This window comes from Paraburkholderia sp. GV068, from assembly GCF_003058125.1.
GTDB classification, from domain to species: Bacteria; Pseudomonadota; Gammaproteobacteria; order Burkholderiales; family Burkholderiaceae; genus Paraburkholderia; species Paraburkholderia graminis.
Map to the genome: position 1 here is coordinate 173,015 of NZ_QBUB01000010.1, position 57,671 is coordinate 230,685.

The following is a 57,671-nucleotide window of genomic DNA, read 5'->3' on the forward strand; positions in this document are numbered from 1 at the left end:
TGCAACCGGCACGCCGATGCACGACGCGGCGATCGGTCTCGTGCTCGAACGCGTCGCGCAGCGAATGAACTGGACGGCGCCGTTCGAGCGCGGCACAGGCACGCTGCGGCGCGGGCGCGGCATTGGAGTCGGCTTCAAGGCGCTGGTTGCGCCCACCACGTCGATGGCGATGGTGAGCCTCGCGGGCGACGGCAGTTGCACGGTTTATTCGAGCACGGTCGATATGGGCCAGGCGTCGGAAACCGCGATTGCGCTGATGGCCGGTGAAGTGCTCGGCATTCCCGCCGAACGCATCCGCGTGATGCGGCCCGATACGGACGTGACGCCCTACGACATGGCGACGCTCGGCTCGCGCTCGACATTCCACATGGGACACGCGGTGCGTCTCGCCGCTGAAGACGTGAACCGCAAACTCGCCGAACTCGCCGATGAACTCGGCGTGCCGGCCGCGCCCGCGAGCCGCGCGGGCGAACTGCTGCGGCGCAAGTACGGCATGCAGGCGGGCAACATCGTCGGCATAGGCAGCTTTATTCCGCCGTACAAGTCGCCGGAACACGAGACAGGGCAGTCGGAGAACATCACGCCGAACTGGATGGTGGGCGGCTGCGGCGTCGAAGTCGAAGTGGATACGGAGACGGGCCACTTCAAGCTGCTGCGCTTCGAGCATGTGGTGGATTGCGGCACGCCGATCAATCCGAAGGTGGTCGACACGCAGATCTCCGGCGCGGCCATCATGCAGCTCGGCATTTCGCTGTTCGAGCGCATGGAGTTCGACGAGGTCGGGCAGCTTCGCAATGCGTCGTTCGCCGAGTACAAGATTCCGGGCATCCACGATATTCCGCCGGTCATCGGGCGCGAGACTGTCGACTCGGTGCAGAGCAACGGGCCGTTCGGCGCGAAAGGCGTCGGCGAGAGTTCGACATTCGGCGTCGCGTCGGCGATTGCCGAGGCCATCGAAGACGCGGTCGGCGTGCGTCTGAAGTCGCTGCCGCTCACGCCCGAGCGTGTGTACCGTGCGTTGTGCGCCGCGCGCAATGAACCGCTATCCGAGGAATAAACATGAGCGCTACTTCCATCAACATTCAATTCACGCTGAACGGCGAGCGCGTGAGCGCCGAGGTCGAACCGCATCACACGATTCTCGACGTGCTGCGTCAGCAGTTCGCGCTATATGGCGCCCGCGAAAGCTGCGGTCAGGGCTTGTGCGGATGCTGCACGGTGATCGTCAACGGCGAGAGCGTGTCGGGCTGTCTCTATCTCGCCGCAATGGCCGACGGCGGCGAAGTCAGCACGATCGAAAACCTGGACGCCAATGGAGAGCTCGATCCGGTGCAGCAGGCGTTCATCGAGTGCGGCGCGTTTCAATGCGGCTTTTGCACGTCAGGCTTCATACTGATGAGCCGCCAGTTGCTCGACCGCAATCCTGACCCGAGCGAAGCCGAGATCCGTAATTTCCTGTCGGGCAATCTTTGCCGTTGCGCCGCGTATCCGGAGATCATCGAGGCCGTGAAGCTCGCCGCGCAAATGCGCAAGTCGAAGGCGACGGTCGCCGTCGTGGCCGCGTAGCGCGCCTGCAAACAACGGCAAATCAACGCAGTGACGCGCGTCTGAAGAACAACAGACGGCATGGCGCGCGATAACGACATCGAGGAGACAGTCGATGCAGCACCCTCTGGAGGAAAGCTCCGGCGGCGGCACGCGCGGCAGCCTGGGCGGCGAGCCGCGGGTCGCCCTGGACGACGCAACCCATGCCGTCTGGTATCGCTCGATCAACCGCCAGCAATGGAGCGCATTGATCGCGTCCAATCTCGGCTGGTTCTTCGACGGCTACGAAACTTACGCACTGGTTCTGACCGTGGGCGGCGCGCTCGGCCAGTTGCTGCCGGCGTCGGGCCACGCGCAGATTCCGTTCTACGCGGGACTCGTGATCGCGTTGACGCTGCTCGGCTGGGGCATCGGCGGATTGATCGGCGGCATCCTGACCGACTATATCGGCCGCAAACGGATGATGATGTTCGCGATTCTCGCGTATTCGCTGACCACCGGTTTGAGCGCGCTGTCGTGGGACTGGACATCGTTCGCGGCGCTGCGCTTCATCGTCGGTCTCGCGATGGGATCGGAGTGGGCGACGGGCACCGCAATGACTGCGGAAATCTGGCCGGACCGGCATCGCGGCAAAGGCGCGGGGCTCATGCAGTGCGGCCTCGGCACGGGCTTTTTCGTCGCGTCGCTGATATGGCTTTTCATGAGCGGCGCAGGCGAGCATGCATGGCGCTACATGTATCTGATCGGCGTGCTGCCCGGTCTCGCGACGCTGTGGATGCGCGCGGGCATTCCCGAGTCCGAGCAATGGCAGCGCGTGAACACGGAGCGCAAGGCGACGCTCGCGCGCAGGAAGTCGGGCGTGACGCTCGACGCGCGCGAACAGTCGCTCGCGCGCTTTACGCTCGTCGATCTGCTGGCCGATGCGAAGCTGCGCCGCCGCACGTGGATTGCCGTGCTGATGTCGCTTAGCACGACGCTCGGCTGGTGGGGCATCTCGACATGGGTGCCGCCCTACATCGGTTCGGTCGCGGCGCATGCCGGGCTTTCGGCGGCCTCGTGGGCGAGCTTTGCCGGCATGGCCTACAACGTCGGCGCGATCAGCGGTTATATTGGCCTCGGCTTTCTCGCCGACGCCTATGGCCGCAAGCGCATCACCTGTCTATTCTTCGCGATGGCGTTCGTGCTGACGCCGGTGCTCTTCATGTGGACGCATGATGTCGGCCTGCTGCTGGCGGTCGCCTGCGTGGCAGGCTTTTTCAGCCTCGGTCAATATACGTGGATGCCCACGTGGCTGCCCGAGCTTTATCCGACGCGCGTACGCGGCACCGCTATCGCGCTGTGCTTCAATGTTCCGCGCTTTCTTGCGTGGACGGGGCCGCTCGTCGCCGGCACACTGATCACCCGCTTCGGCGGCTACGGTCATGCGGCGGTCATAGTCGGCTTCATCTATCTGGTCGGCCTCGCGCTCGCGCCGTGGCTGCCGGAAACGCGCGGCCAACCCTTACCAGAAGAGGTTTGAACCATGAATTTCATTTTCACCGACAATGCGCCGTCTCCGGGCGGCCACTATTCGCAGGCCGTGCAGGCGGGTGGCTTCACGTTCGTCTCGGGCATGCTGCCGGGCCCCGGCGTGGCCACCGACGGCCCCGACAACTTCGAGCGCCAGGTGCGCGCCACGCTCGCTCATTGCGAGCAGGTGCTGGCCGCGGCGGGCTGCGCGCTGACCGACGTCGTGCAATGCACCGCGTACATCGTCGATGTGAAGAACTGGCCGGAGTTCAACCGGCTCTACGCGGAGTATTTCGGCGCGCACAAGCCGGCGCGCGCGGTGGTGCCGGTGCCCGAGCTGCATCACGGCTTTCTCGTCGAGTTGCAGATGGTCGCGCATCGCGGCGCATAAACGCGCCGCTTTACGGAGGACACGATGGACAGCATCGACGTGAGCGTGCTGCGCAATGCCGTCGACTGGCTCGCGCCGCGCCGCCGCGTCGTACCCGTCACGGTGACGCGCACGTGGGGTTCGAGTCCGCGCCCCGTCGGCGCGATGCTCGCGATGCGCGACGACGACCTACTCCTGGTCTTGATCCGCCTCCGGCAACTCCGGCCCTGAGCTGACGATCCCCCACCATTGCTGACGCAGTGCGTCGCGCAAGATCTTGCCGCGCGCGCTGCGCGGCAGCGCTGCAACCGGATAGATATTCATCGGCATCTTTTCACGCGGCAGATGCCGCCGGCAATGCGCACGCAGCGCCTCCACGTTCGGCGCGATGTCCGGCTGCAGCACCACGAAGCAGACCGTTTCCTGTCCATACACCGGGTCGGGCACACCGAGCGCCGCGACGTCCTGCACATGAGGATGCGTACGCATCACATCCTCTATCTCCTGCGGCACGATCTTCACGCCACCACGAATGATGAGATCGTCCATGCGAGCCGCCATGCGCACGAAGCCGTCCGTGTCGCGTGCGGCGATATCCCGCGTGAAGAGCGGCGCGCCGCGAATCGGCAGCAGCGAGCCGTCTTGCTGAAGCACGCCGAGCGCGAGCTTGTCACCGTCGACGACAACCTGGCCTTCGACGCCGGCAGCGCACGGCATACCGTCGGCATCCACGATCCCGAAGCGGATATGCGCGGCCGGATAACCGACCGTTCCGAGCTTGCGATGCTCGAGCCGGTTGCCGCACATCCATCCCGCTTCCGACGACCCATACAGATTGAGGATGCGAATGCCGTAGCGCTTTTCGAAGCGCATCCATTGAACGGGCGATAGCGGCGCTGTGCTGCAGGTCATCGCGCGCAGCGACGAGAACGTTTCGGCGCTCACCTCGAGCGGTGCTTCGAGAAGCATGTTGAGCACCGTGGGCACGCCCGCGCAAACGGTAATGCGCTGATCGCGGACCCAGTCGCCGAAGCTGCTGCGCGAAAAGCGGCGCGCGACGCATAGTGTCGAACCGAGTTGCAGGAACGGAATGAAGCTCAGTATCTGCGCCGAGTACCAGTCGAACGAACGGTATTCGAGCATGCGGTCGTCGCGGCTCGAACCGAGCAGGTCGATACTGTCGAGGCCGTTGAGCCAGTACGACTGGTGATCGTAGACGACGATCTTCGGAATGCCGGTCGTGCCCGACGTGCAGCACATCGACGCAATGTCGCGATGCGTGCATACGGTTGCGCCGTCGGGCAGCGGCGTGTCGTCGTGCGCGCCTGCTTCGAGCGAGATGATGTCGCCATAGCAGCCGATGTTCTCGCGGTCGGCCGAGGCCCACGAAGCGAAGCGCACGACCTGCACGTTCGCTGCGGCGACGGAGGTGTCGGCGGGGTCCACGGCGTCGACGGGAAACACGATCAGCTTCGGCCTGATTGTGTCGAGCAACTGCCGTGCGATCTTTACGCCGACGAAGGGCACGTCGAGCGGACACACGATTGCACCGAGCCGCCACGCGCCGAGCCACAGCAGCAGCTTGTCGGGCGCATCGCAGTCGGCGAGCACGACGCGCGTGCCTCTCGTCACGCCACGCCGCGCGAATTGTCTGGCGATCGTCTCGACCGATTGCGCGAGTTGCTCGAAGCTCATGCTCACGCGCCGCTCGACATCGACGATGGCAGGCTTGTTGGGCGTCGCGCGCCGATGCTGTTCGAGCAGGGCCGCGACAGTGCGAAAAGGCGGATCGTTCGTGGGCGGATGCGTGCTGACCATGAGCTCAGCAGGGCTCGGGCACGGAAGGCGAGGCGGCCTCGCATTGCGCCGCGGTCTCGCCGCGATCGCGGTTTTCGCCGAGCCGCGCGAGCGCCCATTCGCGGAAGGCTTCCACTTTCTTCGTGCGTGCCTTGTCGGTCGGCGACGAAACGAAATACGCGGAATTCGACGGCACACGCACGTCGAACGGCGCCACGAGTTTGCCGCTCGCCAGATCGCCGTTCACGAGCGGCGTGCGGCCGATTGCAATGCCGACGCCGTCCACGGCCGCCGCGAGCGACGTGAGCTGCAAATGGAAAACGGATTCGCCGGCGAATTCCACGGGCTCATGCACGGCCGCTTCGAGCCACGCGGGCCAATCGTCCTGGTACATCGAATAAAAGTAGGTGCGAATCTGCCGCATGCGTGCAAGCACTTCCGCGACCGATCCGAACTTGCCCGCTTCTTCGAGCACGGCGGGCGAGCACACGGGAAAAAATTCCTCGCCATGCAGACGGTCCGAGCGCGCCGACGCCCAGCGCCCGGAGCCGTAACGGATCGCGACGTCGTAGCTGTTGCGATCGAACTCGTTGAACGTCGAACTCGTTGCGACGTGCACGGTGATGTCCGGATGAGCACGCTGGAATTCGGGCAGCGCGGGGATCAGGCATTTGACTGCGTAGGTGGGCAGGCACGTCACCGTGAGCACGGTGCTGGGTTTTTTCTTGCGCGCGTGCGCCGTGGCGATGGACAGCAGATTGATCGCCTCATGCACCGAATCGAGATACTCGCGTGCCGCCGGCGTGAGTGTGAGCACGTTTCGGCGCCGCACGAAAAGCTTGACTTCGAGCCGGTCTTCGAGCGTCTTGATCTGGTGGCTGATGGCCGTCTGCGTCAACTCGAGTTCCTGTGCCGCGCGGGTGAAGCTCAAATGCCGCGAGGCAGCTTCGAATGCGAGCAGGCTCTGAAGCGAAGGGATATAGGGTCTCATCTGTTGTCAGCGCAATGCAGGAACGCCTGGGTAGTGGATCTTAGCGGGTTTCATCGGCGCGCGAGGCGCCTCGCACGGGCGCGGGAATACGTGTCGGCGGCCCTGCGGAGGGCCGCCCCGCGGAAAGCCGCACCGATGCCTGGATGATCGGCTGGTTACGGACCCCGAGGAAATGAAACTTTTTCATGCAGGCATGAGAAAAGTTAGTTTGCGCGCGTGGAAAGCGCTCATGCACTCTTGGTCCGGTCGAGCGAAGCGTCGTCTATCGGCGCACATTAATCAATCGTTACAAACCCGGAACGTCAATGTGCCGGGCCGCGCGCGAAGAACCGAAACGTTGGGCAGTCAGGCCCGTTCACGCGCGGATAGGGAGAGAACAACAGTGGATATCGATGTGCTGGAAAATCCGTTTCTTGCCAGCCTCGGCTTGTCGCGCACGGCCTGGCGCGATGGCTATGCGGAGTTTCGCCTGAACTTGCAGCCCGAATTGCTGAACCGGCAACGCGTGCTGCAAGGCGGCGTGGTGGCGACGCTGCTCGATGCGGCCTGCGGTTATGCGGGGCTTTATAGCGCCGATCCGCTGCGGCCCATACACGCGGTGACGCTGTCGCTGACGCTCAACTTCCTCGACAAGGGAGTGGGCGAGACACTGATCGGCAAGGGCTTTCTCGAGCGCAAGGGGCGGTCGGTTTATTTCGCGCGCGGCGAGGCGTGGATCGATTCGAAGACGCTGATCGCCACCGCGCAGGGCACCTTCAAATATGCGGGCGGTTACGGCAGGCGCGAGCCGTCGAGCGCCCCGCCTGGCGAACTCGACTGAACTTAACTTTACTTAACTGACCTGCGGCGGGCCGCAGCGCCGCGGTCACTTCGTCACGATCGCATTCGCACGATCGCATTCGCGACCATCGCATGAATCCTTCTCATCCCTGTCATGAAGGATGGTCGTTTGCGTGTGCCGCTGCATTGCCTCATTGTGGCGATCAACAAGTGAAGCGGCGCCACGTGACGACGGCGTTCGCCATCCCGCATACGAATACGAATACAAATCGCCAAACTATCGGAGACACACGACGTGACAGACAGCTCGACTTCCCATCCGCTCGATCTGCGGGCATGGCTCGACGAGGCGCGCGCGCTCGGCGAACTGACCGACGTTTCGGGCGCGGACTGGAATCTGGAACTCGGCGCGATCAGCGAGTTGAACGTGAAGAAGGAGCGGCCCGCCGCGCTGCTTTTCGACGATATCCCCGACTATCCGCAAGGACATCGCGTGCTGACATGCAGCACCGCGAGCCCGGCGCGATTGTCGTCGATCCTGCGCGTCGGACATCAGCCGACGCACCGCGCGCTGGTCGAGACATTGCGCGGCAAGCCGAAGCAATGGCAGGCGCATGCACAGGAATACGATCCGGTGACGGTGGCGGACGGCCCGGTGTTCGACAACGTGCAGACCGGCGGCGACGTCGATCTCTTTTCGTTTCCCGCGCCGCTGTGGCATGAGAAAGATGGCGGCCGTTATATCGGCACCGGCTGCATGGTGGTGACGAAAGATCTCGACTCGGAGTGGATCAATGTCGGCACGTACCGCGTGATGATTCACGACCGCAACCATGTGGGCCTCGACATGATTCCGGGCAAGCACGGCGCGATCCAGTACGACAAGCACATGAAGGCAGGCAAGCCGTTTCCGGTGGCGATCGTGATCGGCTGCGATCCGCTCGGCTACCTGATTTCAGGTATCGAAGTGCCGTTCGGCATGTGCGAGTACAACTATATCGGCGCGATCCTGAAGAAGCCGGTCTCGGTGGTGAAAGGGCAGTTGACGGATCTGCCGTTCCCGAGCGCATCGGAGATCGTGATCGAAGGCTATGCGCATCCGGGCGACGTCAGGATCGAAGGGCCGTTCGGCGAATTCCACGGCTATTACCCCGGCAAGGCGGAGACCGCGCCGGTGGTGACCATCGAGCGCATCTACTATCGCAACAACCCGATCATCATGGGCAGCCCGCCCGCGAAGCCGCCGAACGACTACTCGTATTCGAAGGCCGTGATGCGCTCGGCGTTGCTCGTCGATGCGCTTCAGGCGGCCGGCGTGCCCGATGTCGCCGGCGTGTGGGCGCACGAGATCGGCGGCGCGCGCATGTTCAACGTGGTGTCGATCCGTCAGCGCTATGCGGGACATGCGCGGCAGGCAGGACACATTCTCAGCCAGTGCGGCGTGGGCGCATACATGTCGCGCTATTCGATCGTGGTCGACGAGGACATCGATCCGGCGAATCTTCAGGAGGTGATGTGGGCAGTCGCGACGCGCACCGATCCGGACATCGATATCGACATCGTCAAACGCGGCATGGGGTCGAAGAACGATCCGATGTCGATTGCGAATCCGTACAAGGCGCCATTCAACTCGAAGGCGATTATCGACGCGTGCCGTCCGTTCGATTTTCTCGCGGAGTTTCCGCAGGTTGCCGAGGCGAGCAAGGAACTGCAGGACAAGACGCGCGCGAAATGGGAACACATTCTCGGCTGACGGACGACAAGGAGAGTTGCACATGGAACTGACAGGCGAACAGATTTTGCCGCTGCCGCGCGAACGCGTATGGGCCGCATTGAACGACCCCGAAATCCTCAAGGCTTCGGTGCCCGGCTGCGAGTCGTTCGAACGCGTCGACGACAACCAGTTTCAGATGGTGATGGCTGCAAGCGTCGGCCCGATCAAGGCGCGCTTCAAAGGCAAGATGGTGCTGACTGATTTACAACCGCCGCAGTCGTATTCGATGACGTTCGAAGGATCGGGCGGCGCGGCGGGCTTCGGCAAGGGCGGCGCGCACGTCGATCTGCTTGCCGACAACGGCGGCACGCGGCTCGTGTACCGCTCGCATGCGCAGGTTGGGGGGCGTCTCGCGCAAGTGGGCGCGAGACTGATCGACGGCGTCGCGCGAAAAATGGCCGAGGACTTTTTTGGGCGCTTCACGGCGGCTGTGATTGGGCCGCAGCAGACGGCGGAAGATGAAGCACGCCCGGCGACCGCTTCTGCCGACGCTCACGCAGGCACGCTCGCCACTTCGCAGACAGCGGCAGGCACGAGCGCAAGAAACTGGACGTGGGCACTGGGCGTGGTGGTCGTCCTTGCGCTCGTCGCGGTGTACGCATTGCATTGATAACAACGACGGGATGCGTGAACGACGTATCGGGCGCCGCAGCCCGAACGCCGCTCGCGGCACCCGCAACAGGAGACGACGATGCAGGATGGCAATACGCTACAGGGCGCAGTCACACGCGACGACACGCAGACGGCGGCCGTCGAAGCGGCTGTCGACGCTGCAAGCGCGGCGCTGATTCGCCGGATAGAGAGCGTGCCGTTTTCGCGCTGGCATACGAAGGCGCGGATCATCGTCGGCAGCGCGACGTTCTTCGATGCGTTCGACGCGCTCTCGATCGCCTTCGTGCTTCCGGTGCTGATCGGCCTGTGGCATATCGAGCCGCTGGAGATCGGCGTGCTGATCGGCGCGAGCTACATCGGTCAATTCATCGGCGCGCTGACGTTCGGCTGGTACGCGGAGCGGCGCGGCCGAATTCGCAGCGTGACGATCGCCATCGCGATCATGTCCGTGATGAGCATGGGCTGTGCGCTAAGCGGCAGTTTCGCGGTGCTGCTGGTGTGCAGATTCATTCAGGGAATCGGCGTGGGCGGTGAAATGCCGGTCGCAGCGACGTACATCAGCGAGTTGTCCAACGCTCACGGCCGCGGCAAATACTTTCTGCTATACGAACTGATTTTCCCGGTCGGTTTGATGGCGACCGGACAGATCGGCGCATGGCTCGTGCCGCTCATCGGCTGGAAGATCATGTTCTGGATCGGCGCGGTGCCTGGGCTTCTGATCGCGCTGCTGATCGCGCGCTTGCCCGAATCGCCGCGCTGGCTGATTTCTAAAGGACGATTCGACGAAGCGGAAGCCGTGATCCGCGACATGGAAGCGAGCACGGATCGCCGCATCGAACCCGGCCGGCGCCAGCAGCCGAACAAAGGCGTGATGAATGCGCGCGCGGGCTGGCGCGAACTGCTTTCGCCGTTCTATCGCGGCCGCACGCTCGTCGTGTGGGTGCTGTGGGCGACCGCGTTTTTCATCGCGAACAGTTTGAACAACTGGCTGCCGACCTTGTATCGCTCGGTTTATCACCTGCCGCTGCAAACCGCGCTGCGCGCTGCGTCGATGACCAACGTCGCACAAGTCGCGCTGCTGCTGATCTGCGCGTATGTGATCGATCGCGTTGGCCGCCGCAACTGGACGGTGTCCGCTTTCTGTCTTGCGGCGATTCTGTTCGCATGCCTCGGGCTCTTTGCCGCGCACGACGTATGGAGCGCAATGGTGCTCGGCACGCTGAGTTATGGACTGATCGGTTCGATCGCGGCGGTGCTGTACCTGTACACGCCCGAGGTTTATCCCACCAGAATGCGTGCGACGAGCACTGGGCTCGCCACTTCCTGGCTGCGTCTTGCGTCCGCGGTCGGACCGTCGCTTGCGGGACTGCTGCTGCATAAGCGGGGCATCGGCTCGGTGTTCGTGATGTTCGCCGTGGTGGCGGTGGTCGGCGCGATTTGCGCACTCAGAATGACAGAGACGCGCGAACGAAGCCTCGAGGAAATCGCGCCGTGACAAGGCTGCGGGTTGCGATGAGCGCGCTCACTCATTAGCGAAATACGCCGGCAACCTGAAGCCGTCATAGAAGCGGTTGCCGCGAATCGCCTGCTGAAACTCCACCGACCGATACGCGTCAACGATGTCCTGCGTCGCGCGCGCATTGCGGTTGCCGGCCTTCACGACGACCTGGTTGATATACGGCGGCGTCATCTCTTCCAGCGCGAGCGCATCGGCCAGTTTGTGGCCGCTGAAAATCGCGAAATTGCCCTGAATTGCGGCGTAATCCACATCGTCGAGCGCGCGCGGCGCTTGCGCCGATTCCAGCGGAACGATCTTGATGCCGGCCGGATTGGCGATCACGTCCCGCTCGGTCACGTCGACGGGATTCGGGTTCGGCTTGATCCTGATCCAGCCGATGCGCTGCAGAATCTTCAGCGCGCGTTCGAGATTCACCGGATCATTCGGCACCGCGACGCGCGCGCCGGGTTTCACTTCAGCCAGCGTTCGGTGCTTCTTCGAATAGAGACCCATCGGCGGCGTCGGCACCTGCACCACGCCGACGAGGTCGGTCCCGTTGCGCTCGTTATACGACTTCAGATAGACCTCGTGCTGCATCACGTCGGCGACGATCTCGCCGCGATATACGGCCTGATTTGCTTCGAGCCCTGTACTGAACTCGACGTACTTGATCGCATAGCCTTTCTTGCGCAGTTGCGGTTCGACACCCGCTTTGAATTCGTCCGCGTAAGGACCAGGCACGAAGCCGACGCGCAATTCCTGCGCGGTGTTCTTGCTATCGGCGGCATGCGCGCTAATGGACGTTAGCGCGGTGAGAGCGCTGAGCGTGGTGGCGAGCAGCAGCGCGCCGGCTGCGCGTTTTTTGAAGGGTGACGGGATAGTGATTGTTCGGAACATGACGATGAAAGTAGTGGCGATCGCACCGGCAACCGTGCAGCGTTGCTAGAGAACTTTGAATTCGAAGCAGTAGATCACGCGCCGTTTCGAACGCCAAACAACTAATTCTGCTTATCAATTGCGAGTTCTCACTCGCATGCAAGGCGCGATAAAACTGCCGGGAAATTGCAATTTAAAGTTCCCCTGAATTTCAAATGCACGGAGCAATCCGTAGCAAACCCGACTTCGATGTTTGTCTCCCGCATTTCGCGATCCTAAGATTGGACCCCTTTCAGCCGATGATGTTAACCACGACAACAAGGGGTAAAGATGAAACGAGTCGCTCTCACCAGCGCCGCCGGTCTGCTTGCAATCGCTCCACTCGCCGCTCAGGCGGAAAGCTCGGTCACGTTGTACGGGCTCGTGGATGCGGGCATCACCTACACGAACAACCAGAAGGGCGCGAGCAACTTCCAGCAGACGAGCGGCAAGCTAAGCGGCAGCCGATGGGGCCTCAAAGGCAACGAGGATCTGGGCGACGACTGGAAGGCCGTGTTCACGATCGAGGGCGGCTTCCGTCCCAACGACGGTACGCTGGCTCAAGGCGGCCGCGAGTTCGGACGGCAGGCGTTTGTCGGCGTCCAGAAAACGGGCATCGGCACATTGACGCTTGGACGCCAGTACGAGCCGCTCGCCGATCTCGCTGCGCAATACGCGGGCTCCGGTTTCTGGTCGCCGTCGACCCACATCGGCGATAACGACAATCTGAACCAGACTTTCCGCGTCAATAACGCCGTCAAGTTCCGCAGCGACACGATTGCCGGATTCACGGTGGACGGCCTGTATGCGTTCAGCAATCAGGCCAGCGGCGGCAGCGGAACAGGGTTCGGCAACAACCGCGCATGGGGCATCTCGGCGAACTACGTCAATGGACCGTTGTCGATCGGCGGCGGCTACGTAGTGCTCAATCATCCGGATACGACGTCGAATACGAGCGGTGCGGTCGGCGGCGCGTCGACCACGAGCGGCGACGATTACAGCGGCGCGTTCTTCTACGGATTGAACGGCGGCGTGGTGCGCCAGCAGATCGCCGTGGCGGGCACCAACTACGCATTCGGCCGCGCGACGGTCGGCTTTGCATGGAGTCACACGCAGCTCGACTACAACGACGGCTCGTCGCGCAAGTTCAACAACTACGATCTGAATGCGCGCTACCTGTTCACGCCTGCGCTGACGCTGATCGGCGTCTACACCTATACGGATGGCCGCGCGACGAATCTGCCGGGAACCAGCGGCGCGAATCTGAAGCCGCGCTGGCATCAGTTCACGCTCGGTGTCGACTATGCATTGTCGAAGCGCACCGACGTGTATCTGTCCGGCGTGTATCAGCTTGCCGTCGGCGATGCGTCGACGCGGGTCGGCTCGGGCTACCGCACCATCGCGGCGATTGCCGATGCCGGCACGGCTTCGTCGACGAACCGTCAGGTCGCCGTGCTTTCAGGCTTGCGCGTGAAGTTCTGACCGGAGGCCGCGACGGCATGGCGCATGCATGCCGTCGTGGCTTATACGCGATACGTGATACGTGATACGTGATTGAGTTGCTGAGCCGTTTCAGCCGCGCGCCGCTTCGGCGGCTTCGCGCGTCTTGCCGTGCTGAAGCCCGCGTGCCAGCAAGCGCACCGAGGCGACACGTTGCGCGGCTTCCGTCACCGGATTATCGATGATGAATTCATCCACGCCATAGCGGTCTTGCAGTTCACTGAGCGCATCGTGCACCGCGTCGGATGTGCCATGCACGATGTGGTTCTCGCGTTCGTCGATGCGATGAGCGCCGCCGCCTGCCTGACGAACGAACTCTTCGGCCTGCGCGATGCTGCCCACCGTGACCGGCTGCTGGTCGCCGACCTGTACGCGAAAACGCCGCGTGTCCGATGCGAGCCGCGCTGCTTCGTCAGCGCTTTCTGCTGCTATGACGGAGAGAGCCAGCAATGCCTTGCGTCCGTTCGATGCCGCGCGATAGCGCTCCAACGCGCGCTCGATCTCGTCCGGCGCGCCGTTGATGTGAGCCGCGTACACGAAGTCCCAGCCAAGCCGCGCCGCAAGCGCCGCGCTCTCGACGCTTGCTCCGAGCAGAAAAGGGCGCGCAGGCGAAGGCGGCAGCGGCGTGGCTCGCAGCACGGAACCGAACTGCTCGTCGCCGTCGGCAGCATCGTGTTCGCGATTCGCGGCGAGAGCATCGGCGAGATAGCGGTCCAGCTCGAACGCGAGCGCAGCGAAATCGGGCTTGTGCGCAGGGTCGCGCGCCGATTGCAGCGCGCGCGTCGAAAGCGGCAAACCGCCAGGCGCCTTGCCGATGCCGAGATCGACGCGACCGGGCGCGAGCGAGGCCAGCAGATTGAAATTTTCCGCGACCTTGTAGGGACTGTAATGCTGCAGCATCACGCCGCCCGAACCGACACGTATGCGATTGGTGCGTGCAAGGATATAAGCGATCAGGATTTCCGGCGAAGGGCAGGCGAGCTGACTCGTGTTGTGATGTTCAGCGAGCCAGTAGCGCCGGTATCCCCATGACTCCGCATGGCGCGCCAGTTCGACCGTGCGCCTGAGCGCCTCGGTCGGCGTTTCGCCTCGTGCGATCGGGCTCTTGTCCAGCAGGCTTAAAGCGTAGGCGGTCATGTGAGGTTCTGGAAGTACGGCATGTATCGGGCTTGCGCGGCGCGACGAGCCGATCATTAGTACGGCGATGGTATTTCTCGATGAACGGCGCGGTCAAACAATCTAGAAGAATAAGTAAAGGCAAAAAGATTTGTTCGATGCGAAGACGCCGGCCGATGTTTAATGAGGCCAACGCGTCGAATTGCCGGCACTTTCCTGAGAACTGTCATATGCACCTGAATCCAATCGTCAGCGAGGTCGACTTCGACCTGGCCGGCCGGCACACCGGTTATCTGCGTTTGCCGCACTCCGTGCATCGTTCCGCATACGGCTGGCTGCCGTTCCCTGTCGTGTCGATACGAAACGGCAGCGGGCCTGTCGTGCTCGTGATGGCCGGCAATCACGGCGACGAATACGAAGGACAAATTCTCGCCGCGCAACTCACGCGCGAGATCGATCCGGCCCATCTAACGGGACAAATCATCGTGTTGCCGGCCGCGAATGCGCCCGCGGTCGAGCAGGGTCTACGGACTTCGCCGATAGACGACGGCAATCTCAATCGCGCGTTTCCCGGCGACCCGCGAGGCTCGCCCACGCAGATCGTCGCGCATTACATCGAGCATGAATTGCTCGCGCGTGCCGACTATCTGATCGATCTGCATTCCGGCGGCAGTTCACTGCTCTATCACGGCGGCAACATGCTCGCGATCGAGCCGCGCGACGAGGCCGGGAAAGCGCGGCTAATCGACTTGCTGAATGCCTTCGGTTTGCCGAACGCATTCATTCATCGCGAGAACCCCGTGCATGCGGCAGCGGCGGCGCGGCGTCAAGGCGCGGTGTCCATCACGACCGAACTCGGCGGTGCGGGCACGGTCAGCTCCGCGCTGATTCGCGAAGCGCGCCAGGGGCTGCTGCATTTCCTCGGGCACGTCGGTTTGCTGCATGGCCCGCTCGTCCCCGAATCGCCGCCTGCAAGCGTGCGTTTCAGACGCGTCGCCGGTGCGCGGCACTACGTTTATGCCTACGACAGAGGCGTTTACGAGCCGCTTGTCGAACTCGGTGAACGGGTAAGTCAGGGGCAACCCGCTGCGCGAATCCATTTCCCCGATACGCCGTGGCGCGAGCCGGTGATTCGCCATTTCGACAGCGACGGAGAAGTCGTTTGCAAGCGCGTGCCCGCGTTGGTCCGAAGAGGCGATTGTCTGTTTCACCTTGCAGAGGACGATCCAACGTTCTTTACGCAGCTCGCGCGCTGACGATGTTCTATTGACGGATACGCTGCGCGAATAACGCAATGCGATGCGCGAGCAATCGAACGGACAACAAAAAACGTTCGCCGCCGCGGCACCATATTCATATACCAATTGCTTGTTTAGCCGTCGAACGACTGCGCGCTATCGTGTGAATTCCACAAGACGAGCCGGCGCGTTCCGGTCGATCATCATGAGCTTTAGCGTTGTCGATACCAGTCCGCTCGATCCGCTTGCCCAACCTCTGCTAAGCGCATTGCAGCGCGAATATACGACGCGTTACGCATCGTTTCACAAGGACAACGGCGAGTCGGCCGCGCAGGAAATCGCGCGTTATCCGGCCGAGGCGTTCGCTCCGCCGGAGGGCGCATTCATTCTGCTGCTGCGGGAGGGCGCGGCGATCGGCGGCGGCGCGTTCAAGCGCTACGACGCGCGCACCGCGGAACTCAAACGGGTCTGGACACGCGACGATGTGCGCCGTCAGGGCCTCGCGCGCCGCGTCGTGCAGGAACTAGAACAGCGTGCGCTCGCCCAGGGTTATACGCGCGTTTATCTGACCACCGGTTTCCGGCAGCCCGAAGCTTGGGCGCTGTATGCGAATAGCGGCTACGTGAGCCTGTTCGATACGTCATTGCCTCCCGAGGTGCATGTTCATCTGCGCTACGGAAAGGACCTGCTCGATCCGGGCCGCATCGATACCCTCGAAGACCTTCGCGCGAAACAAACCGATCTCGCGATCCGCTAAGCCCACCTGACATTCCAACGGAACACATGACGATGAGATTGCGCGCGCATCTTGCAACGCTTCTATTGGCGAGTATGGCCGGCATGACGGCCGGCAGTGCCCCGGCGCTCGCCGCGGCGCCGGGTTTCGATTTGAGCCCGGCGCAACAGAACCGCATTCGCGGCGCGGAGGACCCGACCGCCATCAAGGCCATACCTTCGAACTTCGCCTTTGTCGCGAAGAATGCGTTGACGGTGGGCATCGTTGTCGGTCATCCGCCGATCAGCACCTATGCGAGCGATGCGAGAACCGTAGTCGGGTTCGACCCGGACCTCGCGCAACTGATTGCGGACAGTCTCGGCAAGCATCTGAATGTCGTGATTCTCGCGTGGCCGGACTGGCCGCTGGCCCTTGCGTCCGGCAAGGTCGACGCGGTGATTTCCAACGTCACGGTGACGGAAGAGCGCAAGGCGAAGTTCGACTTCTCGACCTACCGGCAGGATCAGATCGGCTTCTATGTGAGGACCGATAGTCCGATCAGGCAAATCGCCGAGCCGAAAGATATCGCCGGTCTGCGGATCATCACCGACGCCGGGACCAATCAGGAAAAGATCCTGCTCGAGTGGGACCGGCAGAACGTCGCGCGTGGGCTCAAGCCGGTTTCCGTGCAGTACTACGACGACGATGCGGTGAGGTCGGTGGCGTTGCAGTCGGGGCGCGCGGACGCGATCTTGAGCGTGAATGCCGCGCTTGCCTACGATGCCGCGAGACAAGGCAAGACGCGCCAGGTCGGCACCTTGAGCGGCGGCTGGCCGCGCACGGCGGAGGTCGCGGTGACGTCGCGCAAGGGCAGCGGTCTTGCCGAGCCGCTCACCATCGCGCTGAACAATCTGATCCAGAACGGACAGTATCGCTCGGTGCTCGCGCGCTGGCATCTCGAGTCCGAGGCGATCGCGAAGGCGGCGACCAATCCGCCGGGCTTGCCGAAGTCGTGACGCGGCGGTCGAAAACGCATCACCGGCTTCGATCTTTCCTTCTGTCTGGCGAACGACATCATGAGCAAGAAGCACATCCCATTCGGCATCATGCTGCAAGGTGCCGGCAGCCACATGAACGCGTGGAAGCATCCGGCGGGACCGGCGGATGCCAGCGTCAATCTGGACTTCATGATCCGCACGGCGCAAAAAGCGGAAGCGAACGGCATTGCGTTCGCGTTCGTCGCGGACGGTCTCTACATCAACGAGAAATCGATCCCGCACTTTTTGAATCGCTTCGAGCCCATTTCGATCCTGTCGGCACTCGCCACGGTCACGTCGAAAATCGGTCTCGCGGGTACGGTCTCGACGTCGTATAGCGATCCGTTCACGGTCGCACGGCAGTTCGCGTCGCTGGATCTGATCAGCGGCGGCCGCGCCGGCTGGAACGTCGTCACGACGCCGCTCGAAGGCACCGCGAAGAACTACGGCGGATCGCATCCCGAGCATGCGTTGCGCTACGAAATCGCGGATGAATACCTGAGCGTGACGCAAGGGCTGTGGGATAGTTGGGACGACGATGCATTCGTGCGCGACCGCGCGCGCGGCGTGTTTTTCGATCGCGACAAGTTGCATCCACTCGATCACCAGGGGAAATTTTTTCAGGTAGCGGGGCCGCTCAATATCCAGCGCTCGCTGCAAGGACAACCCGTGATCTTCCAGGCCGGCTCGTCGGATGCGGGCATTGCATTGGCCGGTAAATATGCGGATGCCGTGTTCACGCATTCGGTCTCGGTCGAAGAGACGCGGCTTTTCGCGCAGCGCGTGAAGGACAGCGCCGAGGCGCATGGGCGCAGCCGCGAAGACGTGAAGATATTCCCCGGTATCGGCCCGATTGTCGGCGCCACGCATGAAGAAGCCCAAGCGAAGTACCGCGCGATTCGCGATCTGCTCAATATCGACGAAGCGCTCGCGTACCTCGGCCGCTTTTTCGATCATCACGACTTTACGCAGTACCCGCTCGATGCCCCGTTCCCCGAACTCGGCGATCTTGGCCGCAACAGCTTCCGCTCGACGACGGACCGCATCAAGGCCAATGCCCGCAGCAACGGACAAACCTTGCGCGAAGTCGCGCTCGAAGTCGCGACGCCGAAGACGCATTTTCTCGGAACGGCCGAACACGTGGTCGATGAACTGATTCGCTGGATAGAAGCGGGCGCCGCCGACGGATTCATTCTTGGCTTCGCGGTGCAGGCGCAAGGCCTCGACGATTTTGTCCGCTACGTGATTCCCGAACTGCAGCGGCGCGGCCGTTACGAAAGCACGCTCAGCGGCGCAACGCTGCGTGATCACTTAGGTTTGCCGCGCAAGGAAAGCCGCTACACACTGACCGAGACTGCATGAACACACGCGAACGGACACCACAACGGACCGAGTACGAACGATGAACGAAGCCGCTAAAGTCGCCGTCCAGGCGCCAGGTTCCGCGCAAGCAGAATCGCAACGGGACCGCAACCGCTATCACGTCGTGCCCGCGAAGCATCGCGCGCGCACTGCCGGTGCTGCCCTCGCCGCTATCGTGATCGCGCTCGTGCTCGACTCCGTGCTTGGCAATCCGCGCTGGGGCTGGGGCGTATTTGCCGAATGGTTTCTGTCGGAACCGGTGCTCTCGGGACTCGGGCGAACACTGCTGCTGACGGCGCTCGGTGCGTCGATCGGTTTTGCGCTCGGCATGCTTATCGCGCTCGCAAGAGTCTCGCGTTCTCCGCTTCTTGCAGGCAGCGCCTGGGTGTTCGTGTGGTTGTTCCGCTCGATCCCGCTTATCGTTCTGCTGCTGATCCTGAACAACCTCGGCTATCTGTACGAGACGATCAGCGTCGGCATTCCCTTTACCGGCATCGCGTTTGCAAACTGGCCGACCACCGAGGTCGTGAGTCCTTTCTGCGCGGCCGTTCTCGGCCTGACGCTCCATCACGCCGCTTTTTCGGCGGAAGTGATTCGCGGCGGCATTCTGTCCGTCGATCAGGGGCAACTCGAAGCGGCCGCCGCGCTCGGACTGCCGCGGCTTCGCCAGGCGCGGCGCATCGTGCTGCCGCAGGCCATGCGGGCCATCGTGCCGACCGCGTTCAACGATCTCATCTCGCTCGCGAAGGGATCGGCGATGGTTTATGTGCTCGCCATGCCCGAGCTGTTCTACACGGTGCAGATCATCTATCGGCGCAATCTCGAAGTGATTCCGCTGCTGATGGTGGCAACCGTCTGGTATCTGATCATTCTCTCGGTGCTCTCCGCGATTCAGGTGTACGTGGAGCGCTATTTCTCGCGCGGCGCGACGCGCAGCACAACGTCGTCGCCATTCGACGAGGCCATCAAGGCGCTTGCACGATTTGCGCTGCGTCGGCGCGAAACGGCATTTGCCGGCGAGTCGCGGCTTGCCGCCGCCATCGCGCCGAGCGAGTCGAAAATCCCCGGCGCTGCGAATCCGTGGATCGACCAGCGCACAGGCGGCGAGATCGTCATCCAGAAGGTCTCGAAGAGCTTCGGCGCACTCAAGGTGCTCGACAACGTCTCGCTCACCATGCGTCCCGGCAGCGTCACGGTGATCCTCGGTCAATCCGGCTCCGGCAAGTCGACGTTGCTGCGCACGATCAATCATCTGGAACGCGTCGACGACGGTCTGATCGATATCGACGGCGAACTGATCGGCTATCGCCGCGACGGCATGACGCTCTACGAACTGAAGGAGCGCGACGTGCTGCGGCGTCGCGGCGACGTCGGCATGGTGTTTCAGAACTTCAATCTGTTCCCTCATCTGAGCGTGCTGGACAACATTGTCGAGGCTCCTGTCGCGCTTGGCCGCTTGCCGCGCAAGGAAGCGGAGCAACTCGCGCAGGGTCTGCTTGCGCGCGTCGGACTCGCGGACAAGGCGCACGCGTGGCCGCGGCAATTATCGGGCGGACAGCAGCAACGCGTCGCGATTGCCCGCGCGTTGGCGTTGAGGCCAAAGGTTCTGTTGTTCGACGAGCCGACATCCGCTCTCGATCCCGAACTGGTGAATGAAGTGCTCGACGTCATCAAGGAACTGGCGCGCTCCGGCACCACGATGGTCATCGTCACGCACGAGATCGGCTTTGCGCGCGAAGTGGCCGACACCATCGTGTTCATGGATCGCGGCCGGGTGATCGAAGCCGGTCCGCCGGCGAGCGTGCTGAACCATCCACAACATTCCCGCACGCGCGAATTCCTGTCGCGTGTGCTCTGACCACTCCTTCTTCGCAACACGATGATCAACAGGCGCAGATTCGTCATGACGGGCATCGCGGCGGCGTTGGCGACGATCGGCCGCGCACATGGCGCGCAGACCGGCATCGACCTCAGTCCGCAACAGCCCGGACGCATACGTACCGGCAAAAACGAGCAGGCGATTGCGGCAATCGCGAATCGCTACCGGTTCGTGAAGGAAGGGCTTTTCACAGTCGCCATCTCGCCGCATGGTCCGCCGACCGCGACTTACGCGACGGATGCGCGGACCGTCGTCGGTTCGGATGCGGACTACGCGCAACTGATCGCCGACGCCCTGGGACTCAAGCTCGACATCGTGCCGATCACGTGGGTCGACTGGCCCCTGGGTTTGACGTCGGGTAAATACGACGCGGTGATCTCGAACGTCGGCGTGACGGAGCAGCGCAAGGAGAAGTTCGACTTCACCACTTACCGTCAGGGCTTGCACGGCTTCTATGTGCGAACCGCCAGCCCGATACGCCACATCGCGGAGCCGAAAGACATTGCGGGCCTGCGCGTGATTACCGGCTCGGGGACGATCCAGGAAAAGATCATCCTCGAATGGAACCGGCAGAACATCGCGAAAGGACTGAAACCCGTCGAGCTCCAGTATTTCGACGACGATGCGGCAAGCCGCGTTGCGCTGCTCTCCGGCCGGGCGGACTTGGAGTTCAATCCCAATGCGCCGCTTGCCTACGACGCCGCGCGAAGCGGCGCGATTCGCCAGGTGGGAACCGTGAATGCGGGCTGGCCCGCGAGAGCGGACGTGGCGATTGCAACGCGCAAGGGCAGCGGACTTGTCGACGGCCTGACACTTGCCACCAATGGCGTGATCGCCGACGGCACGTACGCGCGCGCGCTCGCGCGCTGGGGGATTCAGGCGGAAGCGCTGAACCGCTCCGAAAGCAACCCGCCGGGCCTGCCAAAATTCTGATCCAATTCCAATGACCTTCCGTTCCGTTTTTCCCGGCGCGTCGCTGCGGCACGCCCTGTTTCGTGGTTCGCGCCTTGGCGTGTCGATGGTGCTAACCGGCGCGCTGCTGATGAACGGCGCTTCTGTCCACGCCGCGCCCACCGGCACACTCGTGTTCTGCTCCGAAGGCAGCCCCGCCGGCTTCGATCCGGGCCAGCATACGACCAGCACCGATTTCGACGCGAGCACCAATACCGTCTACAACGGACTCGTGCAGTTCCGCCGCGGCACGCTCGATCTCGAACCCGCGCTGGCGACGAGCTGGGACATTTCAGCGGATCAGCGCACGTACACGTTTCATCTGCGCGGCGGTGTGAAGTTTCATACGACCGCATGGTTTCGACCGACGCGCGACTTCAACGCCGACGACGTGCTGTTCACGTTCAACCGGATGCTGCATGCCGACGATCCGTTCCGCAAGGCGTATCCAAGCAGCTTTCCGTATTTCAGCGACTTGGGCTTCGACAGGAACATCGAGAGCATAGAGAAGATCGATGCTCTGACCGTGCGCTTTCGGCTCAAGGAGCCGGACGTGATTTTCGTGCGCAATCTCGCGATGAGCTTCGCGTCGATTCTGTCGGCGGAATATGCGGAGAAGCTGAGCGCCGCGCATCGCGAGGCGGACATCAATCAGTTGCCGGTCGGAACCGGGCCGTTCGTGTTCCGCTCGTACCAGAAGGACGCGCTGATCCGTTACGACGCCAATCCCGTCTACTGGCGCCCGGACGACGTCAAGCTCGCGCATCTGATCTTTGCGATCACGCCTGATCCGGCGGTACGCATGCAGAAGCTGGCAAGCGGCGAATGTCAGGTGTCCGTGTTTCCACGTCCCGCCGATCTCGAGGTTGTGAAGCGAAACGCCGCGCTTACCGCAGTTTCGGGCGTCGGCTTCAATGTGGGCTTCGTCGCCTACAACACGCAACATGCGCCGCTCAATCGCGTGGAAGTGCGCCGCGCACTCGATATGGCCATCGACAAACCCGCGATCATTCAATCGGTGTTCTCGGGCAATGCAACCATCGCGTCGAACCCGATGCCGCCCGCGCAATGGTCGTACAACAAGCAGTTGAAGGACGCACCTTACGATCCCGCAAAAGCCAAAGCGCTGCTTGCGCAGGCGGGCTTTCCGAACGGCTTCGAGGTTTCGCTATGGGCGATGCCGGTGCAGCGTCCCTACAATCCGAATGCGCAATTGATGGCGCAACTGATCCAGCAGGACTGGGCGAAGATCGGCGTGCGCGCGAAGATCGTGAGCTACGAGTGGGGCGAATATAACCGCCGCGCGAAGCAGGGCGGCGAACACGATGCGATGCTCTACGGCTGGTCAGGCGACAACGGCGATCCCGACAACTGGCTCGGCACGTTGCTCGGGTGCGATGCGGTGCACGGCAGCAACGTGTCCAAGTGGTGCGATCCGGCGTTCAACGCGTTGATCGACAAGGCGCGCGCAGCCGCGAACGTCGACGAGCGCACGGCGCTTTATCAGCAGGCGCAGGTCATCTTCAAGCAGCAGGTGCCTTATACGCCGATTGCGCATTCCATCGTCTCTCTGCCTGTGTCGAAGCGTGTGAAGGGGATGGTGTTTTCGCCGCTCGGCAGTCATCGCTTCGAGGGCGTGTGGCTGGAGTGATTGCGTCTACGTTACGGCGAGTGCGGGACGACGATGCGATGGCATCGCATCGCATCGCCCCGGCGGTCGGCTCGAACTACGCCGTTGCGGCCGCTTCACGCCGCAACAGATGGCGGCTGAACGGACGCGGCAGCGCGAAGTGGTCGCGCAGCGTACGTCCTTCGTAATCGGTGCGGAAAATGCCGCGTTGCTGCAGCAGCGGAACCACGCCGTCGGTGAAGTCTTGAAGCCCGCCCGGCAGAACATCCGGCATCAGATTGAAGCCGTCGGCGGCGCCGCCTTTGAACCAGTGCTCGATGTCGTCGGCGATCTGTTCCGGCGTGCCGACGACGACACGATGTCCGCCGCCGCCCGCCAGCGCGCGAATCAATTGACGCGCCGTGTAGCCATGCGTGCGCGCCTGCGCGAGCGTGGCGTGGAAGAACGTGTGATTACCATTGCCGCCGCCGGGCAATGCGAGATCGTCGGGCAGGCGTTCGTCGAGTTTCAGGCGCTCGACAGCGATGCCCAGTATGCCGGCCAGTCGCGTGAGGCTATACGTCCACGGAATCAGATCGACCAGTTCATCGCGACGGCGCAAAGCCTCGGCTTCGGTTGCGCCGATGATCGTCGTGAGCCCCGGCAGCACGCGAATCGCATCGCTGCCGCGGCCCCATGCTGCCGCTCGCGATTTCAGTTCATGCGCGTAGGCGGCGGCTTCATCGAATGATTGCGATGCGGAAAACACGGCTTCGGCATGGCGGGCCGCGAGCTCGCGTCCGTCGGCCGAGCCGCCGGCCTGGATCAGCACGGGATGACCCTGTTCGCTGCGCGGCAGATTGAACGGGCCGTCGACACTGAAGTATTTGCCGCGATGATCGATGCGGTGCACCTTCGCCGTATCGATGAAGCGGCCGCTCGCCTTGTCGCCGATAAAAGCGTCGTCTTCCCAGCTATCCCACAACGCCTTCACGACCTCGGTGAATTCGGCCGCGCGCTCGTAACGTTGCGCGTGATCGGGCACCGCGTCGCGTCCGAAATTGCGCGCCGAACCGAGATCGGCGGTCGTCACGATGTTCCAGCCGGCGCGGCCCGCGCTGAGCTGATCGAGCGTGGCGAAGCGGCGCGCGATGTTGTACGGCTCGTTATAACTCGTCGACGCCGTGCCGATAATGCCGATATGCGTGGTCGCCGCGGCAATGGCGGCGAGCAGCACGGTCGGCTCGAGTGCGGTGATCGGGCGGAAGTCGATCTGATCTGCAATCGACGCGTTATCCGCGAGAAACACCGCATCGAACTTCGCGGCCTCGGCGATCTGCGCGACGCGAACGTAGTGAGCGACATCGACGAAAGCGCGCGGATCGGCATCGCGCGTTCGCCATGCGGAAGGGACAAAGCCGGAGTGAAGGATGTTGACGTTCAGATGAAGCTGGCGAGGCGGATCGGTTCTCATGGTCGTGTCGAATGCGGGAGAAGTCAGCACGAACGTGCTGACCGATTCGATCATTGTCGATGAGCGCGGCGGTCGCGACCACGAAGGAATTGTGGCATCGATATGTATGAGGCGACTAAGCGGGCGACGTCAGCGCCATTGACACGCGCGCTCGCAACGCGGGCAAAACATCGGCTTCGAACCAGGGATTGCGCTTGAACCATGCGATGTTGCGCGGCGACGGATGCGGCAGCGGCATGACGCGCGGCCCGTATTCCTGCCACCGGGTGAGCGTGTCCGTCAACGTTGGTCCGCGTGCGTCACCGAGTCCGAATTGTTGAGCGTATTGTCCGACCAGCAGTGTGAGCCTGACCGCACCGAGGTGTTGGATCAGCTCCTCATGCCACCGGGGCGCGCACTCTGGCCGTGGCGGCAAATCACCGCTGCGGCCGCGGCCTGGATAGCAGAACCCCACGGGAACGATGGCAAATTTCGAATCGTCGTAGAAGGTGGCGTCGTCGACGCCAAGCCATGCGCGCAGGCGCGCGCCGCTCGCATCGCTCCAGGGTATCCCCGACGCATGCACCCGTGCGCCGGGCGCCTGACCCACGATGAGAATGCGCGCCTGTGCCGACGCGGCCAGTACCGGTCGCGGTGCATGGGGCAGCTTCGACGCGCAAAGCGTGCAGCTGCGAATGTCGCTTAGCAGCTTATCGAGCATGATGATTCCGTAGTTGTTTGCCGGGGGCACGGCGCTGTCGGAACGAACCGACTGGTTCGACGTGGCCGCATAGTCTTATGCCCCCGAAGAGCTGCGCCGTGGGTGGTAACGGCCGGATAGCTTAGCATCTGCTCGCAATCGACTACTGCGATCCCGCCGACGAAGCCTGTCGAACCCGCACCGCTTCACGCCTCGCCCAGGCCGCGATACATTCCGATACCTCGCCGACACACGTGGGATACATAGCGCGCTTCTAATCGCTGCATGGCGCCGGGCGCGAGCGTTGTCAGCTCGCCTGAAGGACATTGAACACGTGTCGTCAGAGTCCCGTCGATAGATCAATTGCAAACGATAAGGAAGCTCGCAAATGACTGGCGACAAAGTGTGGTTTATCACCGGCTGTTCCGCGGGGCTGGGGCGCGAGCTTGCCGAAGCCGTGCTCGCGAGCGGTCATCGGCTCACCGCTACGGCGCGGGACGCGGCACGGCTGCGGGCTCTGGCCGACAGGTACGGGGATCGCGTTCGCGTGATCGCGCTGGACGTGACCGATCCGGTCGCGGCGCGGGACGCGGTCAGTCTCGCCGTCGAGCAGTTCGGCCGTCTGGACGTGCTTGTGAACAACGCGGGCTACGCCGACCTGGCTTCAATCGAAGACGCGACCGATCAGGCGCTGCGCGAACAGATGGACGTCAACTTCTTCGGTGTTTGCAATCTCAGCCGCGCAGCGTTGCCGGTGATGCGCAAGCAGCGCGCCGGTCACATCATGCAGATTTCGTCTGTCGGCGGACGCGTCGGAGGACCGGGGCTCGCGGCCTATCAGGCGGCGAAGTGGGCGGTAGGCGGCTTCTCCGAAGTGCTCGCCAAAGAGGTCCGCGACTTCGGCATCAAGGTCACGGTGATCGAGCCAGGGTCGATGCGGACGAACTGGGCCGGTTCGTCGATGACCATTCCCGAGATCAGCGAAGCCTACCAGCCGGTCATCGGTCCGGTGGCGGAGCGCCTGCGCCGCAGTGACGGCAATCAGCCGGGCGACCCGGCGCGCATTGCCCAGGTGCTGCTCGATATCGCCGAAGTGCCTGCGCCGCCGTTGCGCCTGCTGGTCGGCAGCGACGCGGTAGCGGTAGCCGCCGATGCCGCGAGGTTTCGCGCCCAGGAGGACGCCGAATGGCGCGCGGTCAGCGAATCCGTTGCGTACCCGCCCGCTGACACTGCACACGTCGCGCAAGCCACGCAAGCCGGCGGTGCGGATTGATACGGCCGCGATCCGCCGGACCGCTTCACGTCGTCGTTCATCTCCGATCCTGATTTCGCCATGCGCCCATTCAGCGCTTTCTTCGTGCTCATCGGCACCTTGCTCACCGCGAGCGGGTACGGGGCGACGTTTTTCCTGTCGATGCATTTCCGGTCTCTCGGGGGCAACGATCTGGATACCGGACTCGCGCTTGCGGAAGCCACGGTCGGCACACTGGTAGGCGTGCTCGTGGTGGGCCGGTTCGCGCGGCGTATCGGCAGCGCGCGCACCACCGCGCTAGCGGCCCTGTGCATTGGCCTCGGCGTGATCGGCTTTGCTGCGGTCGACCGGATGAGCGCACCTGGCATTCTCCCCGGCTTTCTCGTGGGCTTCGGCTGGGGAGCGTTCTGTCTCGCCGCGCCCATGTCGTTGACGGAACGCACGAGCGACGCCGATCGCGGATTCTGGTTCATGCGCTTCGGCACGATCCAGATGGCGGGCATAGGCGGCTGTCCCGCGGTGGCCGCAATGGCGATCCGTTCGTGGCACTGGCCGCTCACCAGCGTGTTCTACGTGGTCGGCGGCTTATGCGCGGTCGCCGCGCTGATGCTCGAAGCGTTCGGGCGGGTATCGCCGCACCGGGACGAAGCGCCGGTGCAGCAGGACTGGCTGCGCGAGTCGGGTGCTGTCTGGCGAACGCGCGCCGCGTATCCAATCGTGATGATTTCGCTGTGCGCGTGCGTCTTTTCGGGGTCGATGACGTTTCAGATGTCCATCATTCGCGGCACGCATGCGCAAGCCGGCACGTTCTTCAGCCTCTATGCGGTGACGGTCGTCGTTGCGCGATGGCTGCTCACGCGCGTCGTAGTCAGGCTATATCACGGAGTCGCGACCAGGCTTCTGCTGGCGATCATGGTGCTCGGCACCGCGGCCATGTTCGTCGTGCCGTACCAGCCGGCTTTTCATTCGATAAGCGCAGTACTGCTGGGCATCGGCTACGGTCTCGTCTATCCGACCATCCAGGCGCAGGCCGTGAACGACTGCGCGGCGACGCACCGGCAGCCCGCGCTCACATGGTTCGTCGTGGCGTACTTCATCGGCACGTTCGGTTTCCCGGCGGTAGCAAGCTGGGTGCTGGTTCATATAGGCACGCCCGCGTTGATCGCATTGATGGCGGCCTGCGGTGTCGGCGCGCTTGTCCTCGCGGTCATGCGGGACAGGCACGCGATTGCGCCGTTGTCCAACGCGTGACGGAGCACGGCTTGCTCGTGGCGTGCCGCGACTTCTGCTGTAGCTCATTGGTATGCCGCATGAAGTGGCCGTCGCTGACGATGGCCGCAAGCGTTCGATGGGCCGGATACATTTCGATACGTCGCCGAAACACCGCCGATACATTGCGCAGTTCTAATTGAAACACCCCTGATTCGCAGCGGCGCAACGGCGCAACGGCGCAGCGAAAGGCGTCGCAGTCGCTGCGGCGAAGCAGGTGCGCGGCGTCACGTCGGTGAGCAGCAAACTGACGCTGCGCGAGCAAGGCGGCGTTAAGCACCAGCTTTGCTCTTCCCCCTACGAACATACCGGCTTCTGGAGATCAGTCGATGAGAGTGCTATCCGACGACGACATCGTGGTTCGCACATTGCTGAATGTCCTCGATCCTTCCGCGGAACAACTGGACGCCTGCGCGCGGAAGAAGCCCGTGCGGCTCAAGCGGTGCCGCGTAGGCACGCGTTCGCCGATGGCCGACGCATCCCACCATCGCGCGAGCCGGCCGGCCCGGATTGCGGTAGTGGAATGGTTGTCGCCGGCGACCATCAGCGTATCGTGGAGCGACTCGTGCACCGGGCGCTACGCCGAGCAGATATGGTGCAGCGGACTCGCGCGGGTCGGTTCCGTATGCGCGCTGACAGGCCGCGCAGTCAGACGCGGCGACCGGATATTCCGCCCGCGTATCCGGCAGATGCGGGTGCCCGGCAATCGCGATCAGGTGATCCTCGCGGAGGCGATCGGACAGCGCACCGATCTGCCAATAGAAGGCGCTGCCGGCTGGCCGTTTTGAACCGCTACACGTGCGACTGGATGCATGCCTGCATACGGTTGGCATCGACACTGGAGGCTACATGAGTGAACTATGGCAATTGTCCGCAACTGAACTGGCGAGGCGTGTGAGAACGCGTGAAGTGTCCGCTCGCGAAGCGGCGCAGTCCGCGCTTCTACGTCTCGATGCGGTCAATCCGCTCATCAACGCGGTGGTGGCCCACCGGCCCGACTGGGTGCTGGAGCAGGCGGACAGCGTCGACCGCGCGATTGCTCGCGGTGAAGATCCGGGGCCGCTGGCGGGCGTGCCTGTCACGACCAAGATCAATACCGACCACGCGGGTTTCGCCACCACCAACGGCACGCGTTTGCAGGAGAACCTGGTGGCCGAGGTGAATAGTCCCGCTGTCGATAATCTGCAAAAGGCCGGCGCCGTGCTGCTCGGCCGCAGCAATTCGCCGACTTTCGCTCTGCGCTGGTTCACCTCCAACCAGATTCATGGACGCACGCTCAATCCGCGCGACCCATCGCTCACGCCGGGCGGGTCGTCGGGCGGCGGAGCAGCGGCAGTCACCGCGGGTATCGGGCAGATTGCGCTCGGCACGGATATCGGCGGCTCGATACGCTATCCGGCCTACGCATGCGGCATCCACGGACTCAGGCCGACGTTCGGACGCGTGCCCGCGTTCAACGCGTCGTCGCCCGAACGCCCGATCGGTGCGCAATTGATGTCGGCCACGGGTCCGATGGCGCGCACGGTGGCGGATCTTCGCCTCGGCCTCGCCGCACTGGCTGCGCCCGACTTGCGCGATCCCTGGTATCTGCCGATGCCGCTCGAAGGACGCGCGGTGCCGTTGCGTGCCGCGCTTTGCCTGCGTCCGGGCGGCCTGCAAATCGTCAAGGAAGTCGAGCACGCGTTGCTGGACGCGGCCCAACGCCTTCGCGACGCAGGCTGGCGCGTCGACGAGATCGACGACACACCGTCGATGCGCGAAGCCGCGCAATTGCAGGAACGTCTGTGGCTCGGCGACGGATTCGAGGCGCTGGCCGACTCGGTGGCGCGCGACGGCGACCCCGGCGCGCAAGCGGTGGTGAACGCGGCTCGCCTGAAAGTGAAAGACCTGCCGGCCGACGTAATCAGCCGGTCGCTGGTGCGCCGCACGACCTTGCTACGTGAATGGCGGCTGTTTCTCGATCAGTATGCGGTCGTGCTGATGCCGGTGTCGGCGGAGCTTCCGTTCCCGGACGATCTCGATCAGCAAGGCGCGGCGGGCTTCGACCGCGTATGGGAAGCGCAACTCACAATGCGTGCGCTGCCTGCGATGGGTTTGCCGGGTCTTGCCGTCACGACGCAACTGGTGAACGGCGTGCCGGTGGGTGTGCAGATCGTGGCCGCGCATTACCGCGAGGACTTGTGTCTGCTCGCGGGTGAAGCGATCGAAGCACGCGGCACACCGCTCTCTCCGGTTATGCCGGTCACTCCGCTTACGTCGCTTACGCCGCTTACGCCGCTTACGCCGCGCGTCTGAGCCGGCATCGCAGGGCTTGCATGAAGCGCACAGGCGGCGGTTGCCGGCTGTGCGAGCGTATGCGTCGGTTAGCTTACCGGTGCCTGATACGCTGCCAGCGCCTGACCGAGAATCTCGCCGGCCCTGCTTTGTGCAATGTGCCGGCCGATTGCCGCGAGGTCGGTGTCGCCGGAGGTGGCGATCAACGCGTAGCTCTGCTTCGCCTGTCTCCAGGTCACCACCTGCATCGTGTTGACGCCCTGCTGCGCGAGCGCGGCATCCGGCTTGTCATCTGTCATCACGCATAGCGAAACCGGCAAGCCTTTCTCCGGCAGGTAGACGATCTGCACCAACGGCTTGTTGTTAAAGCGCAGCCGTTGCACGCGCTTGAACGTCAGTCCGAGCGAACGCAGGTCCGGCACGTGGATCGACAGTCCGTCGTCGCGGCGAATGTCTTCGACGATGTGCGCAAGGCCGGTAATCGGCAAGTCGGACGCAACGGTTTCCCGCGTATAGAGCCGTTGATAATTGACCGCTGCGATGATCCACGGCGATACGCCTGCCGGCATAGCCTGCTGTGAAAGCGTTTGCCCCACACCGCCGGGGGCGCTGCTTCCCGCCAGGCGCAGCACGACGGCGCCACAGAACGCACCGGTCACGAATGCGAGCGCGGCCAACGGAACCGCGGCGCGAATGCGTGCGCGCACCGGCCGGGCCCACTGAATACCTGTGTCGGAGCCTGAAGCCCCGGACGGCCCGCGCATACGCAAGGACCACGGGCTGCGGCCGCTCGCGCGCGAAGCCCACGCCGCGGCACGATCGTTCCTGCCCACGGCTCTCATGCCAGGAGCCGGCGTTTGCGCTTCTATCAACTGCGCAACGTTGCGCGTGAGGCTTTCCGGAACCGGTGGCAGTTGCTGATGCTGGAACGCCCGCCGATACGGCAACGCCGACGCCCTGAGCAATGCGACGCGTTCGGCGACATCGGCCGAGACGACGATTGTGCGTTCGACTTCCTTGCGCTCGCGCGGCTGCAAATTGCCGTCGACGTACGCCATGAGCAGGATGTCGTCCATAGTCAAGCCCCCTGGTCTCTGCTATTACTCATTACTCGCGCGAGCCACGCTTTTTTGTTTTTCGCTGAACAGGGCCCCGATGGTTTGACGGGCCCGCGAGAGGCGGCTCATGACGGTCCCGATAGGGACTCCCAGGGTTTGAGCCGCTTCCTGATAGCTGAGGCCCTCGACCGCTACCAGCAGCATCACCACGCGTTGCGCGTCGGGTAGCCGCTGCACGGCTTCGACAATCTGTCCGTCCATCGCGTGTTGTTCAGGCGTGCGCGCGGCGGGGTCGGCGACTGTTTCGAGAAATTCGTCGTCCCAATCCATGCCCGAGCGACTGCGCACGCTGCGCGCACGCAACTCGTTTATCCATGTGGACTGCACGATCGAAAACATCCAGCTAAGCGGCGCGGTGTCCGGCTGAAGCTGATGCGCGCGTTCGAGCGCCCGCACGCAGGCGCGCTGCACGAGGTCTTCGGCGTCGTGCCGGTCGCCCGAAATGCGCAGCGCGAATGTCCACAGGCGTGGAAGCATCGACGGAAGCAGGGCGGACAGATCTGCCGCGGTCATCGAATCGGTCCATCGCCGGATGTCATGCGGCCGCCGTCCTCCGGCGCAGGCGTACGCGCGGTATGTTCAGGCAGGTACGCGACCTTCGTTCGCACCGCGGGTCGCGGTCGCGCCGCACTGCGTTTCGATTCGTGCGTGCCGCATGCTGCCGGCTGCGATGTCTGGTCTGTTTCCATGGAACGATGCGGATGCGCTGGCTAGTCGACATCACATAAACACGCGTAGCGGGTGATCTATTCCATCGCGGCAAGCGATGCAGGATGACAAGGACTGAACACGCGTGCTCTAGCCGTTTGCGCGCGAACGTGATTACGAACGCCAATGCCAATGCCAATGCCAATGCCAATGCCAATGCCCACGCCGCCCGTTCACGGCCCGCAAGCGTCAGCAAGCCGCTCGCTCAGCGCACGAAGAAACGCGGTTCTGTCGACGGTGGCGGGAAGTGCATCGGCGAGCCGGTTGTGAAAGGTCGCGGTGTCGACGCCCAGCGCAGCCCGCTGCGCGACGATGCGGGCGACGGGCCCAATATGCGTTGCAAGCTGCCGTGCGGCTGCTTCGATATGCGCGGCATCGGGCACGCGTGCCTGGGTGGAAGCGACGCGTGCCGCAGGTTGAATGCTCTCGCTCACCGGCCGCGAAGACGCGCTTCCCTGCCCGGCAGTATGCCGTTGCAACAGCGTGTCGAATTGATGACGTGTCGCTTCGTCGGGAAGATGACGCGCGAGTTGTGCCGCCAGCATGCGCGGGTTCGTTGCGTGTGCCGCCGCCCGCCGCACGAGCAGCGACGCAACCGGCCCAACGTGGTGCGCGAGCCGCTCTTCGAGCTGCGCCAGCAATTCCGGAGGCCAGACGACAGAATCGGCGGATACCGCGTGAGCAGTAGCGGTGATGATCGGTGGTGCAAGCGCCGCGCGATTCACCGGCGCCGCGACCACCGTCTCGTCCGGATCGCGTTCTGCCGCGAGCGTATCCAGCAGGCTCAGCAACTCCGCGCGCCAGCTTTGCGCGGACAGGTAGCGTGCCTCGGGCTCTTTTGCAAGCGCCTTACGCACCATCGCATCGAGCGAGGCGGGAAGGCCAGGCGTTTCGCTCGACGGCGCGGGCGGCATGCCGTTCAACACCTGTTGCATGACAGCCGCCGATGAGCCGGCGAACGGGCACTTGCCGGTCAGCATCTCGTACAGCACGACGCCCGCGGAAAACAGATCGCTGCGTGCGTCGATCGGTGCGCCCGTGTACTGCTCGGGCGACATATACGCAGGCGTGCCGATCATCATGCCTATCTGCGTCAGACGGCCCGTGTCGAGTTGCGCGATGCCGAAGTCGGCGATCTTGCATTCGCCACGCGGCGCGATCAGCAGATTGGCGGGCTTGATGTCGCGATGGATCACGCCAGCCTCGTGCGCATACGCCAGCGCGTCCAGCAACTGCGCGAACCACGCGAGCGTGCGCACGAGCGGCAATCTCGTGCCATGCAGGGCCTCTTTCGCGAGCCGCGCGGCGAGCGTTTCTCCGCGCACATATTCGAGTGCGATAAAGGGGACGCCGTCGGCCTCGCCATAGTCGAACACACCGACGATATGCGGGTGCACGAGCCGCCCGGCCGCCCGCGCCTCGTTGATAAAGCGCGCGGGCAGTTCCGCGTCGGCTGCGCTGCTCCCTTGCTGCGAGTCGCGCAGCAACTCGGGGTTGATCGTCTTGAGTGCGACTTGCCGCTGGATATGCGGGTCGGTGGCGAGATAAACGGTGCCCATCGCGCCGCGGCCAAGCACGCCATCGACCAGATAACGGCCGATCTGCCGCGGCGCTCCGCTCGTCGCGGTCATGGTTGCAAGCCGTGCGGCACGGTTGCGGCCGCACCGGTCTCGTCGAGTATCTCGAAGGCCGTCACGAGACTGGTCCGCATTCTTCCGAACGACACCGCGAGCGAAGCGATCTCGTCGCTACCGCGTGTGGGTAAGTCCACTTCGCCGAGTTTGCCGAGGCTGACTTCGTCGGCGGCACGCGAGAGAGCCTGCAGGCGCCGCGTGACGAGCACATGCACCATCACGTTCAGGACTACCAGCACGACCGCGAACACGACGCTCAGGGCGGTCATGAAGCTGCGCCACAGCGCCCGGCCGCGCGCGATCGATTCCGACATCGGCACCGACACGAACTCTGCGCCGATCACGTCGTTCATGGTCCAGCCGAAACCGTTCGCCGGCCCGTACTTGTCGAGCATGGTGCGCGGCGCCGCCGACGGCGTGCTGTGACACTGCATGCAGGCGGCGTCCGTGATCCGGCTGGGACGCGCCAGAAACAGCAGATGTTCGCCGCCGGGAGTGCGCCGCTCGCCAGTCACCTCTTTCAACGCGGGCTTGTCGTGCAGATGCGCAATCACTTCTGTTTCCCAATCGGTTGGGCGATCGCGTAGGTTGGTCGGATTGAGCATCGTCGAACGATACGAGAAGTTCGGGAACGCGCCCTGCAACGTATTCAGCATTTCAATCGCGGAGAACGCGGGCACGGACTCAGGCACGAACGAGTATTGAATCTGTGTCGAGAGTAACGGCGTGATGTGCTGAGCGGTGTAGTTCTGCATCGCTTCCGCGGCGCTCATCAGCACATTGGCGTCGTGCCGGGTTTCGTCGAGCGACTGCTGCTGCAGCACATGATTTGCGACGATGCCCGCCGCGCTCAGTCCAATCGCGAAGATTGCGATGAACACGAGATTGAACTTGATGGCGAGTGACAGCTTCATGGTCGAGCCCATACGGATGAGTAGGACGAGTAGGCAGAAACGGGAGCGGCTGTGCCGGCCCGCGAGCCGGGTCGCGGATGTGGCTGCACGAGCGGCCGCCAGTCCGGCAGATCGCGCAGGTGTTGGCGGATGTCGCGGCGGAACGCCGGATCTGACAGGCGTGCGCCGAAGCGTTGAGTAAAGCGCGTGGCCGGGTCTGTTCGCACCGCAAGCGCGCTGCCGAGCCAGTCGGACACGTCCGCGTAGGTCACGGGGCGCGAGCCGGCTGCCGATGGGCTCGCCGGGCGCGACGCGGCCGGCTCGGGTCGCAGCGGCAGCGGGCGCAATGCGTCGCGGAACGCGAGTGGCATCGCGGCCACGAATGCGGGGTCAAGGCGTGCCGAAACGATAACGCCTGCGTTGGTTTTGGAAAGCCGCGCGAACTGATGAGTTGGTATCGCCGTCTGCGCCGGCTTGTCATGCGGCTTGCCGAGCGTGACCAGTTGTGCGGACCCGCTTTCGCAGAACACAGCGTTCGCGTCGTCGCCGGCATAAGTCGGCGTGGACGCGGCAATCACGAGCGCGCTGGGGTCGGCCGGCGTGACACGCATACGCTCAGTCTCAACGACGGGCACCGCGCAATTGGCCCCGGCGCAAACATGCTGCACCTTCAGCCAGCCGCGTAGCAGCGCGACATGGCCATCGCGCGCAAGCAACACCCGAGTGTCACTTCCCAACGCAAGCACATTGCCCGTTTCGTCCTGCATCTGAACGATGCCATTGGAATCGGGCGGAGTTTCGACGATATCGTCTGGCGCGAGCCGTTGGCCTGAGCCGGCCCGATACACAGTGCTTTCGTGGATCGTCGTCACCGGTGCGCCGGTTTGCACGATCGTCCAGCCGGCGTGCGCATACGGTGCGAGCGCGAGCAGGCAGAGGGGTAAGAGCCGCATCGGTGCAATTGCAATTGGGCACAAGCGTGTGGGATCTTCGGATGATGTCATTGCGTGCCGTGTACTGAAGCCACTGTTCGATAACCACTGTTGCTGACTGAACAGCCGGCTGCCCGGATTTATTCCGGCACGTCACGACGAATGTCGCGACGTCGCGCGCTCGCGTGGGTTCCCGCGAATTTTCAAAGCAATCATTCGAGCGACGGAATATTCACGCCGGCCCAGATGTTCTGGTTGCGGAATGCGGTTGCGTCGATGGACGAAAGCTCTAGCAGATCGATTCACAAATCACGGAATAGATCGCGAGTCTGCGCTGTTGTGTGAGCGTGGACGACGGCCGGGCACCAGCACCCGGCTCATTCGAATCCCGAACCTGAATGCATCCAGAGGAACGAGCGTATGGCAACGAGACAGAGCAGTCAGAAATTCATTGCGCGAAATCGTGCGCCGCGCGTACAGATCGAATATGACGTCGAGCTGTACGGTGCGCAGAAGAAAGTGCAGATACCGTTTGTGATGGGCGTGATGTCGGACCTCTCCGGCGCGAACAGCGGCGATCTTCCGCCAATAGAAGAGCGCAAGGCACTGGAGGTGGATGTCGATAACTTCGACAACCGCATGCAGTCGATGAAGCCGCGAGTGAACTTCAACGTTCCCAATACGCTGACTGGCGAAGGCAGTCTCGAAGTGGACATGACGTTCGAGAGCATGGACGACTTTTCGCCCGCGGCAGTCGCGCGCAAGGTCGATGCGCTCGCCAAGCTACTGCAGGCACGCACGCAACTGGCGAACCTGGGCACTTATCTCGACGGCAAGGCCGGCGCGGAAAAACTGATTGCCGAGGCGCTCAAGGACCCGGCGCTGCTGCAATCGCTAAGCGCCGCTCCGAAGCCCGTTGACACCGAACCCGGACAGGAGTGAGCGCGATCATGGAAAGTCAGAAGCAGTTTGACACGGCCGCGCAAGGCACCCTGAGCGAAACCAGCGACTTCGCCGCGCTGCTCAACAAGGAGTTTCGCCCGAAGAACGAACGCGCGAGAGAAGAAGTCGAGGCGGCGGTGCGCACGCTCGCCGAGCAGGTGCTGCAGGATTCGAACATCGTCTCCGATGACGTGACCCAAACCATCAATGCGTATGTCGCGGAGATCGACCGCAAGCTCAGCGAGCAGTTGAACCGCATCATGCATCACGAGGAATTCCAGAAGCTGGAAGGCGCGTGGCGTGGCCTGCATCATCTGGTCACGAACTCGGAGACCGATCCGATGCTCAAGATCCGCGTGCTGAATGTGTCGAAGAAGGAGTTGGGCAAGAACCTCAAGCGCTTCAAAGGCGTTGCATGGGATCAGAGCCCGGTGTTCAAGCGCGTTTACGAAGAAGAGTATGGTCAGCTTGGCGGCGAACCATACGGCTGCCTGATCGGCGACTACTACTTCGATCACAGTCCGCAGGATATCGAACTGTTGCGCGGCATCTCACAGGTGGCCGCCGCGGCCCACGCACCGTTTATCTCCGCCGCCGATTCCACCTTGCTCGGCATGGAGAACTGGAGTGAGCTCGCCAACCCGCGCGATCTGTCGATGATCTTCACGACGCCGGACTACGCGGGCTGGCGCTCGCTGCGCGAAATGGACGACGCGCGCTACCTCGCGCTGACGATGCCCCGCACGCTTGCGCGACTGCCTTACGGCGCAAAGACCGACCCTGTCGACGAGTTCGATTTCGAAGAAGACACGGAAGGCGCCGATTCGTCGAAATACACATGGCAGAACGCGGCGTATTCGATGGCGGTGAATATCAACCGCTCATTCAAGCTATATGGCTGGTGCACGCGCATTCGTGGCGTGGAGTCGGGCGGTGCGGTCGAGAATCTGCCGGTTCACACTTTCCCGAGCGACGACGGCGGCGTGGATATGAAGTGCCCGACTGAAATTGCGATCACCGACAGGCGCTCGGCCGAACTCGACAAGATGGGCTTGATGCCGCTCGTGCACCGCAAGAACTCGGATGTCGCCGCGTTCATCGGCGCGCAGTCGGTGGCGAAGCCGGAAGAGTACGACGATCCGTCGGCGACCGCGAATTCCAATCTCTCGGCGCGGCTGCCGTACATGTTCGCGTGCTGCCGCTTTGCGCACTACCTGAAGTGCATCGTGCGCGACAAGATCGGTTCGTTCAGCACGCGTGAGCAGATGGAGAGCTGGTTGTCGAACTGGGTGATGAATTACGTGGACGGCGACCCGGTGAATTCGAGCGAAGAAACCAAAGCACGCAAGCCGCTCGCCGCCGCGCAGGTCGTGGTGGAGGAAGTGGAGGGCAATCCCGGCTACTACACGTCGAAGTTCTTCCTCAAGCCGCATTACCAGTTGGAAGGCCTGACCGTGTCGCTGCGGCTCGTGTCCCGCCTGCCGTCCGCGCTCGCGGCGTAGGCGTCCCGCACCGCGTCACCATGCAGAAAACCCGTCCGCGGCGCAAACGCCACGGGCTCCACGTTCGCCGCACCGGCGAGCACACTCATTAGCAACGGGAAGAGGTCAATATGGCATTCGATATGCACCTGAAATTCGGCGCTGGTTCGGTCACGATCCAGGGCGCGTCCAACCATTCGAAGCACAAGAACGAAGTGCCGATCATCGCGTGGTCCTGGGGCGTCAGCAACACCGGCAACCTTCACACTGGCGCGGGCTACGCGTCCGGCGGCAAGGCGAACATTCAGGACATCACCATCACCAAATACGTCGACAGCTGTTCGAACGCGATTCTCAACGCCTGCTGCACGGGCGCGCGACTCGACACTGCCTATCTGTACGTGACCAATGCGACCGGTCAGCAAACGGACTTCCTGACAATCGAATTGAGCGAAGGCGTGCTGATTACGTCGGTGGCGACCGGCGGCAGCGGCGGCGATGAGCGTCTGACCGAAAACATCACGCTGCACTTCGGCAAGTTCAAGTATTCGTTCCAGCCCCAGGACGACGAAGGCAAGGCGAGCGGCGGCACGAAGGACTTCACGTTCGACATCCAGCAGGTCGCGAAACAGTAAGCAAGCTGAGGTGCGCGACGACAAGGTGATTCTTACGATCAGGATACCGAACGGATGGCGGAGCTAACCCCTCAGGAGCGCTTGCAGCCCTCGTTGCTCGACCGGCTCACCGACATGGCGCCGGACGAGCCCGACGAGAGCCGCGAGCAGCGCGTGATCACGGCGGCGCGCCTGCGCGAGTATGTGACGCGTGACATTGCCGCGCTGCTGAACTGCACGCGGCAGTGGGACAGCGACGGTCTTCCGGGACTCGATCACGTCGCTAACTCCGTGCTGAACTTCGGTATTCCGGATCTGGCGGGCGCACCGTTGTCCGGCATCGACGCAGGCATGTTGCAGGAGCGTATCCGCACAGCGCTGATCGACTTCGAGCCGCGCCTGATCGCGGACACGGTGCAAGTGGCCGTGAATATCGACGACGCGGTAATGAACGCACGCTCGCTGAGTTTTCGGATCGAGTCGCAGATGTGGGCGCAACCCATGCCGCTTGCGCTCTATCTGCATACCGACGTCGATCTCGAGACCGGTGAATTCCGGGTCTCGCAACATTTCGGTTGACTATCATGGACCCACGTCTTCTCAGCTACTACAACCGCGAACTGCAGCATGTTCGCGAGATGGGCGCGGAATTCGCGAGCGCCTATCCGAAGATCGCGGGGCGCCTCGGCATGGAGGGCTTCGAATGCGCCGATCCCTACGTGGAGCGGCTGCTGGAAGGCTTCGCGTTTCTGGCCGCACGCGTGCAATTGAAGCTCGACGCGCAATACCCGGTGTTCACCCAGCATCTGCTGGAAATGATTTATCCGCACTATCTGCTGCCGATTCCGTCGATGGCGGTGGTGCAGATGCATCCGGACACGACGCAAGATCTGCCCGCTGGCGGCCACACGGTCGCGCGCCACACGGTAATGCGCAGCCTGAAGGGTTTCGGCGACCGCACCGCGTGTGAGTACCGGAGCGCGCACGAGGTCACGCTGTGGCCGCTCGAACTCGCCGAGGCGCGCTATTTCGACACGCCGGCCGCGCTTGCCGCCGCCGGTCTCGTGCCGCCGCCAGGGCGCGAGGTCCGGGCGGGGTTGCGGCTGCGCTTCTCCACCCTCTCCGGGGTGCAGGCGAACATGCTGGCGCTCGACAGCCTTCCGATCCACTTGGCGGGAGCGGACGAACTGCCCAACGTCGTGTACGAGCAGATGCTCGCAAACGGTGCGGGCTACACGATCAGGGCGCGAGGCGCGCAGGAAGGCCAATTCGTGAGCGAGCATCACGACGCGGCGGCGCTGCGCGCAATCGGCTTCGGCGAACAAGAGGCGATGCTGCCGTACGGCGACCGTTCGTTTAGCGGCTACAGACTGCTACAGGAATATTTCGCGTGCCCGGAGCGCTTTCGCTTCGTCGAATTCACAGGACTGCGCTCCGTGCTCGCACGGGCTCAGGGCAATGAGTTCGAGATCGTGGTGTGGCTCGACCGCGGTGCTGCCAGGCTGCATAACGCGCTCGACGCCGGCAACTTCCGGCTGTTCTGCACGCCCGCGGTCAACCTGTTCGAGCAGCGGGCCGACCGGATTCATCTTCAGCAAGGCAAGACCGAGTATCACGTGATCGGCGATCGCACCCGTCCGATGGATTTCGAGGTGCATAGTGTGCTCGACGTGCAAGGCTACGGCGACAGTCAGGAACCGCAGCAAAGCTTTTTGCCGTTCTATGGCGGCACGTCGCGCACCTGGCATCACGCGCAGTCGGCGTTCTATACGTTGCGCCGCGAGCCGCGTCTTCTTTCGGGCCGGCAATTGCAGAACGGCGCGCGCTCCAGCTATGTGGGCAGCGAGACGTTCATTGCACTCGTCGACGCAAACGACGCGCCGTACCCGACCACGCTGCGTCAACTCGGCTTGCGGGTGTTATGCACCAATCGCGATCTGCCGTTGCATATGCCGGTCGGCAAGTCGTACACCGATTTCACACTGGACACCGACGCGCCGGTCGCATCGATTCGCTGCATCGCCGGTCCGACCCGGCCGCGCGCGCCGACCGCTACCGGCGAGACCGCGTGGCGGCTCATCAGTCATCTGCAATTGAATTACCTGTCGCTGTTCAACGAGAGCCGCGACGACAATGGCAGCAAGGATGGCAACGACGAAGCCGAGCAGAACGCCGCCGCATTGCGCGAGATGCTCGGCCTCTATCGCGACGAGTTCGACGCGGCGGCGCGGCGGAGAATCGAGGGCATCAAGCAGGTCGCCGCGAGAGCCGCCACGCGCCGGGTGCCGGTGCCCGGACCGATCACCTACGGGCGCGGGCTCGAAATCACACTGACGTGCAGCGACGCAGCCTTCGAGGGCAGCAGCGCGTTTTTGCTCGCGTCGGTTCTCCAGCATTTTTTCGCGCGCTACGTCTCGCTGAATTCGTTCACGGAGACCGTCTTGCGCACCTTCGAACGTAACGAGGTAGCCCGATGGCCCGCCACACCCGGCAAGCGTCCGATCCTTTAGCGCCCGATCCTCTGGCACTCGAGGCCGCGCTCAGTGAGCGGCCGTTCGACTTCGAATTTTTCGAGGCAATGCGCCGGCTCGAATGCGTGTATCCGGACCGTCCGCGGCTCGGACATTCGACGAAGCCGGCCGACGATCCCGTGCGGCTTGCGCATGCGGCGACGCTCGAGTTTGCGCCGCGCGGCATCGAGCGCTTCGAGCGCGGAGCGGCGGGTTCGCCTGGCAAGCTATACGGGCTGTTTCTCGGCCTGTTCGGACCGAACGGTCCGTTGCCATTGCATCTGACCGAGCATGCGGTCGAGCGTCAGCGCAACGCGAAGGACACGTCGCTGGTGGCGTTCGCCGACATCTTTCATCACCGGATGCTAAGCCTTTTTTACCGCGCGTGGGCCGATGCACAGCCCACGGTTCAACTCGATCGTCCCGACGAAGACCGCTTTCGCACGTATGTCGGCGCGTTGATTGGAATGGCCGCGCCGCAACTGGAAGGACGCGATGCGCTGCCGGATCGGTACAAGCGCTTCTTCGCCGGCCGGCTGGTGCCGCAGGCGCGCAATGCCGAGGGGCTCAGGGGCTTTCTCGCGCATTACTTCGGCGTGCCGGTGGCGGTGCTCGAGTTCATGGCCGGCTGGATGCAGTTGCCGCGCGACGCCCATCTGCGCATGGGCATTGCGGTGGCGTCATTGGGCCGCGACGCGACGCTCGGTGCACATGTGCGCGGCGCGCAGCAGCGCTTTCGCTTGCGAATCGGGCCGTTGCCGCTTGGCGAGTTCAAGCGTTTCTTGCCGGGCGGCGATGCGCTCGCCGAACTGGTCGCCGCGGTCAAGCTCTACGTGGGCGGAGAAAAACGCTGGGACGTGCAGATCGTGCTCATGAAAGAAGAAGTGCCGGCGACGCATCTCGGCCAGATGGGTCGCATGGGTTTCAGTACATGGATGGGTCACTACACGAAGCCCGTCGATGCCGACGACGTCGTGCTGACGCCAGTCGACTGAGGCCATGCGAATGCATTGCACCGACGCACTCGCGTCCTGACTTTCAACCGGCGGCATCACGCCGATCACCCCATTTCAAAGGATCGCCATCATGGCCGAGATCAGTCGCGGCGCGCTGTTCGGCAAGCTCAATTCGCTTGCCTACCGGAGCATCGAAAGCGCCACCGTGTTTTGCAAACTGCGCGGCAACCCGTACGTCGAAATCGCGCATTGGGTGCATCAGATCCTGCAATTGCAGGACTCCGATCTGCACCGGATCGTCAGGCGCTTCGACGTCAACCCGTCGAGTCTCGCTCGCGATCTCACCGCAGCGCTCGAGCGTCTGCCGCCCGGCAATACGACGATCAGCGATCTGTCGGCCGACGTCGAGGAAATGGTCGAGCGCGCCTGGGTCTTCGCCACGCTGATGTTCGGCGAGGCCCAGGTTCGCACGGGGTATCTGCTCGTCGGCGCGCTGCGCACGCGCCATCTGCGTAACGCGTTGCTCGCGTTGTCGGCTGAGTTTGCGAAAGTGAAGGCGGAGGCGCTTGCCGACGCGTTCGGTGAGATCGTCGCGGGATCGCCCGAAGACCGCCTGGAGGCGACCGACGGCTTCCGTCTGGGCACGGCGCCCGCGCCTGGCGAAGGCAGTGGCTCCATTGCGCCGGCGCAGATGGGAAGACAGCAGGCGTTGCAGCAATTCACGGTCGATCTGACGGCGCAGGCGCGCAAAGGTGCGCTCGATCCTATCGTTGGCCGCGACGGCGAGATTCGCCAGGTCGTCGACATACTCATGCGCCGCCGGCAGAACAATCCGATGCTGGTCGGCGAGGCGGGCGTCGGCAAGACCGCCGTCGTCGAGGGCTTTGCGCTGCGGATCGCGCGCGGCGATGTGCCTCCCGCGCTGAAGGACGTGGTGGTGCGCACGCTGGATGTCGGTCTGCTGCAGGCCGGCGCCAGCATGAAGGGCGAATTCGAGAACCGGCTGCGCCAGGTGATCGACGAAGTGCAGGCGTCGCCCAGGCCGGTGATTCTCTTTATCGACGAGGCCCACACACTGGTTGGCGCGGGCGGCGCGGCCGGCACCGGAGACGCCGCAAACCTGCTCAAGCCGGCGCTCGCGCGAGGCACGCTGCGCACGATCGGCGCGACGACGTGGGCCGAGTATCGCAAGCACATCGAAAAGGACCCGGCATTGACGCGGCGGTTCCAGACTGTGCCCGTCGACGAGCCGGATGAAGAAAAGGCCATTCTAATGATGCGCGGTGTCGCCAGCGTGATGGAGCAGCATCACCGCGTGCAGATTCTCGACGAGGCGCTCGAAGCGGCCGTCAGGCTGTCGCATCGTTATATCCCTGCGCGCCAGTTGCCGGACAAGTCGGTGAGCCTGCTCGACACCGCTTGCGCGCGGGTGGCGATCAGCCAGCATGCGACGCCCGCTGAAATCGACGACATGTCGAAGCGGATCGAGGCGCTGGAGACCGAACGGAACATCATCGAGCGCGAAAAGAGCGTGGGCATCGACGTGACGGCCCGCGAAGCGCGCGTCGCTGTTTCGCTCGACACGGAACGCGCGCGCCGCTCGCAACGCGAGTCGGAGTGGGCGAGAGAGAAATCGCTGGTCGAGCGGATTCTGACGCTGCGTGCGCAACTGCGCGGCGATAGCGCGGTGGTCGATGGGGCGAGTGACGACGTCGCGCAGCCGGCAGAGGCCGAGCCGGATCGGATGACGCAGACGGGCGCGGCCTCTGCGCCCGACCATTCCGCGCGCGCGGACATGCTTGGGCGTCTCAAGCGCCTGCAAGCCGAACTCGCCGAACTCCAGGGCGAGGCTCCGTTGATCCTGCCGAGCGTCGACTACCAGGCGGTCGCGTCGGTCGTCTCCGATTGGACGGGCATTCCCGTAGGGCGGATGGTGCGCAGCGAACTGAAGACCGTGATGAATCTGGCGACTGTGCTGGGCGAGCGCGTGATCGGCCAGGATCATGCGATGGAAGCGATCGCGAAGCGGATTCAAACCTCGCGCGCGGGCCTCGACAATCCCGATCGTCCGGTTGGCGTGTTCATGCTCGCGGGCACCTCGGGCGTCGGCAAGACCGAGACCGCGCTGGCACTGGCCGAGGCGCTGTACGGCGGCGAGCAGAACCTCATCACGATCAACATGAGCGAGTTCCAGGAGGCGCATACGGTATCCACGCTCAAGGGTGCGCCGCCGGGCTATGTCGGCTACGGCGAGGGTGGCGTGCTGACGGAAGCGGTGCGTCGCAAGCCGTATTCGGTCGTGCTGCTCGACGAGATCGAGAAGGCGCATCCCGACGTGCACGAAGTGTTCTTTCAGGTTTTCGACAAGGGCGTGATGGAAGACGGCGAGGGCCGCTCGATCAATTTCCGCAACACGCTGATTCTGCTGACGACCAACATCGGCACCGAACTGATAGCGCAACTCTGCAGCCGCCCGGCCGCCATGCCGGATGCCGACGGGCTCGCGAAGGCGCTGCGCGAGCCGTTACTGGACGTGTTTCCCCCCGCGCTGCTCGGCCGGCTCGTGGCCATTCCGTACTTCCCGCTCAGCGCGGACATGCTGGCGCGAATCGTCACGCTGCAGTTGAACCGCATCAAGCGGCGCGTGGAGGAGCGCTACCGCGTGCCGTTCGACTATGACGACGCGGTCGTTCGCCTGATCGTCGGACGCTGTACCGAGAGCGAATCCGGCGGCCGGATGATCGACGCAATTCTCACCAACACGATGCTGCCCGCAATCAGCCGCGAGTTCCTTGCGCGCTTGATCGACGGCGGCGAGGTGCGGCAGGTTCGCGTGAGCGTGGAGCAGGGCGATTTTGCGTATTCGTTCGACTCCGCTGCGTGCCTCGATCAACCTGGTCTCTATGAGGAGGTTTGAAAGTTGAGAGCCATTCCAAAGGTCATTCATATCATCTGGATCGGCGGCGATATCCCGCAACGGAATCGCGATTGCATCGTCACGTTTCCGAGGATGAATCCCGACTGGGAAGTCAATCTCTGGATCGACGCCAACCAGTTGCTGACCGGCGAACGCCGCCGGCAGATCAGCGACCAGAACGGAGCGCAAGGCCTTGGGCGCGTTTCCGCGGCGCAATGGCAGGAAGTCGCACAGGTGCTGGGAAAAAAAGGAGGCGATGCAGCCACGATCCGCTATCTGGAAGAGTATCTGAATCAGCGCGGCGAGACCCTCCGAGGCATGCGCGCGACGCAGGTCAACTCGATCATCAACTTTTGCGAGGAGAACAGGATCAAGCTTCGCGAAGTGCAGCGCGACCTGAAAATGGGCAAGAACGCAGCGATTTATCGCAGGGAACTCGTCAATCGCGGCGCCAACTTCGGTTCGGCCAGCGACATTCTGCGCATCGAGATTCTTCTTCAGTACGGCGGCATTTATGCGGATACGGACGTCAGTTGCGTGAGTCCGCTCGGCGACATCGTCTGCCATCAGTCTTATCCGCGGTTTTCCGCCGTGAATCCCGTGTGGCACAACGGCGTAAGCGAAAACGACTGGACCAGCGCGGACTGGTGGCAAGCGAATATTCGCGGAGATCAACCGCCTCCCATCAGCAACTCGATCATTGCAAGCCACGCCGGCAGCAATGGCCTGAAGTCGTATAAAGCGCTGATACACAGCAGGTTCCGTTCGCTGAAAACCAACGACGAGCTGCGCACCGAGTACATGGAGGACGTGCGCCGCAGCACGATCAGGATGACCGGCCCCACGGCCGCGGCCGAGAGTTCGGGCTTCACGAAACTGCGCGACCGGATGTTTGAGGACCAGGTCCACTCGCAGGTTCCGGCACAGAGTCTGGAGAACAAGATGTTCATGCGCGACAACTGGTATTTCCCCATGTACAAGGTCAGAGACAGCTACTTCCACGACTGGCTTTGACGATCGAGCCGCAAGTCGCCCACATACAACCAGCGTCCCCCGCCGCGCGCGCCGATTTTTTTACTTCACGAGGAAGGAATAGATCGCGAGACCCGGCTGTTGTGTTCTTCGAGAGACGAACCAACCGCGTCGGGAGATAAGGCGATGCCAGCAGCAAAGAGCAACGATGGATTCGCGGAACTGTCGACACTGAGCGACAAGAATGTGGTGCAGTTCGTGACGAGGCTGATCCAGAACTTCGAGCACGGATCGAATCCCCGCTTCACATACAGGAACGTGCTGGCCGACGACGCGAAAGACAACAAGTCGAAGTCCGTGAACCTGATTTCGAACGCCGTCGTGATTCCGTGGACAGTGAGCGAAGAAGACGGTGCGCAGGACGTTCTGTTTCTGTCCGCGCATGTGAACGCCACGCTGAAAATCGGTCAGCTGAAAAAGACCTCGCCGCTCAAGATCAATGTCAGCAAGTTTCATCTGACGGTGCGGCGCAAGCGTGTGCAGGACACCATCGAGGACAGCGGCGTGACGGTCGATGTCGGACCCGAGTCGATCCACATCGGCGGTGCGAGTGACGGCGGCTGGGACAAGCGTAGCGACAACCTGGAAACGCTGCGCAAAAAGCTGATAGAGGATTCGGCGCTGCCCGCAAAAGAAACCTTGATCACAAAGGAAGCACTCAAAGAGATGCTTGACGGCTGGGTCTCGGTGTCGCGTTTCAAAAGCGAGATTCGCGAGAACTTCAGAACGTCGCTCGAAACACAGGTCGAGAAAAACGTGAAGTCCGCGGCGAACCTGCCGAGGTTCAGCGTGGACGTCGTCCTCTAGCACGCATGGACGCACGCACCATCGCACAGCTTCGCGCGCCGCACTGACCGGCTCCGCACACAACCCCGCTTTCGTCAATCACATGGCTCACGCAATCACGCTTGCCTCGAACCTCGGCACCAGTCTGCTGTTCTCGAACATGACCGCGACAGAATCGCTCGGCCGTCTGTTTTCATACCGGATCGAGGCGATCAGCAAGAACCCGCAGGTCGATCTGCGCGCACTGCTCGGCACGCCGATGACCGTCAAGCTCGTCACCCCGCAGGGCTATACGCGGTACTTCAACGGCATGGTCAACGAGTGCGAGCAGGGCGGCTTCGTGAACATCGACAACGTGCGTTACGCCGTCTACACCTTCGGAGTCGTGCCGAAGGCGTGGTTGGCGACGCGCCGGCGCGACTGTCGCATCTATCGAAGCATGAGCGTGCCGCAGATCGTCAAATCGGTGCTCGCCGATGCCGGCTACGCGGACGTAAAACTGAGCTTGAGCGGCATTTACGCGCCGCGCGATTACTGCGTGCAATACCGCGAGAGCAGCTTCGATTTCATCAGCCGCCTGATGGAGCAGGAGGGCATCTACTACTTCTTCACGCATGCGGACGGTGTCCACACGATGGTGCTTGCCGACGCGCTCGGCGCGCATTCGCCTGTGTCCGGTTTCGAGCAGATTCCCTATGCGCCGCCGACCGGGCGCGGCAAACGCATGAAGGCGTCGATCAGCGACTGGACCACTGCGCGCGCGATGAATGCAACGCGTGTGCAACTGGACGACTACGACTATCTGAAACCGAAAGCGTCGCTGCTCGCCACCGAGGATGTCACCGATAAGGACGATGCCCACAGCGTGAGCGGTCTCGACATCTACGACTACGCGTACGACTACGTCGGCCACGACCAGCGTCTGCAGGACGGTCAGCGCTACGCGCAGGTGCGCGCCGATGCGCTCAACGTGCCGATGCTGACGAGCGCCGGGCACACCGACGCATGCGGCGTCACCACGGGTGCGTTATTCAGGCTCAAGGACTTTCCGCTTGCGGACGCCAACCAGGAATATCTCGTGATCGAAACCGAGATGCGGCTCGTCGAGCCGGACTACGTGACGGGCGGCGGCGCGGACGAAGGCGAGGAACCGTTTCGCTGCGCGTTCAGGGCGATTCGCAGCCGTCAGCCGTTTCGCACGATGCCGCTCACGCCGCGCCCTGTGATTGCCGGCCTGCAGACCGCGGTGGTCGAAGGCAACACGCCGGAGGACATCGCAGTCGACAAGTACGGTCGTGTGCAGGTCACGTTCTTCTGGAACCGCCCGGCCAAACCGAACGCGCAGAGTTCTTGCCCGGTGCGCGTCGCGCAGATGTGGGCGGGCAAGCGCTGGGGCGCGCAGTTTATTCCGCGCGTCGGACAGGAGGTGGTAGTCAGCTTTCTCGACGGCAATCCGGACCGGCCGCTGATTATCGGCAGCGTCTATAACGCGGACAACATGCCGCCGTACAGCCTGCCCGAAAACCGCACGCAGAGCGGCGTCAAAAGCCGCAGCCACACCGGCTCCACCGAGGACTACAACGAAATCCGCTTCGAGGACAAAAAGGGCAGCGAAGAGGTGCTGATTCATGCGCAGAAGAATTTGCGCGAGGAATCGGAGCATGACCACGACGTGCAGGTGGCGCGCAATTACACGCTGACGGCCGGCAAGCAGATCAGGCTGGTGACCGGACTCGCGAGCATCACGTTGAACAGCACGGGTGAGATCGCGATCGAGGGCACCAACGTTACGGTGAATGGCGAACTGAACGTGGCGATGACGTCGGGGCTCGCGATGGAACTCAATTCCAAGGCGAATCTGAACATCAGTTCGATTGCCGCGATGGAGATTCTCTCCGAGGCCGACTGCCTCGTGCAGTCCACCAACCTGCAACTGATCGGCACGGCCACCGCGATACTCGGCGGCGCGGCGCCGATGATCCTGCCGCTATGACTACGCTTTTCGACGCTGCCCGGCAGATGCGGCTATCCGCGCCGGCGAACGCCCGCCTGGAACCAGGCATGACGCCGCGCGCCGCCGTACAGACGCTGCTCGACGACGGACTCGCCGCCGACGCACTGAGCCTGCTCGCGCGCCTCTTGCCGCGTCGCTACACGGTCGCGTGGGTATGTCAGTGCGCGAGCCGCCAGCCCCTCGGCGCGCACGACCGCGAAGGTGTCGCGCTTGCCGAAGCGTGGGTGCGCGATCCGGGCGAAGCGCAGCGCGCCGCCGCGGCGTCGTTTGCCAACGAGCACCGCTACCGGACGATCGGCGCATGGGCCTGTGCCTCCGCCGGCTGGACCGGCGGCAACCTGAATCCACGATACGGGCAGCCGACGCCGCCGCCCGAGCACCTGAGCGCGATTGCCGCCACGGCGGCCGTCAGCTACATGGCCGCGCTGGTCCCGGCGCAGATCGACGCGCGCCGCACCGCGTTCGTGCGCGACGCGCTGAGCCTGCTCGGCATCCCTAACGATATGGACGGAGCGACGCAATGAGCACCGCGCACAATCTGATTCTCTCGGTGCAGGGCGAACGGGCCGAGCGTCTCGGCGGCCGGCGCGAGCACGTGTTCGACTGTCGCGACGGCAGCATCGGGCGCTCGGAAGACTGCGACTGGGTGCTCGGCACCGAGGGTGTGTCGCGGCTGCACGCTCTGGTGCGCTATCTGAACGGCCTCTATTTCGTCGAGGACCGCAGTACCAACGGCATGCTGCTCAATGGCGCCGCGCTGCAAAGGGGCGATCCCGCGGCGCTGAAAAACGGCGACCGGCTGCAGATCGATACATTCGAAATCACGGTGCGTCTTTCCGGCGCGACGGCCGGGCAGGACGATACCTCGCGCGACGTTTCGCGCGACGTTTCAACAGATGCCCGCAAAGCGGCGGTGCCCGCGCCGTTGCCGCCAGCGTCGGCACCGCCGTTGCCGGCCTCTCACGTGGGAGCGGCTCGCGCGCAGAACGCCGAGCCGCTCGATCTGCGTCTGCTGCTGCCGTCCGCGCGTGCCGGCGCATCTGGCGGCGCGGGGTTTGCGGAAGGGCTGATTCCCGGTGCAGCCGATGCCGCAGCGGCGGGCGCGAGTCTCGATCCGCTCGCGCTATTCGACGCGCCGCCTTCTTATTCCGACGAGGCTGTGCCCGCAGGTCCGCCTGCGCCGGACTGGAACCACATGCCGGCGGTCGCGGAGCGGTTCCGCCCGCCGCAAGTCGAACTGCCGCGAACAAGCGGCCCGCTGCTGCCGGACGACTGGGACGCAACCGGAAGCCGGGTCGAACCGCGTTCCGGGCCGCAACGGGAGCCGGTCGATGTCGAGCCCGTCGCCGGGACGTCGGCGGATGTAGCGCAGGCGACGGACTCACGGCAGCCGGCGGATTTGCGGCATGCGTCGCCGGCTATGGTGGATTTTCCCGCTCCGGCTCCGGCTCCGGCCGCCGCGCCGGTCTCATCGATTCCGACGGGCGCAGCGGTTCCGTCGGTCGATCCGGCGGCAGCGGCTCCGCTCACCGATTCGTCACCCACGCCGGCAACGTCGCCATCGACATCAGCATCAGCCACGCCACCGACGCCACCCACGACCCCCGACCCAACCCCCGCCACAACCAGCGCGTCCCCGCCAGCATCCGCCGATGCCGATGCCGAGGCGCAAGCGCAACAATTGACCGACATGCTCCACATCGCGGTCGACGCGATGATGGACGTGCTGCGCGCCCGCGCCGAGTTGAAGAACCGCTTCCGGCTGCCCGCAACGCTGATCCAGCGTTCGGAGAACAATCCGCTCAAGTTCGCGCCGACCGCGCAGGAAGCGGTCAGGCGGCTGTTCGCGCCGCCGGACGGCGGCTTCCTGTCCGGCAACGCGGCGCTCAACGATGCCGCCGCCGACATCCGCAATCACCAGATGGCCATGCTTGCCGGCGTGCGTTCGGCATTCCAGTCGATGCTGGCCCAGTTCGATCCCGCGCGCATCGAGGAGTCCGGAGGCCGCGCGCGACGCTTGCCGCTCGGCGGCCGGCCGCGCCACTGGGAGCGCTACAAGGAGCAGTTCGACGCGCTAACCCGAGACCCCGACGAATGCTTTCGGCGCCTGTTCGGCGACGAATTCGCGCGGGCCTACGAGCAACAGCTCGCGCACCTCAAAGCCCGCGCGGCCGACGACCCGCAATAGTGACCCCAGCCACCGCGTCAGCGCACCGCCCGCAGCCGGGCGGCGCACACAGAACTCTTGATCGAACCGACGACATGACCCACCGCAACAAAGTCATATGGAGCGAAGGCCTGTTTCTGAGGCCGCAGCACATGCAGCAGCAGGAACGCTACTTCGAGCGCTACGTGGAACTGCGCGCGGGCGGGCTGCGCCCGCATGCGTGGGGCTTCCAGGAGCTCGAACTCGAACCCGACCTGCTCGCGATAGGCAAGCTCGGCATCAAGCGCGCGCGGGGCGTGTTTCCCGACGGCACGCCGTTTTCGATGCCGGGCGACGATCCACTGCCGGCGCCGCTCGACATCGATTCGAACTGGCGCGATCAGGTCGTTCACCTGAGCTTGCCGCTGCGCTCGTCCACGGGGGCAGACAGCGGATGGACCGGCGCGGGCGCCGCCGACCAGCTATTGCGCTATCGGGTTCGCGAGACGGAAGTGCACGATGCGTCCGGCAGCATGGAAGGGCTTATCGTGCTCGAAGTCGCGGGCATGAGCACGCGGCTCATGCCGGAGTCGCAGCCCGCCGAGGGACTGATGCAGATTCCGCTCGCCCGCGTGATCGAGTGCCGGGCCGACCGGCGCGTGACGCTCGACGACGGCTTCATGCCGAGCGCGTTGCAGACTCAGGCTGCCGAGCGTCTGGTGACGTTTCTGTCGGAACTGCTCGGCCTGCTTCACCAGCGCGGCGAAGCGCTCGCGAGCCGCGTCACGCAAACGGATCGGGGCGGCGCTGCGGAGATCGCCGACTTCCTGATGCTGCAGGTCATCAACCGTTACCAGCCGCTCGTTGCGCATCTGGCCGAAGCGCCGCTGCTGCATCCCGAAGCGCTGTACCGGCTGCTGCTCGAACTGGCCGGCGAACTGGCCACCTTCACCGCGCCGGCCAAGCGCGCGCAGAGCTTTCCGGCGTACCGGCACGAACTGCTGCGGGAGAGCTTCGAGCCGGTGATCGCCGCATTGAGGATCGCGCTGAGCGCCGTGCTCGAACAGAGCGCGGTGCCGATTCCGCTGCAGCAACGCAAGTACGGCGTGTGGGTCGGCGTCGTGCCGGATTCGACGCTCCTCGACACGGCAACCTTCGTGCTCGCCGCGCGAGCCGATATGAAAGCCGAGGACATGCGCCGGCAGTTGCCCACGCAATCGAAAATCGGCCCCGTGGAGAAAATCCGCGACCTCGTGAATCTGCAACTGCCGGGCATCGGCGTGTCGTCGATGGCGGTCGCGCCGCGCCAGTTGCCTTATACGTCCGGCTTCGTGTATTTCGAGTGCGACCGCGGTTCGGCGATGTGGCGAATGTTGAAGACATCCGGTGGCATCGCGATGCATTTCGGCAGCGGCTTTGCCGGCCTCGATCTTCAACTGTGGGCGGTTCGCGCATGAACACCGCCAATCGCAACGATGAGCCGGCCGGGCGCTTCGACGCCACCGTGATCCGTCCGCAGCCGCAAGCCGGCGCCGACGACGCAACGCGCATCATGCCGCGGCATGCGCCTTCGCGCGGCCACGAGCAGGCCGCTTCTGCCGCGCCGCGTATCGAACTTCGCGAATTGATGAGCGGCGTCGTCAATCCGCTCGTGCGCGCCGCCAATCCGCTGCTGCTCCTCAGCGTGCAGTTGCGGCACAGCGTGGCGGCGCCCGCCGATGTCGCGCGGCTGCGCGAACAGGCCGTCGCGCACGTGCACAGCTTCGAGCGTCACGCGCAGGATGCCGGTGTCAACACGCAAACCGTGATGGCCGCGCGCTACGTGCTGTGCACCATGCTCGACGAAGCCGTGAACAACGCGCCGTGGGGCGACCTGAGCGGATGGGCGCAAAAGACGCTGCTCGTGACGTTTCACGGCGAGACCTACGGCGGCGCCAAGTTCTTCCAGATTCTCGACCGGCTGAGCGTGGACTTCTCGCGTCATCTGGATCTGATCGAGACGATGTACATCTGCCTCGCGCTCGGTTTCGGCGGACGCTATCTGGTGGAGCCGGGCGGCCTCGGCCGTCTGGCCGACATTCAGGACGATCTGTACCGCCGGATTCGCGGCTTGCGCGAAGCGCCCGCTGCCGAACTGGCGCCGCACTGGCGCGGCGTCGATGACCGCCGCAATCCGGTCATGCGTCATGTGCCGCTGTGGATCGCCGCTGCCGCGTCGGCGCTCATCGTGATCGGTGCGTTCCTGTACTTCTTCACGCGGCTGAATGCGCTCGCCGAACCCGTCGGCGCGCAGCTTGCCGCGATCGGCACAGGCAGCGCGCCGCCGCCCGCCGGGGCCGCTGCGCCCAGGCCCGCTCGCCCCAGCCTGAAGGCGCTGCTTGCGCCGCTCGAGCAATCGGGCGCGCTCGCCGTGGACGAGCAGGCCGACGGCCGCGACACGATACGCCTTGCGGCAGGCGCGCTGTTTCCTTCGGGCGGAGCGGATCTTTTACCCGACGAGATTCCGCTGCTGCGCCGCGTGGCCTCGGCGCTGAACCAGGTGCGCGGGCGCGTGATCGTGGTGGGCCATACCGACGATCAACCGGTGCACTCGCTCAGATTCAAGGACAACTTCGCGCTGTCGACGGCGCGCGCGCAGAACACGCTGGCGGTCCTCGCACAAGGACTCGACGATCCGCGCCGGCTGGAGGCAAACGGCGCCGGTTCGTCACAGCCGATCGCGACGCCGGCCGATCTGCCGGCGAACCGGGCGCGCAACCGTCGCGTGGAAATTCTGTTTATCCCGGAGAACTGAACCCATGAACACGCTGAAAACCTGGGTCAAGTCCCGGTGGTTCACGCACGCGCTCGGCCTGCTGCTGATCGCGGCACTGATCTGGCTCGGCGGCCCTTACGTGGGCATCGGCGAGCGCGAACCGCTCGCGAGCGCGGCGGCGCGGGTCGCATTGATTCTCGCCGTGGTGCTCGCATGGGTGATTGCCTTGCAGGTCCTGCAATGGAGAGCGCAGCGCAAGACTGCACGGCTTTCCGGTGACCTCGCGGGCCAGGAAACGCAGCTCGCCGCCGCGGAGCCCGGCAGCGAGGAGCGCGCGCAACTGCTGCAGCGCTTTCGTGAAGCAATCCACACGCTGCGCAAGACACGCCGCAACGGCAACAACCTGTACGCGCTGCCGTGGTATGTCGTGATCGGGCCGCCCGGCTCGGGCAAGAGCACGCTGCTGCAAAACTCCGGTCTCGACTTTCCGTTGTCCGAGCGCTTCGGCAAGGACGCGTTGCGCGGTATCGGCGGTACACGCAACTGCGACTGGTGGTTCACCGACGAGGCCGTGTTTCTCGACACCGCGGGCCGCTACACGACGCAGGATTCCGACGCGCAAGCCGATGCAAGCGCATGGCAGTCGTTTCTCGCGCTGCTGCGCCGCTATCGCAGGCGCCGGCCGCTGAACGGCGTCATCGTGACGATGAGCGTGTCCGATCTGCTCGGCTTCGACGACGCCGCGCGCGAACAGCATGCGCGCGCCGTGCGCCGTCGTCTGGACGAACTCGCGCAGCATCTGAAAGTCGCCGTGCCCGTGTATCTCGTGTTCACCAAATGCGACCTGGTAGCGGGCTTCGGCGAGTTCTTTGACGACCTGGGCGCTCAGTTGCGCAGCCAGGTGTGGGGCGTCACGTTCCCGCTGGGCGCGAGCCTCGACGGCAGTGCGTCCAGCCGTTTCGCCGATGAATACGATCTGCTGCTCAACCGCCTCAACACGCGCCTGATCGAGCGCCTGCACGGCGAGCGCGATCGCGGCCGGCGTGCGTCGGTGCTGAGCTTTCCGCAGCAACTGGGTGCGTTTCGCGAGATCGCCCGGCAGTTCGTCGAGGCCGCGTTCGGGCGTCACGAGTACGGCACGCCACCGATGCTGCGTGGCGCTTACCTGAGTTCGGGCACCCAGGAGGGCGCGCCGATCGACCGGATACTGGGAGCGGTCGCGCGTACCTTCGGCGTCGACGCCGCGCGAGTGCAGGCCGGCGCCGGGCAGCGGCACACCTACTTCGTCGAGCGCCTGCTGAAGGATGTGCTGTTTCGCGAGTCGGGTCTCGCGGGCACGAATCCGCGCTTCGAGCGGCAAAAGCTCTTCATGCAGGCCGCCGCCTATGCGGGCCTCGCCGTCGTGACCCTCGTGCTGGTCGCGGGATTCGCGACCAGCTATGCGCGCAACCGCGCGTTCGTCGCGGAAGTTCAGGGCGCGCTGAAGGACTTGCCGGACGCCGCTACGCTTGCCGGCGCGCCTGACCTCAAGTCGTATTTTGCGCGGGCGCTCGCGCGGCTCGAGGTGATCTCCGCGACGCAGGACGCCGCGGGTCAGTACCGCGCGCATGTGCCGTGGTCGATGCGCTTCGGGCTGTATCAGGGCAACGCGCTCTTCGCGCAGGCGCACAGCGCATATCTGCGCGAGCTTGACGGCACCTTGCTGCCGGGCGTCGACCTGCGGTTTCGCGAAGGTCTCGTCGAGAACGCCAGCAATCCGCAAGCGCTCTACGACGATCTGAAGGGCTACCTGATGCTCGGCGAGCCGCAGCATCTCGACGCGGACGAACTGGCCGCGCTTGCGCGCGTCGAGTGGCAGCGGCTGTTTCCGCAGGACCCGGCGATTCGCACTGCGCTCGACAAGCACTTCTCGGCCCGGCTCGGCGACGCGCAGAAGCCGCGCGCACTGCCGCTCGACAACGCACTGATCGCTCAGGCGCGCTCGACGCTGAAGACAGCGGACGTCGCCACGCTGATCTACGGCAGCGTGCAACTGGACGCGGGCCGCTCGGGTGCGTCGCCGGTGCGGCTCGACCAGTCGCTCGGGTTGCTGGGCAACGTGTTCCGCCGCAAGAGCGGTGCGCCGCTGTCCGAGCCTTTGCCGGTTCTTTTCACGCGGCCGTATTTCCAGTCCGAGGTGAGCGGCGGGCTGGATCAGTCCGTCGATCGTTTCGTGAAGGACTACTGGGTGTTCGACAGCGGGCGCGTCGATCCGCTAGCCCGCTCGCGCTACGAACAACAGGTGCTGACGCTCTATGAGCAGGACTACATCCGGAACTGGGATGCCTTGCTCGCCGATCTGCAATTGCAGCCGGTCACGAGCATTCAGGACGCGAGCGCGATGGCCGCGAAACTGTCCGGACCGAGTTCGCCGCTAAAAGCGCTGCTCAACCTGGTTCGCGACAATACGAGCGACATGTTGCGCGCGCCGGCAAGCGCCGCGGCGGCGGGCGCCGACTCGCTGGCCTCGCAGGCGCGGCTTGCGGGTGAAAACATCGCGGCGAAGCGCGCGCTGAACACGCGCCTCGCGGGCGAACTGCGCAACGCAGGCGCGCCGCTGCCCGTCGGCGTCACGCTCAAGGCGGGCGATGCGAACCCGGCCGGCTCGCGGCAGCCGGGCGCGGCCATCGAAGAACATTTCGCGCAGATCGATCAACTGGGCACGGGCACGGGCACGGGCACGAGCGGCGCGACGCCGCTCGACCATACGTTGGCCGTCCTCGATCAGCTTGGCAAAACCCTGCTGACCATGAACGACCTGAGCGACCCTGCCGCGCAGAACAGTCCGGCGCTGCTTGCCGCGCGCCAGGAAGCGGGGCAACTGCCGCCGCAGGTGGCCGGGCTGATTCAGGGGCTCACCGGCAAGAGCGCCGATCTGGTTGCGAGCGGCAGCAGCGCGGCCCTTGCCGATCAGTTTCGCGCGGCGGCGGGCAGCGACTGCGCAAACTTCGTCGATGGACGCTATCCGTTTGCGGCAAGCGGCGGCTCGGATATCCCGTTGCAGAATTTCGCCGAACTGTTTGGCAACGGCGGCAGATTCGACAGTTTTTTCAAATCGACGCTTGCGCAGAGAGTCGATACGGGCGGCCGTGCATGGCGCTGGAAACCGGGCTCGCCGCCGGGACCGCAATCGGTACTGGCCCGCGCGCAGGCCGCCGACGACATCCGTCAGATGTTCTTTCGCAGCGGCGCTCAGGTGCAGGTCGGCTTCACGCTGCTCGCGCCGCAGTTCGAGGCGCCCATCGCGCGGGCCGTGATCGAGATCGACGGGCAGAAGTACGACTATTCGGCTAACGGGGCGTCGAGCGTGGCAATGGCATGGCCGGGCCCGCAGCCGGGCCATGTGTCGGTCAGCGCTTTCGATGTGGCCGGCCGTCCGCTCGGCACGCCGTTGCGCTTCGACGGCGAATGGGCGTTCTTCCATGCGCTCGACGCCGCTCGCCTGCAAAAGCAGGGCGACCTTCGCTATCTGGCGACGTTCGATTTCGACGGCCACGCTCTGAAGCTGCCGATCCAGCCGGCGAGCCTGCGCAATCCGTTCGACAGCAATGAAGTGCGGCGCTTCAGGTGTCCGCGATGAGCGGCGCCGTCGGCTTCTACGGCAAGCTGCCCGGCGCAGGCGACTTTGTGCGGCGCCGGCTGCCGCCGGACTTCGTCGATGCATGGGATCGCCACTTCCAGCGCGCGGTCGAGATCGGGCGGCGCGAGACCGGCGAGCGATGGGCGTCCGCCTGGCAGCACGCCGCGGCATGGCGGTTCGTGCTTCCGTCACAGGTATGCGGCAACGGCTCGTGGTGCGGTGTCGCCGGTCCGGCCGTGGACCGTGTCGGCCGTGCATTCCCGACCGTGCTGGCGGCGCGCTGTTCCGGCGAAGTCGCGGAGCTGTTCGGCAATCCCGGCTGGTTCGACGCGCTCGAGCGGGTGTACCGCGGCGCTCAAGGCGAGGCAGTCAGCGTCGAGACGTTCGACGCGCGTGTCGTGACGCTGCCCCGGCCTTTCAGCGACGCGCGCGATTTGTCGGCGCTTTGGCGCGAGTTGCCGTGGGACA

General features: G+C 64.1%; 47 protein-coding genes and 1 pseudogene (2 of these 48 running past the window's edge). 37 read left to right on the top strand and 11 right to left on the bottom strand.

Annotated elements, in window-relative coordinates:
• From C8K18_RS20975 to C8K18_RS20995, 5 genes and pseudogenes are all read left to right on the top strand, one after another.
• Nucleotides 1–1,057, top strand: partial view of a xanthine dehydrogenase family protein molybdopterin-binding subunit gene (locus C8K18_RS20975; protein ID WP_107709547.1) — the 3' portion only. 1,259 nt of this gene lie to the left of the window's left edge; the window shows 1,057 of its 2,316 coding nt (coding positions 1,260–2,316); the start codon falls outside the window, past its left edge; the stop codon is at nt 1,055–1,057.
• 2 nt (nt 1,058–1,059) lie between these two features.
• Complete coding sequence (locus C8K18_RS20980) at nt 1,060–1,566, top strand: (2Fe-2S)-binding protein (RefSeq protein WP_006049809.1); 507 nt, start codon at nt 1,060–1,062, stop codon at nt 1,564–1,566.
• Between the two features lie 94 nt (nt 1,567–1,660).
• Nucleotides 1,661–3,064, top strand: coding sequence for an MFS transporter (locus C8K18_RS20985; protein ID WP_107709548.1), 1,404 nt, complete (start codon nt 1,661–1,663; stop codon nt 3,062–3,064).
• Nucleotides 3,065–3,067: 3 nt separating this feature from the next.
• Nucleotides 3,068–3,445, top strand: a complete 378-nt coding sequence (locus C8K18_RS20990; RefSeq protein ID WP_006049807.1) for a RidA family protein — start codon at nt 3,068–3,070, stop codon at nt 3,443–3,445.
• Nucleotides 3,446–3,469: 24 nt separating this feature from the next.
• Nucleotides 3,470–3,622: pseudogene (locus C8K18_RS20995) on the top strand (XdhC family protein); the annotation flags it as partial.
• Here C8K18_RS20995 and C8K18_RS21000 read toward each other — a convergent pair.
• Together C8K18_RS21000 and C8K18_RS21005 are read right to left on the bottom strand one after the other, a co-directional pair.
• Nucleotides 3,614–5,242 carry a class I adenylate-forming enzyme family protein gene (locus C8K18_RS21000; protein ID WP_107709552.1) on the bottom strand — a complete coding sequence of 543 codons (1,629 nt, stop codon included), beginning with the start codon at nt 5,240–5,242 and terminating at the stop codon, nt 3,614–3,616. The pseudogene C8K18_RS20995 and the gene C8K18_RS21000 overlap by 9 nt on opposite strands.
• Before the next feature lie 4 nt (nt 5,243–5,246).
• Entirely contained in the window at nt 5,247–6,212 is a 966-nt protein-coding gene (locus C8K18_RS21005; protein ID WP_006049804.1) for a LysR substrate-binding domain-containing protein, read from the bottom strand.
• Between the two features lie 382 nt (nt 6,213–6,594).
• Between C8K18_RS21005 and C8K18_RS21010 the strand changes: the two genes are divergently transcribed.
• From C8K18_RS21010 to C8K18_RS21025, 4 genes are all read left to right on the top strand, one after another.
• On the top strand, nt 6,595–7,032 hold the full coding sequence (locus tag C8K18_RS21010) for a PaaI family thioesterase (RefSeq protein WP_029970240.1): 438 nt from the start codon (nt 6,595–6,597) through the stop codon (nt 7,030–7,032).
• 255 nt (nt 7,033–7,287) lie between these two features.
• Nucleotides 7,288–8,745, top strand: coding sequence for a UbiD family decarboxylase (locus C8K18_RS21015; protein WP_107709554.1), 1,458 nt, complete (start codon nt 7,288–7,290; stop codon nt 8,743–8,745).
• A 22-nt stretch (nt 8,746–8,767) separates the two neighbouring features.
• Nucleotides 8,768–9,376, top strand: a complete 609-nt coding sequence (locus tag C8K18_RS21020; RefSeq protein WP_107709556.1) for a carbon monoxide dehydrogenase subunit G — start codon at nt 8,768–8,770, stop codon at nt 9,374–9,376.
• Between the two features lie 81 nt (nt 9,377–9,457).
• Complete coding sequence (locus C8K18_RS21025; protein ID WP_053860165.1) at nt 9,458–10,873, top strand: MFS transporter; 1,416 nt, start codon at nt 9,458–9,460, stop codon at nt 10,871–10,873.
• A 27-nt stretch (nt 10,874–10,900) separates the two neighbouring features.
• On the opposite strand, the gene C8K18_RS21030 is transcribed toward C8K18_RS21025, so the two are convergent.
• Nucleotides 10,901–11,773, bottom strand: a complete 873-nt coding sequence (locus C8K18_RS21030; RefSeq protein WP_029970244.1) for a MetQ/NlpA family ABC transporter substrate-binding protein — start codon at nt 11,771–11,773, stop codon at nt 10,901–10,903.
• A 309-nt stretch (nt 11,774–12,082) separates the two neighbouring features.
• Between C8K18_RS21030 and C8K18_RS21035 the strand changes: the two genes are divergently transcribed.
• The gene (locus tag C8K18_RS21035) at nt 12,083–13,273 is read left to right on the top strand and encodes a porin (RefSeq protein WP_107709557.1); all 1,191 of its coding nucleotides are present in this window, start codon (nt 12,083–12,085) and stop codon (nt 13,271–13,273) included.
• Between the two features lie 90 nt (nt 13,274–13,363).
• Here C8K18_RS21035 and C8K18_RS21040 read toward each other — a convergent pair whose 3' ends face one another.
• Nucleotides 13,364–14,428 carry an LLM class flavin-dependent oxidoreductase gene (locus C8K18_RS21040; RefSeq protein ID WP_006049797.1) on the bottom strand — a complete coding sequence of 355 codons (1,065 nt, stop codon included), beginning with the start codon at nt 14,426–14,428 and terminating at the stop codon, nt 13,364–13,366.
• 209 nt (nt 14,429–14,637) lie between these two features.
• Here C8K18_RS21040 and C8K18_RS21045 point away from each other — a divergent pair, with 209 nt between their 5' ends.
• The 7 genes from C8K18_RS21045 (at nt 14,638) to C8K18_RS21075 (ending at nt 23,240) form a co-directional block, all read left to right on the top strand.
• A complete protein-coding gene (locus tag C8K18_RS21045) occupies nt 14,638–15,663 on the top strand; it encodes a succinylglutamate desuccinylase/aspartoacylase family protein (RefSeq protein WP_107709559.1) in 1,026 nt (341 codons plus the stop codon).
• 187 nt (nt 15,664–15,850) lie between these two features.
• A complete protein-coding gene (locus C8K18_RS21050) occupies nt 15,851–16,402 on the top strand; it encodes a GNAT family N-acetyltransferase (protein WP_107709669.1) in 552 nt (183 codons plus the stop codon).
• A 32-nt stretch (nt 16,403–16,434) separates the two neighbouring features.
• On the top strand, nt 16,435–17,376 hold the full coding sequence (locus C8K18_RS21055) for an ABC transporter substrate-binding protein (protein WP_107709672.1): 942 nt from the start codon (nt 16,435–16,437) through the stop codon (nt 17,374–17,376).
• 60 nt (nt 17,377–17,436) lie between these two features.
• Complete coding sequence (locus C8K18_RS21060) at nt 17,437–18,759, top strand: LLM class flavin-dependent oxidoreductase (RefSeq protein WP_107709561.1); 1,323 nt, start codon at nt 17,437–17,439, stop codon at nt 18,757–18,759.
• A gap of 40 nt (nt 18,760–18,799) precedes the next feature.
• The gene (locus C8K18_RS34065; RefSeq protein ID WP_107709563.1) at nt 18,800–20,617 is read left to right on the top strand and encodes an amino acid ABC transporter permease/ATP-binding protein; all 1,818 of its coding nucleotides are present in this window, start codon (nt 18,800–18,802) and stop codon (nt 20,615–20,617) included.
• A 21-nt stretch (nt 20,618–20,638) separates the two neighbouring features.
• Nucleotides 20,639–21,571, top strand: a complete 933-nt coding sequence (locus C8K18_RS21070) for an ABC transporter substrate-binding protein (protein ID WP_107709564.1) — start codon at nt 20,639–20,641, stop codon at nt 21,569–21,571.
• Nucleotides 21,572–21,656: 85 nt separating this feature from the next.
• Complete coding sequence (locus C8K18_RS21075) at nt 21,657–23,240, top strand: ABC transporter substrate-binding protein (protein ID WP_165919841.1); 1,584 nt, start codon at nt 21,657–21,659, stop codon at nt 23,238–23,240.
• 76 nt (nt 23,241–23,316) lie between these two features.
• On the opposite strand, the gene C8K18_RS21080 is transcribed toward C8K18_RS21075, so the two are convergent.
• Both C8K18_RS21080 and C8K18_RS21085 read right to left on the bottom strand, forming a co-directional pair.
• The gene (locus C8K18_RS21080) at nt 23,317–24,672 is read right to left on the bottom strand and encodes an LLM class flavin-dependent oxidoreductase (RefSeq protein WP_107709674.1); all 1,356 of its coding nucleotides are present in this window, start codon (nt 24,670–24,672) and stop codon (nt 23,317–23,319) included.
• A 115-nt stretch (nt 24,673–24,787) separates the two neighbouring features.
• Nucleotides 24,788–25,372 (bottom strand): uracil-DNA glycosylase family protein, encoded by a 585-nt coding sequence (locus C8K18_RS21085; RefSeq protein WP_107709566.1) that lies wholly within the window; start codon nt 25,370–25,372, stop codon nt 24,788–24,790.
• Nucleotides 25,373–25,739: 367 nt separating this feature from the next.
• Here C8K18_RS21085 and C8K18_RS21090 point away from each other — a divergent pair, with 367 nt between their 5' ends.
• From C8K18_RS21090 to C8K18_RS21110, 4 genes are all read left to right on the top strand, one after another.
• Complete coding sequence (locus C8K18_RS21090) at nt 25,740–26,624, top strand: oxidoreductase (protein ID WP_107709567.1); 885 nt, start codon at nt 25,740–25,742, stop codon at nt 26,622–26,624.
• 60 nt (nt 26,625–26,684) lie between these two features.
• Complete coding sequence (locus C8K18_RS21095) at nt 26,685–27,854, top strand: MFS transporter (protein WP_029970258.1); 1,170 nt, start codon at nt 26,685–26,687, stop codon at nt 27,852–27,854.
• Between the two features lie 347 nt (nt 27,855–28,201).
• Entirely contained in the window at nt 28,202–28,660 is a 459-nt protein-coding gene (locus C8K18_RS21105; protein ID WP_107709568.1) for a DUF3331 domain-containing protein, read from the top strand.
• A 61-nt stretch (nt 28,661–28,721) separates the two neighbouring features.
• A complete protein-coding gene (locus C8K18_RS21110) occupies nt 28,722–30,167 on the top strand; it encodes an amidase family protein (protein ID WP_107709570.1) in 1,446 nt (481 codons plus the stop codon).
• 68 nt (nt 30,168–30,235) lie between these two features.
• Here C8K18_RS21110 and C8K18_RS21115 read toward each other — a convergent pair whose 3' ends face one another.
• The 5 genes from C8K18_RS21115 to C8K18_RS21140 form a co-directional block, all read right to left on the bottom strand.
• Nucleotides 30,236–31,222, bottom strand: coding sequence for an anti-sigma factor (locus C8K18_RS21115; RefSeq protein ID WP_107709572.1), 987 nt, complete (start codon nt 31,220–31,222; stop codon nt 30,236–30,238).
• A gap of 24 nt (nt 31,223–31,246) precedes the next feature.
• Entirely contained in the window at nt 31,247–31,777 is a 531-nt protein-coding gene (locus C8K18_RS21120) for an RNA polymerase sigma factor (protein WP_006049781.1), read from the bottom strand.
• Between the two features lie 368 nt (nt 31,778–32,145).
• Entirely contained in the window at nt 32,146–33,603 is a 1,458-nt protein-coding gene (locus C8K18_RS21130) for a serine/threonine-protein kinase (protein WP_107709576.1), read from the bottom strand.
• Nucleotides 33,600–34,520 carry a DUF3365 domain-containing protein gene (locus C8K18_RS21135; RefSeq protein ID WP_029970264.1) on the bottom strand — a complete coding sequence of 307 codons (921 nt, stop codon included), beginning with the start codon at nt 34,518–34,520 and terminating at the stop codon, nt 33,600–33,602. The genes C8K18_RS21130 and C8K18_RS21135 overlap by 4 nt, the downstream gene beginning before the upstream one ends.
• Nucleotides 34,517–35,452: a hypothetical protein gene (locus tag C8K18_RS21140; RefSeq protein ID WP_107709578.1), complete on the bottom strand. Its 936-nt coding sequence runs from the start codon at nt 35,450–35,452 to the stop codon at nt 34,517–34,519. Before C8K18_RS21140 ends, C8K18_RS21135 begins: the two co-directional genes overlap by 4 nt.
• 399 nt (nt 35,453–35,851) lie before the next feature.
• On the opposite strand from C8K18_RS21140, the gene tssB reads away from it, so the two are divergent.
• The 16 genes from tssB to tagF form a co-directional block, all read left to right on the top strand.
• Nucleotides 35,852–36,373: a type VI secretion system contractile sheath small subunit gene (tssB, locus tag C8K18_RS21145; protein WP_107709580.1), complete on the top strand. Its 522-nt coding sequence runs from the start codon at nt 35,852–35,854 to the stop codon at nt 36,371–36,373.
• 8 nt (nt 36,374–36,381) lie between these two features.
• Nucleotides 36,382–37,875 carry a type VI secretion system contractile sheath large subunit gene (gene tssC / locus C8K18_RS21150; RefSeq protein ID WP_107709676.1) on the top strand — a complete coding sequence of 498 codons (1,494 nt, stop codon included), beginning with the start codon at nt 36,382–36,384 and terminating at the stop codon, nt 37,873–37,875.
• Nucleotides 37,876–37,985: 110 nt separating this feature from the next.
• The gene (locus tag C8K18_RS21155) at nt 37,986–38,489 is read left to right on the top strand and encodes a type VI secretion system tube protein Hcp (protein WP_006049774.1); all 504 of its coding nucleotides are present in this window, start codon (nt 37,986–37,988) and stop codon (nt 38,487–38,489) included.
• A gap of 54 nt (nt 38,490–38,543) precedes the next feature.
• Nucleotides 38,544–39,047, top strand: coding sequence for a type VI secretion system baseplate subunit TssE (gene tssE / locus C8K18_RS21160; protein WP_029970268.1), 504 nt, complete (start codon nt 38,544–38,546; stop codon nt 39,045–39,047).
• Nucleotides 39,048–39,052: 5 nt separating this feature from the next.
• Entirely contained in the window at nt 39,053–40,978 is a 1,926-nt protein-coding gene (gene tssF / locus C8K18_RS21165; RefSeq protein WP_107709581.1) for a type VI secretion system baseplate subunit TssF, read from the top strand.
• On the top strand, nt 40,942–41,973 hold the full coding sequence (tssG, locus tag C8K18_RS21170; protein ID WP_107709583.1) for a type VI secretion system baseplate subunit TssG: 1,032 nt from the start codon (nt 40,942–40,944) through the stop codon (nt 41,971–41,973). The genes tssF and tssG overlap by 37 nt, the downstream gene beginning before the upstream one ends.
• A gap of 91 nt (nt 41,974–42,064) precedes the next feature.
• Nucleotides 42,065–44,851: a type VI secretion system ATPase TssH gene (tssH, locus tag C8K18_RS21175; protein ID WP_107709585.1), complete on the top strand. Its 2,787-nt coding sequence runs from the start codon at nt 42,065–42,067 to the stop codon at nt 44,849–44,851.
• A gap of 3 nt (nt 44,852–44,854) precedes the next feature.
• Complete coding sequence (locus C8K18_RS21180) at nt 44,855–45,865, top strand: TcdA/TcdB catalytic glycosyltransferase domain-containing protein (RefSeq protein WP_107709587.1); 1,011 nt, start codon at nt 44,855–44,857, stop codon at nt 45,863–45,865.
• Between the two features lie 144 nt (nt 45,866–46,009).
• Nucleotides 46,010–46,690, top strand: a complete 681-nt coding sequence (locus C8K18_RS21185; protein ID WP_006049768.1) for a hypothetical protein — start codon at nt 46,010–46,012, stop codon at nt 46,688–46,690.
• Between the two features lie 82 nt (nt 46,691–46,772).
• Nucleotides 46,773–48,662, top strand: a complete 1,890-nt coding sequence (gene tssI / locus C8K18_RS21190; RefSeq protein WP_165919838.1) for a type VI secretion system tip protein TssI/VgrG — start codon at nt 46,773–46,775, stop codon at nt 48,660–48,662.
• Nucleotides 48,663–48,730: 68 nt separating this feature from the next.
• On the top strand, nt 48,731–49,207 hold the full coding sequence (locus tag C8K18_RS21195) for a DUF6931 family protein (RefSeq protein WP_006049766.1): 477 nt from the start codon (nt 48,731–48,733) through the stop codon (nt 49,205–49,207).
• On the top strand, nt 49,204–50,871 hold the full coding sequence (gene tagH, locus C8K18_RS21200) for a type VI secretion system-associated FHA domain protein TagH (RefSeq protein ID WP_107709589.1): 1,668 nt from the start codon (nt 49,204–49,206) through the stop codon (nt 50,869–50,871). Before C8K18_RS21195 ends, tagH begins: the two co-directional genes overlap by 4 nt.
• Before the next feature lie 74 nt (nt 50,872–50,945).
• Nucleotides 50,946–52,286: a type VI secretion system baseplate subunit TssK gene (tssK, locus tag C8K18_RS21205; protein ID WP_107709594.1), complete on the top strand. Its 1,341-nt coding sequence runs from the start codon at nt 50,946–50,948 to the stop codon at nt 52,284–52,286.
• The gene (gene icmH, locus C8K18_RS21210; RefSeq protein WP_107709678.1) at nt 52,283–53,623 is read left to right on the top strand and encodes a type IVB secretion system protein IcmH/DotU; all 1,341 of its coding nucleotides are present in this window, start codon (nt 52,283–52,285) and stop codon (nt 53,621–53,623) included. The genes tssK and icmH overlap by 4 nt, the downstream gene beginning before the upstream one ends.
• 4 nt (nt 53,624–53,627) lie before the next feature.
• Nucleotides 53,628–57,203, top strand: a complete 3,576-nt coding sequence (gene tssM / locus C8K18_RS21215; protein ID WP_107709596.1) for a type VI secretion system membrane subunit TssM — start codon at nt 53,628–53,630, stop codon at nt 57,201–57,203.
• Nucleotides 57,200–57,671 carry the 5' end (the start) of a type VI secretion system-associated protein TagF gene (gene tagF, locus C8K18_RS21220; RefSeq protein ID WP_107709598.1) on the top strand. Its footprint extends 1,019 nt past the window's final position, so the window shows 472 of its 1,491 coding nt (coding positions 1–472); its start codon is at nt 57,200–57,202; its stop codon lies beyond the right edge, outside the window. The genes tssM and tagF overlap by 4 nt, the downstream gene beginning before the upstream one ends.

Bases quoted from the DNA above. Each gene is read 5' to 3' on its own strand.
- C8K18_RS20980 (WP_006049809.1), top strand. From the start codon at position 1,060: ATGAGCGCTACTTCCATCAACATTCAATTCACGCTGAACGGCGAGCGC.
- C8K18_RS20985 (WP_107709548.1), top strand. From the start codon at position 1,661: ATGCAGCACCCTCTGGAGGAAAGCTCCGGCGGCGGCACGCGCGGCAGC.
- C8K18_RS20990 (WP_006049807.1), top strand. From the start codon at position 3,068: ATGAATTTCATTTTCACCGACAATGCGCCGTCTCCGGGCGGCCACTAT.
- C8K18_RS21000 (WP_107709552.1), bottom strand. From the start codon at position 5,242: ATGGTCAGCACGCATCCGCCCACGAACGATCCGCCTTTTCGCACTGTC.
- C8K18_RS21005 (WP_006049804.1), bottom strand. From the start codon at position 6,212: ATGAGACCCTATATCCCTTCGCTTCAGAGCCTGCTCGCATTCGAAGCT.
- C8K18_RS21020 (WP_107709556.1), top strand. From the start codon at position 8,768: ATGGAACTGACAGGCGAACAGATTTTGCCGCTGCCGCGCGAACGCGTA.
- C8K18_RS21025 (WP_053860165.1), top strand. From the start codon at position 9,458: ATGCAGGATGGCAATACGCTACAGGGCGCAGTCACACGCGACGACACG.
- C8K18_RS21030 (WP_029970244.1), bottom strand. From the start codon at position 11,773: ATGTTCCGAACAATCACTATCCCGTCACCCTTCAAAAAACGCGCAGCC.
- C8K18_RS21035 (WP_107709557.1), top strand. From the start codon at position 12,083: ATGAAACGAGTCGCTCTCACCAGCGCCGCCGGTCTGCTTGCAATCGCT.
- C8K18_RS21040 (WP_006049797.1), bottom strand. From the start codon at position 14,428: ATGACCGCCTACGCTTTAAGCCTGCTGGACAAGAGCCCGATCGCACGA.
- C8K18_RS21045 (WP_107709559.1), top strand. From the start codon at position 14,638: ATGCACCTGAATCCAATCGTCAGCGAGGTCGACTTCGACCTGGCCGGC.
- C8K18_RS21050 (WP_107709669.1), top strand. From the start codon at position 15,851: ATGAGCTTTAGCGTTGTCGATACCAGTCCGCTCGATCCGCTTGCCCAA.
- C8K18_RS21055 (WP_107709672.1), top strand. From the start codon at position 16,435: ATGAGATTGCGCGCGCATCTTGCAACGCTTCTATTGGCGAGTATGGCC.
- C8K18_RS21060 (WP_107709561.1), top strand. From the start codon at position 17,437: ATGAGCAAGAAGCACATCCCATTCGGCATCATGCTGCAAGGTGCCGGC.
- C8K18_RS34065 (WP_107709563.1), top strand. From the start codon at position 18,800: ATGAACGAAGCCGCTAAAGTCGCCGTCCAGGCGCCAGGTTCCGCGCAA.
- C8K18_RS21070 (WP_107709564.1), top strand. From the start codon at position 20,639: ATGATCAACAGGCGCAGATTCGTCATGACGGGCATCGCGGCGGCGTTG.
- C8K18_RS21075 (WP_165919841.1), top strand. From the start codon at position 21,657: ATGGTGCTAACCGGCGCGCTGCTGATGAACGGCGCTTCTGTCCACGCC.
- C8K18_RS21080 (WP_107709674.1), bottom strand. From the start codon at position 24,672: ATGAGAACCGATCCGCCTCGCCAGCTTCATCTGAACGTCAACATCCTT.
- C8K18_RS21085 (WP_107709566.1), bottom strand. From the start codon at position 25,372: ATGCTCGATAAGCTGCTAAGCGACATTCGCAGCTGCACGCTTTGCGCG.
- C8K18_RS21090 (WP_107709567.1), top strand. From the start codon at position 25,740: ATGACTGGCGACAAAGTGTGGTTTATCACCGGCTGTTCCGCGGGGCTG.
- C8K18_RS21095 (WP_029970258.1), top strand. From the start codon at position 26,685: ATGCGCCCATTCAGCGCTTTCTTCGTGCTCATCGGCACCTTGCTCACC.
- C8K18_RS21105 (WP_107709568.1), top strand. From the start codon at position 28,202: ATGAGAGTGCTATCCGACGACGACATCGTGGTTCGCACATTGCTGAAT.
- C8K18_RS21110 (WP_107709570.1), top strand. From the start codon at position 28,722: ATGAGTGAACTATGGCAATTGTCCGCAACTGAACTGGCGAGGCGTGTG.
- C8K18_RS21115 (WP_107709572.1), bottom strand. From the start codon at position 31,222: ATGGACGACATCCTGCTCATGGCGTACGTCGACGGCAATTTGCAGCCG.
- C8K18_RS21120 (WP_006049781.1), bottom strand. From the start codon at position 31,777: ATGACCGCGGCAGATCTGTCCGCCCTGCTTCCGTCGATGCTTCCACGC.
- C8K18_RS21130 (WP_107709576.1), bottom strand. From the start codon at position 33,603: ATGACCGCGACGAGCGGAGCGCCGCGGCAGATCGGCCGTTATCTGGTC.
- C8K18_RS21135 (WP_029970264.1), bottom strand. From the start codon at position 34,520: ATGAAGCTGTCACTCGCCATCAAGTTCAATCTCGTGTTCATCGCAATC.
- C8K18_RS21140 (WP_107709578.1), bottom strand. From the start codon at position 35,452: ATGCGGCTCTTACCCCTCTGCCTGCTCGCGCTCGCACCGTATGCGCAC.
- tssB (WP_107709580.1), top strand. From the start codon at position 35,852: ATGGCAACGAGACAGAGCAGTCAGAAATTCATTGCGCGAAATCGTGCG.
- tssC (WP_107709676.1), top strand. From the start codon at position 36,382: ATGGAAAGTCAGAAGCAGTTTGACACGGCCGCGCAAGGCACCCTGAGC.
- C8K18_RS21155 (WP_006049774.1), top strand. From the start codon at position 37,986: ATGGCATTCGATATGCACCTGAAATTCGGCGCTGGTTCGGTCACGATC.
- tssE (WP_029970268.1), top strand. From the start codon at position 38,544: ATGGCGGAGCTAACCCCTCAGGAGCGCTTGCAGCCCTCGTTGCTCGAC.
- tssF (WP_107709581.1), top strand. From the start codon at position 39,053: ATGGACCCACGTCTTCTCAGCTACTACAACCGCGAACTGCAGCATGTT.
- tssG (WP_107709583.1), top strand. From the start codon at position 40,942: ATGGCCCGCCACACCCGGCAAGCGTCCGATCCTTTAGCGCCCGATCCT.
- tssH (WP_107709585.1), top strand. From the start codon at position 42,065: ATGGCCGAGATCAGTCGCGGCGCGCTGTTCGGCAAGCTCAATTCGCTT.
- C8K18_RS21185 (WP_006049768.1), top strand. From the start codon at position 46,010: ATGCCAGCAGCAAAGAGCAACGATGGATTCGCGGAACTGTCGACACTG.
- tssI (WP_165919838.1), top strand. From the start codon at position 46,773: ATGGCTCACGCAATCACGCTTGCCTCGAACCTCGGCACCAGTCTGCTG.
- C8K18_RS21195 (WP_006049766.1), top strand. From the start codon at position 48,731: ATGACGCCGCGCGCCGCCGTACAGACGCTGCTCGACGACGGACTCGCC.
- tagH (WP_107709589.1), top strand. From the start codon at position 49,204: ATGAGCACCGCGCACAATCTGATTCTCTCGGTGCAGGGCGAACGGGCC.
- tssK (WP_107709594.1), top strand. From the start codon at position 50,946: ATGACCCACCGCAACAAAGTCATATGGAGCGAAGGCCTGTTTCTGAGG.
- icmH (WP_107709678.1), top strand. From the start codon at position 52,283: ATGAACACCGCCAATCGCAACGATGAGCCGGCCGGGCGCTTCGACGCC.
- tssM (WP_107709596.1), top strand. From the start codon at position 53,628: ATGAACACGCTGAAAACCTGGGTCAAGTCCCGGTGGTTCACGCACGCG.